Raw genomic sequence first — 57,233 nt, forward strand, 5'->3', positions numbered from 1 at the left:
TCGCTTTAGTTCTTCTGTATATTTTTGAAATGATTGTCCTTTTCTTGCCATAAAAAAATCCCCTCCAGATAAAACAGTATTGAGTCCATCATATCAGATGGACTCTTTTTTTACTGTCTACCTATAGGGGATAATACCAGATCCCCGCCTTTTTTTATGCAAACATTTTAAATACACCTATCGCATTTAAAAATACAATTATTACAGTTACCGGAATAACATAACGAAGTAAGAAGAACCAAATATTAAATAACGTTTTCCCCTTCGTTTCCGTCACTTCTAATTCTTTCATCAATAACTCTTTACTCATTTTATTTGGTACAAATAATGAAATAGCTAGTACTCCTAACGGCAGCAATACGTTACTTACCGAAAAGTCAACTAAATCAAAGAATGTTTTCCCGAATATTTTCACGTCACTCATAATCCCAAATGATAAAGCTGATGGAATACCGACTGCAAAAATAAGAATACCAATTAATAATGATGCTGACGGACGCTTCTTCTCATTACCTTTCGCAACAGATGCTACTACAATTTCAAGCATTGAAATTGCTGATGTTAAAGTCGCAAAGAAGAATAAAATTAAAAACATAATAAAGAAAAATTGACCAAATGGTATTTTTGCAAATACTGCTGGAAGGACGATAAACAGTAGTCCTGGTCCTTCAGTCGGTTTAACTCCCAACGCAAAAATCGCTGGGAAAATTGCTAATCCTGCAAGTACTGTAACAAAAACCGTTAAACTTACAATAGATGTTGCTGATTTCGCTAAATGTTCTTCTTTCTTTAAATACGAACTATACGTTACCATTACCGAGGCACCTACAGTTAGCGAGAAGAAAGATTGTCCCATCGCATATAAAATCGTATCTGCTGTAAGCTTTGAAAAATCTGGCTTTAAGAAGAACTCTACTCCAGCAAAAGCACCATCGAGTGTTAGCGCACGAACAATAATCGCAATAAATAAAATAAATAATAGCGGCATCATGTACTTACTTGCCTTTTCTATACCTTTCTCTACACCTTTACTTACAACAAAAATCGTACAAAGCATAAAGATAAATTGTGCTCCAATCGCGCTTAATGGATTTGAAATCGTTTCACCGAACAATTGTCCATAATCAGCTGCTCCATTCCAGAAACTTCCTGTCACACTATAATATAAATAAAGTAAAATCCATCCACCTACAACACTATAAAAAGATAGTACACTAAAACAAGTAACAACTCCCATACGACCAATCCAAGGATATAATTTGCTATTTGGCACTAGTACTTTATAAGCTGTAACCGCCTCTTTTTGCGTGCTACGTCCAATAACAAACTCCGCTATTAGAAGAGGCATACCTATAAATAAAGTTAATAGTAAAAATACAAGGAAGAATGCGCCTCCCCCGCCATTACCTGCAACATATGGAAATTTCCATATCGCACCAAGACCTACTGCGGCTCCGGCTGCTGCGAGTACAAAGCCTATTTTCGACGTCCATTGCTGTGTTTCTTTCATCATAAATTCTCCTTTTCTGAATATTTAAATTTTTGTTAATTATACACTTTCATTTCATACTCGCACACCTCCTTTAGAAAATAAAAAAGTCCCCTACACGCAAATATGCATGTAGAGGACGATATATGTAATATAAATACCGTGGTACCACCTCAATTGGATTGATAAATCCCACTTGTTCAAGTACAGGAATAATTCCGATACTCTATCCTTTTAACGGCGGAACCCGGGTTGCCTACTACAATGTTCAACATACCTCTCGCAAGCCCATTCTGTATATTTTATCGTACCGGGCTCCCACCTAACCCCAGCTCTCTGAACGCATCAAATATACGTACTCTTCTTGCTCATCGATTTTATCTATTGAAGTTACTTGTGATTATAAATTATATTTTTATATTTGTAAAGCTCACTTTATCTTTTATTATTTTAAAATCTTTTCCTCTAATTCTCGTAAAAAACTTTCTCTTTTCCCCTCGTTTTGCACATATACTGATTTTAACACTTCTTGGAGCAATATATTTCGTGCCCTCTTTTCTAACTGTAAATCTTTTAACTTCAACCTTACTTCATATAAAAAATCTAAATACGATTCATATGTCTCATCATATTTATTTGCAATATCATCTCGAATTTTTTTTGCGAGCTTAGGGCTCGCTCCCCCAGTAGAAACTGCTATATTAAGTAAACCACGATGAATTGCTGCCGGAAAATGAACATTACCACTTTCCGGATTTGTAATAACATTTACTAATTGATTCTCGGCGGCATCTTCAGCAACTTGTTCATTTAATATTGAATCACTACTCGCTGCAACAACTAAAAAAGCACTTTTAATATCACTTTTCTCATATTCTCTTTGATACCAACGAATTTTCTTTTCTTCCACAAGTTTTACTAAATTCGCATCTAATTCTGGACTTATCACAACTATATCCGCACCCTGTTTGAGTAAAGGAATAATTTTAAATCCTGCAACTTTTCCCCCACCAATAACAACAACGCGTTTCTCATTAACTCGCACTGTAAGTGGATACATACTGATCTCCTTTCAATAACTCCGTCGTTTTCTGAATTAACATATCTTGAAACGCTTCATTCTTCCCTAAATATGGACTGATTTTTATCTCTCCCAATTCATATTGGCGCACTTCTTTCTCAATATGTTTCATAAGTAAACCTGTAAATAACAAGTAAGGCAGTACAACGATGTTCTTTTCTTTTTGTTCTACAACTTCCTTTAACTTCTCCTCAAATTTTGGCTCTGCAGCCGCTAAATAACAAACTTCTACTTTTTTAACCTTCTCTTTTGTTTGAAATAAAGAAGCAATCCAGTTTATATCTCTTAATACTTCAGGATCACTGCTCCCTCTTGCAACAAGAAGTAACGTCACTTCATTTTTATCTTCCTGTTCGATGCCACTTCCGCTATACACCGATTTAACAAGTGTTTTTGATACACCAAACGGATTACCATAGGTCACTTTAACATCCGAAAATTGATTAGTTAACTTTTCCAATTCAAAAGGGATATCTTTTTTTACATGCCCTGCCGCTAATAAAAAAACAGGGATAGCAATAATCTCAGTGGCCCCACGCTTCACACATGTACGAAAACCATCTTCAATAGAAGGATTCGCTAACTCTAAAAAACAAACTTCTTGAATAGTCGCTTCTATACGGCTCATACACGATGTAATAAATTGAATCGCCTCTTCTTTCGCTGTCTTCAAACGACTTCCATGACATATATATAAGACGGCTTTCATTTTACAACACTCCACTTACTTGATAAGCATTTTCTGTCTGCTTCTCAAACCAATGAATTTTTTCTCTAAAACGGACAACCTCTCCAATTACAATCATACTCGGATTTTGAATTTGCTCTTTTTTCGCAACATCTACAATTGTCCCTAACGTTCCAACAACTGTGCGTTGCATAGACGTCGTCCCCTGCTCAATAATAGCAGCTGGCGTACTTTTATCTTTTCCATGCTTCATAAGTTGCTCACATATGTAGGGCAAATTACTAACCCCCATATATACCGCTAAAGTCTCTACACCTTTCGCTAAACTCTCCCATTTCACTTCTTCTTCAGCACCTTCTTTCCTATGCCCAGTCACAATAGCAAAACTTGCACTTGCATCACGGTGCGTCACTGGAATGCCCGCATAAGCAGGAGCAGCTATTCCAGCTGAAATACCAGGAATGATTTCAAATGGTACACCTTGCTTTGCTAATGCTTCAGCTTCTTCTCCCCCTCTACCAAACACAAATGGATCGCCGCCCTTAAGCCTCGTTACAACTTTTCCTTTTTTCGCATACTTAATAAGAAACGTGTTAATTGTCTCTTGCTTCATCGTGTGATAATTCGGGAGTTTTCCACAATAAATTAAATCCGCGTCAGGCTTTGCGTGTGAAAGCAGCTCTTTATTCACAAGTCGGTCGTATAAAATAACATCTGCCTTCTCAATACATTTCAACCCTTTAACAGTAATTAAATCTGGATCGCCAGGACCCGCTCCAACAATATAAACCTTTCCCATCATCTCTCCTCATTTCTTCTATTAAAATGAAACTTCCATTCGTATATAAGAATGGAAGTTTTTATTTTTTCGTATTACTGATCTCTACTCATGAATAACAAATGCCGCACCTTTTCGAATCTTCTTTTTTTCAAACAAAGAAATCTCTTTTACCTCTGGCAACGGTAAAAAATGCTTTTCAAGCTCAATCTCCGCAAGCTTAAATGCCTGTTCTTCACTTTGAGCAACAACAACTATCGGAACAATATCACTCACTAATACAGCTTCAAATCGATATAAATCCATATCGTCCCTCCTAAGACGCTATGACTTCTTCTAACACGTTATTTAACGCTATTTGTAATGTATCTACACCAACACGACCTACAAAATCATAAAATGTCTCGGCTGGTAATTTATTCTCTTTGAAATAACTTATAAATGATGCGAGTACATCAGGTAGATCCTCGCCATCTATTTTTCCTTTTAACTTTTGATTGTAGGCACCGCCATCTAACAATGTTCCACCTACGTATATTTCAAACGCTTCAACAATGCCTTTTTCCTTCGTTTTCATTTTCACCCCTTGTAACCCAATGTCAGCAATTTGACGTTGACCACATGAATTCGGGCAGCCTACCATATGAATTCGAACTGGAACATCGAGTGCAATTTGTGTATCTAAGTATTCTGCAATTTTTCGTAATCTTTCTTTCGTTTCTACTAGTGCAAGATTACAATATTCAATACCGGTACATGAAACCGCATGACCAATAAATGATTTCGGGCTAGCAGATATCGCTTCAAACAGCGGTTCACTAAGTAATCCTTTTACATTTTCCGGAGGAACGTTCGGAATAATGAAGTTTTGCGAGTTACATGTACGAATTTGTCCATTTCCATATTGCTTTGCGATTCTTGCAACCTCAAACATTTCTTCTGCATGTAAACGACCTACCGGTACATTAAAACCTACATATTTTAATCCCTCTTGTTTTTGGTCTTGAACACCATAAAAATAGCCTGCATTCCATCCTTTGAGTGCACTTTCCCCTTTACTTTGTAAAGGCCCTGTATACTCTATTAGTTTCTCTTTAAATTTCTCTGCTCCCCAGTCCGCAATAAGAAATTTCAAACGCGCTAAATGACGTTTCTCACGATATCCAAAATCACGGAATATAGTAGCAATTGCAATCGCCACCGCCTTCACTTCTTCTGGTAAAACGAATACATCTAATTCCTCAGCTAAATACGGACGGGCTGATAATCCTCCACCTACTTTTATATGAAAACCAACTTTTTTCTCACCATCTATTTCTTTCGTAGCAGGTGTAAATGCAACACAGTTAATCTCTGCGTTTGCTGAATTATAAATATTAGAACTAATAGACATTTTAAATTTACGTGGCAAGTTAGAAAACTCTTCATTATGTTGGAAGTAATCATATACTTCTTTTACAATATGCGTTGTATCAAATAGTTCATTTGCATCAATGCCAGCAAGCGGATTACCTGTAATATTCCGCGTTATATCACCACAAGCCCCCGCTGAAGATAACCCAACTCTTGCTAACCTTTTAAAAATATCTGGAATTTGCTGAATTTCTAACCAGTGAAACTGGATCGCCTGTCTCGTCGTAATATCTATTACATCACGTCCATAATCTTCAGCGATAGAAGCAAGTACTTCTGCCTGTGCATTTGTAATAATCCCTGACGGAATATTTACCCGCATCATAAAATAACCAGCTTCTTTCGGTCTTTGTAAATACAAGCCTGCCCATTTAAAGGCATCCCACTCTTCTTTCGGAATAGATTCGAAACCATTTTCCGCATAGTAAGGAATATCATTAAAAATTTCTAAGCCATCTTTTTCTAATTTATTTTTCTCGGTCTGATTTAATTTTTCATTGTTAGCCCATACTTTTTCATAACTCATTGTTTATCCCCCTATATAAAACTACGCTCTTGTAAGTACTTCACGATTTGTTCTGCACATTCTTCAATAGAATATTTGTGCGTTTCTACAATTAATTCCGCTTGCTCTGGCTCTTCATAAGGCGAATCAATACCTGTGAAATCCTTAATATCACCTTTCCTTGCCTTTTTATAAAGCCCTTTCGGATCACGTTTCTCACACTCTTCAATCGGACACTTCACAAAAATTTCAATAAATTCATCTGCCGCTAATAAATCTCTTACTTGTTTGCGGTCTACTCGAAATGGTGAAATAAATGCTGTAAGGACAACTGCTCCTTGATCTACAAATAACTTTGCCACTTCGCCAATACGTCTTATATTTTCCATGCGATCACTTTCAGAAAATCCTAAGTCTTTATTTAAACCGTGGCGAATGTTATCCCCATCCAGCACATAATTTCCAATATTCTTTTCAAACAGTTTACGAGCGACCGCATTCGCTACTGTAGATTTACCCGAAGCTGATAAACCAGTAAACCAAATTACAAAACTATGATGTCCATTCTTCACTCTTCTCTCATCTTTTGAAACCGAAGCTGTATGCCAAGTAATATTCGTATCCATCTCGTTCTCTCCCTATTCTGTTACTACTTCTTTTTTCAAGCCTTTAATTAGCACTTCCACTACTTCTTTACGACTAAATGTACTTGGCGGAATCTCACCGTTTCTTAATAATTCTCTTACTTTCGTACCCGATAAAATAACATGATCTTCTTTTCCGTGCGGACATGTTTTCGTTGAAGCCATCGCTTCACATTTCGTGCAGTAAAAACTATGTTCAAAGAATAGTGGTGTAATTCCTAACTCTTCTATCGTAAAATTTGTGAAGATTTCTTGCGCTTCATACGTTCCGTAATAATCTCCTACTCCAGCATGATCACGCCCTACTATAAAGTGGGTACATCCAAAATTCTTTCTTACTAACGCATGAAATATCGCTTCCCTTGGTCCTGCGTAACGCATGGCAGCAGGAAATACACTTAAAAAGACACGATTTTTCGGATAATATTTTTGAAGAAGTACTTCATAGCTTTCCATTCTTACATCAGCAGGAATATCATCCGATTTCGTTTCTCCGACGAGCGGATTTAAAAAGAGACCATCTACAATTTCAAGAGCAGATTTTTGAATATACTCATGGGCACGATGTACCGGGTTTCTCGTTTGAAATCCGACCACTGTTTTCCACCCACGTTTTTTAAATGCTTCCCTCGTTTCAATTGGGTCTAAATGATAAGAAGGAAATTGATTATTTTCAAAGCGTTTTGTTAGAATAATAGTTCCTCCAACGTAAACGTTTGGTCGTTCATATAATTTTTTCACTCCTGGATGAGCCTCATCCGTTGTTTTATATACAAGTAACGCTTCTTTTTCTTTATCTGGTACAAAAATATCTTCTATTTGAATGACACCGTATATATTTCCATTGTTGACAAGCTTTACTTCCTCTCCAACCTTCAGGCTTTCTGCGACTTTTTCTGTTACCGGTAATGTAATCGGTATACTCCACACACTACCATTTGCTAAACGAAGCGTTTCTACAACTGAATCATAATCTTCCTTCCCTAAAAAACCAGTAAGGGGGCTATATCCACCTGTCGCCAATAGTTCTAAATCACTTAACGCAATATTGTCTAATTTAATTTCTTTTTCAATTTGTGATACGTCATATGTCTCATCTATACGGTTTACTAATTCGTTTACTATGCTCATTTTTCTATATCCTCTCTTAGCTTTATTTCAAGATTCATCTTATTGGTAATGAAGACCACATTCGGTTTTCACTTTCCCAGCCCATCTACCATCTCTTGAATCGCCACCATCCCCTACAGGTAACGTACATTTCTCACACCCAATACTTGGATAGCCAACATCATGCAACGGGTTATACGGCAAGCTATGTTTGTATACATATCGCCAAACTTCTTTCCACGTCCAATGAATGAGTGGACAAACTTTAATAGATTGAAAACGATGATCTTGATTTATAAACTTTGTATGCTTACGTGTTTCTGATTGTTCCCTTCTTAAGCCCGATATCCACGCTTTTTCCGCTGCTAATGATTTTTCTAACGGTAAAATTTTTCTAATCTTACAACAAAGATTCGGATTACTTTCCCATAATTTCTCACCATGCAACTTCTCTTGTTCATCAAGCGTAAGTTCCGGTTGTTTTTCTATAATATTTAATGAAGGAAATCGCCTCCGCACTTTTTGAATTAATTCATATGTTTCTTGAAAATGAACATTTGTATCTAAAAATACAACTTTAGCAGATGGATTTACTTGGTTTATAAGGTGCAGCAATACCATACCTTCCACCCCAAAGCTACATGCGTAGACGATTTCATCTTTATATTCTTTATAAGCCCACTTTAATACTGATAGCGCGCCTTTTGTTTCATCTTCTTCCGAAAACGAAACAACATTTTCTTCCCACGTTTCATACGTCAACATGTTTTTTCCCCCTGTAAAAGCAAAAAGACGGTTTTAACCTAATGAAAATAGGTTAAAACCGCCTCTAGTTTTTCTAGTCAGCGCTTTTCACTTTAAACGTACTTTTTCACTTTTCTCTAACTGAATTACTTTTCCATCTTGCACAACAATTGTAATTGAACCATATTTCATATCAGCAAGCATCGCTTCAATCTTCTCGGATACTTCATCAAAATGTTCCCGTACACCCACGCGAACAGCCCCCCTTTTTATTCATAAAAAAAATCTTTCCCATTTCGAAAAGACTGTTCGGTAATATATTTTACCTTATCTTTCAAAATGGATTCCATTTTGCTGGATTTAGCACCTTGCTTTCTATAAGCAGGTTGCCGAGCTTCTTCGGGCCAGTTCCCTCCGCTTCTCTTGATAAGCTTTGTATTTGTATTTTATCATAATTCTGATTTTTTTCAATCCTAGTTTTCCGATATATTTTAATTATTTTATTTTTACAAAAAAGGAATTGCCCATCCGAACAACCCCTTTTTCTATTTAGACAAGCTCTTTAATACGTATGCGATCGTTCCCAATAATATTTTCATATGTTTCGCGTTCCACAACTACTTGCGATGTTCCGCCTTTTGCAAAGACAACGGCTGGTCTTCGAATCCGATTGTAATTATTCGCCATCGAGTACCCGTATGCTCCTGTACAGGAAACTGCTAGTAAATCAGAAGAAGCGACTTTTGGTAAATGAATATCCCAAATCAACATGTCTCCACTCTCACAGCATTTCCCGGCAATCGAAACGAGTTCCTCATTCTCATCATTCCCTCGATTCGCTAACATCGCTTCATAACGCGCGCTATATAAAGCAGGTCTTAAATTATCTGTCATTCCACCATCGACTGATACATATTTCCGAATACCAGGAATATCTTTCACAGATCCAACTGTATAAATTGTTGTCCCAGCATCACCTACAATGCTACGTCCTGGTTCAATCCATATTTCTGGCAATGGATATTCACATACAGTAAATTGTTCTCTCACTGCACTTGTTACAGCTCGCACATATGTCTCAAGAGTTAATGGTGTATCTGACTCTGTGTAGCGTATTCCAAATCCCCCGCCTACATTTAACACTTTTACTACATAGTTTGTTTGCTCTCTCACTTCTACTAAAAATTGGCGAAGAACTTCAATCGCTCGAACAAAACCAGCTGTTTCAAATATTTGCGATCCAATATGTGAATGGATCCCTAGCACATTATAATTGGATTTTTGTAAAGCAAATCTAATTGCCTGCATCGCTTGACCGTTTGAAACGCCAAATCCAAATTTCGAATCATCTTGGCCTGTCGTAATATATTCATGTGTGTGCGCCTCTACTCCAGGCGTTACACGAATTAATATGTTCACAAACTTTCCATGTTGCATCGCTAAATCGTGTAAAACTTCTAATTCAAAGAAATTATCTACGACAAAACAACCGATATTCGCCTGAAGAGCCATCACTATTTCTTCTTCTGTTTTATTATTTCCATGAAAATGAATACGTGATGCCGGAAATCCTGCTTGGAGCGCAGTATATAATTCTCCCCCAGAGACAACGTCTAATGACATATTCTCTTCACGAGCTACTCGGCACATCTCCATGCACAAGAACGCCTTGCTTGCATATGCTACTTGATAAGAGAAACCACTTTCTTTAAAAGCACGATGAAATGCTCGGCATTTTCCTCGAATAGACTCTTCATCGTATACATAAAGTGGTGTTCCGTATTGCTTTGCTAGCTGCGTCGTATCGCACCCTCCAATTTCTAAGTGTCCTTGCCCATTAATTCGGCTTGTGCCGTGTAAATACATTTAAATTCCTCCCTTATTTCCTCTAAAACTCATAACCCCAATCTTCTATTCATTGCAGCACGCTTTTAGATAGACAAAAAACGCGCGGAACAATGTTCACACGCGTTTCTTATTAGGAAAAATATATATTGAAAAAATAAACGAGTTGTTATCTCCTCAAAATAAGAAACCGCATCAACATCTCCAAATAGCTCTCCATAAAATAAATCTTATGACAGTACTACATTTATTCAATGCAGTCCCAATATATGAATAAGATGGTTATTCTTATATTTCGGCAATAGTCCCTTTCAACCTATGATCACAGATTCCATTAAATCTCCCATAGCTTACTCTTTCCTATCGCGGCCTCTACCTTTGAGAGTAGATGAGGTAAGTCTATTTAATTTTCAAACATCTAATTGTTGCTATTAACAATACCAAAGGACCATTTTATTTGTCAAACAATTTTTTATATTGTTTTTTTGCAGTTTAATTTCGTATCGTCTGGTAAGCGCTTTACTAATACCTTTGTTACTTCCCATTCGCCTTCTTCGTTATTAAATGTAATCGTTACCTTCTCAAATGGTGGAGCAATTTTCCCAGCAACACGTTCATACTTTGTCACTTCAATACTTGCTTGAAATAAATATGTACCGCTATACACTTTTTTTAAACTAATAATTTTAGGACATTGATAAGGTTTCAAACTTCCATATTGTTTTTCAATTGCTTTATTTATTTTTGGAAATAAAACAGAATAAAGTGCATCTTCCATAAGAGGTGCATCATATTGGGCTACCGACACACTCGGTGAAGTAAAAAGTATAACACTACTGCATGCTATAAAATATAATAATTTTCGCATTATAACCTCCGTATTATCACGCGATTCTTTCTGCGTACAATAATTATCATACATAGAAATTCTGTTTTATTGTCTCCCACCACTCTTTTTCTACTCGATTATTATAAAAAAGCCCACAACCTTCTTTTATTTTCGTATAATGATACTCATAGTATAATAATCATAATAACAAAGGACTGTTCGTATATATAAAATGAGTCGTTAAGCAAACTGACTCTCAAGAACTGTCATGCTTTTTAGGAGAGGAGTATATTATGCTACAACATCTGTTTCCAAAACTGCGATTTGCACTCGTTGCAGTCGTTTTACTATGGATTAAAACATATATTGTGTACAAGCTAGCATTTGATATTAAAATTGATAATTTCTTTGAAGAATTCATGCTTTTTATCAATCCACTAGCTGCGTTACTTTTATTTTTCGGCTTAGCTTTACTTGCATCTAAGCACCGAAACCGAATTATAATTGGAATCAGTTTTATACTGTCATTTATTTTATTTGGAAACGCAATGTTTTATGGGTTCTATAACGATTTCGTTACTTTCCCAGTTTTATTCCAAACAAACAATATGGCTGATTTAGGGACAAGTATAAAAGAACTCTTTACGTACAAAACATTACTTTTATTTGCAGATGCAATTATTTTAATGTTTATTTCGCGTAAATTCCCATCATTTGGCGACAAAACACCACTTTCCCGCTCAGAGAAGCGAACTTTCTTTAGCGGTGTAACAGCTTTATTAGCACTACAAATTGTTGTATCAGTTATTTATAAACCACAAATGTTCTCACGCTCATTTGACCGTCAAACTGTCGTGAAGAATTTAGGTTTATACACATATCATCTATTTGATATTACGCTTCAATCCAAGTCCTCAGCTGAGCGTGTATTTGCAAGTGGGGATGGGTTTTCTGAAATTAAAAACTATACAGACTCAAAAGACAAACAAGTTGATAAAAACTTATTTGGAGCTGCAAAAGGTAAAAATGTAATTTTAATTTCAATGGAATCTACACAAAGCTTTGTTATTAATAAAAAAATAAATGGAAAAGAAATTACACCATTTTTAAATGAATTTATTAAGGATAGTTTCTATTTCGATAACTTCTATCATCAAACTGGACAAGGTAAAACTTCTGATGCTGAATTTATCGTTGAAAACTCACTTTATCCGCTAGATCGTGGTTCTGTATTCTTTACTCATGCAACAAATGAATACACAGCGACACCAGAACAATTAAAGAAATACGGATATTCTTCTGCCGTCTTCCATTCAAATGATAAAACGTTTTGGAATCGGGATGTAATGTATCCTGCGCTTGGATATGATCGTTACTTTAATTTAAATGATTACGCAGGAACGGAGCAAATGTCTGTCGGTTGGGGATTAAAAGATAAAGAGTTCTTTGAACAATCTATTCCAAAGTTAAAATCTTTACCGCAACCGTTCTATACAAAATTTATTACATTAACAAATCATTTTCCATTTCTTCTAAATCCGGAAGATCAATATGTTGATGAATTCAACTCGGAAAGTGGTGTTGTAAACCGCTACTTCCCAACTGTTCGTTACACAGATGAAGCTCTTAAATTATTTATTAAACAATTAAAAGAAGAAGGATTGTATGATAATTCCGTTATTGTCATCTATGGTGATCATTACGGTATTTCCGAAAACCATAACGCAGCTATGGCACAGTTCCTAGGAAAAGATACTATTACACCATTCGATTCTATGCAATTACAACGAGTCCCTCTTATTATTCATGTGCCTGGCCAAGAAGGAAAAGTTGTTTCTAAAGTATCCGGTCAAATTGATATTAAGCCAACGCTCCTTCATTTACTTGGTATTAAAACAAATAAATCCGTTGAATTTGGAACTGACTTATTTATTAAAGAGAAAGACCCGCTTATGGTAATGCGTGATGGTAGCTTTGTTTCTGAAGAGTATGTTTATACAAAAAATATGTGCTACAAAAGAAGTACGGGTGAAGAAGCTGACATGACGCTATGCCAGCCGTATATTGAAAAAGCAAAAACAGAATTAAAACTCTCCGATAAATTAATTTATGGAGATTTATTACGCTTCGATCCTAATAATCGATATAAAACTGGAACGATGACAACGAAATTTGAATAGTAAAGGAAGCAACTTTATACAAGTTGCTTCCTCTTTTTATTTTCACTTAATTTTCAAACCATCCTTCTATGAAATCTTTCACAAATTGGTAATTTCTTTCGTATGAGGAATAAATTTATGGTATGATAAAATAAGTAAACTTTCATACACTAATTAAGAATTTATTACAGAAAGCAAGGGATCAGATTTTGTATAGAGCAGCTATTCCAAACTTATTTACGCTCGGAAATTTATATAGCGGATTTTTATCAATCGGCTATGCATCTTTAGGATATTATAAATCAGCTGCTATTTTAGTACTTATCGGGATGATGTTAGATAGTCTTGATGGTCGTGTTGCTCGTTTATTACGTGTTGATTCACAAATGGGAAAAGAGCTCGACTCGCTTGCAGATGTCGTAACATTTGGTGCAGCACCAGCTGTTTTAATGTATTACACATCTTTCTCAAACTACGGAATCATCGGATTATACATAGCGGGATTATTCCCTCTTTTCGGAGCATATCGTTTAGCACGATTTAATGTAACACCATCTTCTACTTCAATGAAATATTTCACTGGAGTACCGATTACAGCAGCGGGAGGGCTTGTTGCTTTCTTAACATTATTTTCACATACCATTCCAAAAATCGTTCTTATTACCGTATTTGTAACGTTCGCATTTTTAATGGTGAGCCGCATTCGTATCCCAAGTTTAAAAGATGTACCAATTCCACGATATAGCATCATTATTACACTATTTTTAGTTGGAATCATTATTACAATGTATCAAACAGGATTTGGAAATTTTTCTGTTTTCTTATTTATTGCCATTCCACTATATATTTTGTACATGTTATCTCAATTCATTAGACAAAGACCGTCTAAAAAAGCGAATAAAGAAAAATAAGAAAACCTTCCGAGTCCGGAAGGTTTCTTTTTATTTTGTAACTAATACCTTTTGATTTACAGGTGTTACTGGCTCTTCACCGTTTAATACAGCTAAAATATTTCTGACAGCCATTTCAGCCATCGCATCACGAGTTTCAAATGTTGCATTCCCTACGTGTGGAGCAAGTACTACATTCTTTAATTCTTTTAGCTCTTCTGTAATTTTCGGTTCAAATTCAAACACGTCAAGAGCTGCTCCTTCAATTTCATTCGTTTTTAATGCATGAGCAAGTGCTGCTTCATTCATAATTGGCCCACGTGAAGCATTTACAATATACGCTGTTTTCTTCATCATTTTAAACTGCTCTTCATCAATCATATGATGTAATTTTGGATTATAAGCACAGTTAATTGTAATAAAGTCTGCTGTTTGTAATAATTCTTCCAACATCACATACGTTGCCCCCAGCTCACTTTCAGCTTCAAGCTTACGATTTGGCCCTGTATATAAAACATCCATTCCAAATGCTTTCGCACGTTTTGCAACAGCCTTCCCGATTTCTCCAAGACCTATAATTCCGATTGTCTTACCATGAACTTCTCGTCCTAAGAAAAATAACGGTGCCCATCCGTTAAATCCAGTCGTACGACATAACGTATCCCCTTCAGGAATTCTACGCGCCGCTGCTAAAAGAAGTGCAAATGTTAATTCTGCAGTCGCTTCCGTTGATACTTTCGGTGTATTCGTAACTGCAATTCCTTTTTCGCCCGCATACGTGTAATCAATATTGTCGTAACCAGCACCATAGTTTGCAACAATCTTTAAATGAGGGGCTGCATCAATAACTTCTTTTGGCACCTTTGTCGAAAGTAAACTTAACAATGCATCTTTATCTTTTACACGCTCTGTTAATTCATCTATAGAAATTAACTCCTCTTTATCGTACATTTCTACATCATGATCTTTTAATAGTTCTAATCCAATTTCCGGAATTTTTCCCGCTACTAATATTTTTGCCACTACTAACACCTCTTCTATAGAAAATAAGATATCTCTTATATTTCATTGTAAGAAATCCACATATAAAAACCAAGGAATTTGATTATAGTTTTAAAAATCGACACTTTTCCATGAAAAAAGAGGAGATGCAACTCTCCCCTTTTCTTACGCTTTTTCCTGCGATTCTTTTCCAAGCTTCACATCAATCGTTCCTTCTGCAACCGTATCGCTAATTTGCTCCTCAATAACCGATTGAGATGCAGCATTCGTTTCAGAAGTATAAGCTTGTTGCTGTGCACCTTGTACATTTTGTTTATTTTGTTGTTTCGCCATTTCTTACCCTCCTTTTCATTCTTTCTTATTTTGAACAAAAAGGACGGTTTTCATCAAAAAATTGCATTTCATTTTGAATTTGTTACTTCTTCTTCAAGCGACCTCATTACTCTTGCTCGCTTCGTAAATGTTGCAACCTGAGTAACACCGTGAGCTAGTAATGTTTGTACATTTTCTTGTACATAATTCCCTAAATCATTTGGATAATGGGCATCCGAAGAAATCGTAATTGGAACACCATACTTAGCTAATACTTGTAAATATAGTGGACTTGGGCACATTTCACGAACAGGATAACGATAGTATAATCCTGCATTTATTTCTGTTGCCGTATTCGTTTCTACTAACGCACAGGCAATTTCCTCATAATAAGAAAGCTGTTCATTCTCATCCAATCGATAATTAAATACCTTTATATTATCAAGATGAGCGATAATATCAAATAACTCGGTACGAATCGCACTCTCAACTGTTTTAAAAAACATATCATATAATGCGCGTAGGTCATGCTTCTCAAAATATTCTTTCGTATCTGGATTATCAAATCCCCAGCCATTTAAAAAATGAACGGAACCAATTATATAATCAAAGTCTCCTAGCGCTAATAATTCTTTTAACTCTCCTTCACAACCAATAAAATAATCCGCTTCAATTCCAAGTTTAAGTGTGACACCTCTTTTACTCCATCGTTCTTTCGCCTCTTCAATGACCTTTGTAAAATCATACAGTGAAACTACCCTTACTTGATCTAACCATTCCTTCTGTATACGACCGAGCTTAGAATCACTAATATCTACATATTTTTCATAATATCCTTTCGCTTCATGAAAACGATATAAATGATCAACAATCCCAACTTCTGTTATACCTTTTCGCACAGCTTCTTCTAAATAGAGGTCCATCCATTCTGTTGTAAATGGCCCTTCCTTCACACGCTTTTGCAAACGCTCTTGTGTTTTCATAAGCCAATCAATAGAATGCCTTTCTTGAAGCGGTTCATAACGTTCCAGCGCTTCATTTATTTTAGCAAGCCATCCTATTGAATACGGTCCTTCTTCTAAGTGAAGATGATAATCTACTTTCATATACATTCCCCCTTATAATGTATCTATTTCCCTTCTATCCCCAACTCTCGAAAGCTTTCCATTTCGTTCTTTCACCTCTCGCATGACATCTTCCAATGTAATATTTTTTTCAGCTAATAAAACGAAACAGTGATAAAATACATCAACCATTTCTTTCACTACTTCTTCTTTATCATTATTTTTACATGCGATAATTACTTCAGCACACTCTTCACCAATTTTCTTTAAAATTTTATCTTCTCCTTTTGAAAATAAATAATTTGTATACGATTCAGGAAGTGGGCTTTCCTTTCGTTCTTCAATTATTTTATACAGCAACTTAAAGGCATTTTCCATATGTATCCCCCTATATAATTTGATAGTGAAAACATGTCTTCTCTCCCGTATGACAAGCAGGTCCTACTTGTTTCACATTCACAACAATTGAATCTTGATCACAATCTAAATATAAAGATTGTACATATTGAAGATTCCCTGATGTTTCCCCCTTATTCCATAACGACTGCCTCGAACGAGAATAAAACCATGTTCTTTTCGTCTCTAACGTTTTTTCATATGCTTCTTCATTCATATAAGCTAGCATTAAAACTTCTTTCGTACCTTCTTCGATGACAATTGCTGGTATTAATCCTTTTGAAAAATTAGGTTTCATAACCGCACCTCAACATTTGCATCTCTTAATTTTCGCTTTACACTCTGCACTGTCGCCTCACCATAATGAAAGATGGATGCCGCTAACGCTGCATCAACTGTTGTCTTTTGAAAAACTTCTATAATGTGATCCGTATGACCACAGCCCCCTGATGCGATGACTGGAATGGAAACACTTTTTGAAATTTCTTCTGTTAAACGAAGGTCATATCCGCTTTTCGTTCCATCTGCATCCATACTCGTTAACAAAATTTCACCTGCCCCAAGTTTAACAACACGCTTCGCCCATTCTATGGCATCCATTCCTGTGTCAACTCTTCCGCCGTTGACGTATACGTTCCATTTACCTTCTGCTACTTTTCTAGCATCAATTGCCACGACAATACATTGTGATCCAAAGTGTTCTGCCCCTTCTTCTATAAGCTTCGGGTTTCGCACTGCCGCTGAGTTTATTGAAACTTTGTCTGCTCCAGCTCTTAGTAAATTGTACATATCTTTCACACTTGAAATCCCCCCGCCAACCGTAAGAGGAATAAATACTTTAGCTGCTGTTTTTTCTACAACATCTATAATCGTTTTTCTTCCTTCATGAGTCGCTGTAATATCTAAAAATACGATTTCATCTGCCCCTGCCTCGTTATATGCTTCAGCTATTTCAACCGGATTACCGACATCTTGTAATCCTATAAAATTTACACCCTTTACGACTCGCCCTTCTTTCACATCTAGACATGGAATGATTCGTTTCGCTAACATAACTTCGTTACCTGTAACACTTCTTCTAAATCAATCGTTTTCTCGTAAAGCGCCTTTCCAATTATGACACCATATATATTCATATCATTTAACTTTTTCACATCTTGAATAGATGCCACTCCTCCAGAGGCGATGAGACGAATGCCCACACTTTTTTGAAGTATCGCTAATTGTTCAAAATTTGGACCTGTAAGCGTCCCGTCTTTCGAAATGTCTGTAAACACAATCGTTTGAACACCTAAACTTTCCATTTGTTTCGCTAAACTAACGTAAGAAATTTCAGACAGATCAAGCCAACCTCTCGTTGCTACGAAACCATTTTTCGCATCAATTCCAACAATGATTTTCTCTTTATATAGACGAACTGCTTCCTCTAAAAATGAATTATCATAAAGAGCTGCTGTTCCTAAAATCACTTTTTCTACACCTGCTGACAATAACTTCTCCACCGTTACAAGTGAACGAATTCCTCCTCCCACTTGCACAGGAATACGTACCGCCTTGCAGATTTTTTCAATGACGGGCAAATTTAACGACTCGCCAGCAATTGCACCGTCTAAATCAACAATGTGTAGTATTTCCGCTCCAAGCTTTTCAAATATGATCGCCTGCGCTACCGGATCTTCATTCATCACCGTTTCTTTACTAAACTCTCCTTGATAAAGTCTAACGCATCGCCCTTCTTTTAAATCGATAGCTGGGAAGATTTCCATGCTTCTACCACTCCTTGAAAATTTTTTAATATTTGCATGCCAATTTCGCCACTTTTTTCTGGATGAAACTGTGCACCAAATACATTTCCTTTCGCGACAAACCCTGGTATTTGCATTCCATAATCACTTACTCCGCATACAATTTCATCTGGACAATCCGCGTAATATGAGTGAACATAATACACGAAAGAACCATCCACTAATCCATTCCAAAGCGGAAATTCTCTTTCCTTCCTTAATTCATTCCATCCCATATGAGGAATTTTATACGAAACTTTTAACTTCCGAATTTCACCTGGTAGTAAACCTAACCCGCTACAATCTTTTAGTTCCTCACTTCGTTCAAATAAAAGTTGCATGCCCAAACATATACCGAGGAGTGGTTTTCCTATGTCACAAACTTCTTTTAGTACACACACTAAATCTCTTTCTTTTAATACTTCCATCGCTTTCGGAAATGCACCTACTCCCGGTAGAATCACGCCATCGCTTCTCAATATCTCTTCTTTATCACTCGTTACAATGTACTCTGCCTCAATATATTTTAATGCTTGCTCTACACTGCGAATATTCCCCATTCCATAATCTATAATGGCAATCAATTACAACATCCCTTTCGTTGAATTTACACCAGTAATGTTGGCATTTTTTTCGACCGCTTCTCTAAGCGCTCTACCAAAAGCTTTAAATAATGCTTCAATTTTGTGATGTGTATTACTTCCGTATAGAACGCGCGCATGTAATGTAATATTGGCAGCATGTGCAACTGCTCTAAAAAATTCTTCCGTCAATTCTGTATCAAAATCCCCGAGCTTCGGATTTGTTAATTCCCCTTGAAATACACAATATGAGCGTCCACTTATATCAATTGCAACAAATCCTAAAGATTCATCCATCGGTACATACGCGGAACCGTAACGATTAATTCCTTCTTTATTTTGCAATGCTTCTTTCAAGCAATTTCCGAGTACAATTCCAACATCTTCAACGGTGTGATGTGCATCGACAAATACATCACCTTCTGCCTCAACTTGCAATCCAAATCTTCCATGTCTAGCAAATAAAGTCAGCATATGATCGAAAAAACCAACCCCCGTTTGAATAGATACACTCGTACTTTCATCAAGCTGCAAACTTAATTTAATTTTTGTTTCTGTCGTCTCACGTGCTTGACTGGACTGACGCATTATTTTTCCTCCTCAAACCTTATTTGGATTGCTCTCGCATGTGCATGTAACCCTTCTTTATTTGCAAGCTCTACAATATGATGCTGTACATTTTTTAATGCTTCCTCTGTATAAGAAATAAAACTTGATTTTTTCACAAAATCATCGACTGATAACGGAGAAAAAAATCTTGCCGTTCCGCTCGTTGGTAATACATGATTCGGTCCCGCCAAATAATCCCCGAGCGGTTCAGGTGCATATGGCCCAAGGAAAATAGAGCCTGCATGTTTCACATAATCTAGAGCATTCATCGGTTCTTTTATATGTAACTCTAAATGTTCTGGAGCAATTTTATTTGATAACTTTAGTGCCTCCTCTAAAGAAGCAACGATAAAGATGGCTCCATTTCTATTTATTGATTCACATGCAATTTCACTTCTTGGTAACGTTTCCAACTGTCTTTCTACCTCTTTTTCTACTTCTTTAGCTAGTTCCATATTCGTTGTAATACAAATCGCCGTTGCTCTCTCATCATGCTCTGCTTGCGATAATAAATCCGCTGCGATATATTTTGCATTACCTGTTTCATCCGCGACAACTACAATTTCTGATGGACCAGCAATCATATCGATATTTACTATCCCGTATACTTCTCGTTTCGCTAGAGCGACGTACAAATTTCCCGGTCCAACTATTTTATCCACTTTCGGAATCGATTCCGTCCCGTATGCTAAAGCAGCAATTGCTTGTGCGCCACCTATCGTATAAATTTCATCTACTCCCGCAAGATTTGCAGCAGCTAATATATGAGGATCAATTCCCCCTTTCCTCGGCGGTGTTACCATTACAATCTTTTTCACACCTGCAAGTTTCGCCGGCAATACATTCATTAATACTGAAGAAGGATATGAGGCTGTCCCACCCGGTACATATACACCTACATTTTCTAATGGCCGAATAAGCTGCCCTCTAATTATGCCTTTACTTTCACAATCGAATATTGAATACTTCTTTTGCTTTTCGTGATACGAAACAATGTTTTTCTTCGCCTCTTTTAAAGCTTCTAAAAATGAATTCTCTACAAACATACTCGCTTGCTGTATTTCTTCTTCACTTACACGAAAATCTTTCATCTCTACACCATCAAACTTTTTTGTATAGAAAGATAAAGCCTCATCATTCCCTTCCCTTACATGTCTAATGATTTCTCTTACACTTCTTTGAACAGTTTCTTCTATTATATTAGCGTTTTCTCTTAGCACTTTTATTTTAGATAATGCCTCCTTAAAGTCTTCATAAATGATTTCCATTTTAAATCCTCCTATTTCCCTGATAAGATTTCTTGCTCCATCATATTTATAATGCTGAATATTTCGTCTTTTTTAGTTTTTAAGGCTGCCTTATTTACAATCATCCGAGCCGATATAAAGTACATTTCCTCAAATACAATGAGTCCATTCTCTTGTAATGTTTTTCCTGTTTCAACAATATCTACAATCGCATCTGCCAATCCAAGAAGAGGAGCGATTTCTACAGAACCTTCTATTTTAATAATTTCTACATCCTCTCCCTTATCATGAAAATAAGTAGAAGTAATATGTGGGTATTTCGTAGCGATTCTTTTCTTCCGGTAACTCTTCGGATTATACGTAGGAATAGAAGCAACACAAAACTTACAAATCCCCACTCCTAAATCCAGCATTTCATAAATATCTTTCTCGTTTTCCATTAAAATATCTTTTCCAACGATGCCAATATCAGCTACCCCATGTTCTACATAAGTAGCAACATCAACCGCTTTTACTAAAATAAATGAAACATTTGTATTTTTACTTTGAAATACAAGCTTCCGACCTTTATTTTTGAGCTCGGAACAATCAATTCCAATCTGCTCAAAAAGTGGAATGACATGTTTTTCTAATCTTCCTTTCGTTAACGCAATTTGAATGTTACGCATGAAGCCTCTCCTTCTTTCTGGACTACCCATTTCTCATTCCATACATATTCCACTAAGTATTCATTCTTTGCCTCAACGACCGTTCCTATTTTATTTTTTCTTGCGAATTGAAGGGTATCGCTTAAATTAGAGAATAGAGATAACCAAGCATTTTTCCCATCCTTTCGAAGTAAATTTCGTAGCCTTTCTGCTTCCGCTAATCTATTTAACTCATAATGAATCACAATATCAATTTGATTTCGTTCATATGGTTCTTGCTGCTCTTGCAGCGCCTTCACAATTTGATTTACTTGTACCGCGAGTCCAACAGCTGGCAGCATTTCTCCAAAATTGCCAATTAGCTCATCGTATCTTCCGCCACTAACGATTTCTTCTCCAATTTCATATATATATCCTTTGAAAATAACACCCGTATAGTAATCTAAGTGTTGAATCATGCCCAAATCAATTGATATGTAAGAACCATATCCTAACGTTTCAATTGTTTCATACATTTCTTTTATTCTTGCAATTGCCATTTTCATTTCATTACTTGAAGCAAGCTTTTCTGCTTCCTCAATAACTTCTAAATTTCCAAATAGCCTTGGCAATTTCTCAAGTAACCTTACTGTCTCATCGCATCGATTTAATTTCTTTTCTCCGATAAAATTTGAGAGGGCTGCATAATTTTTACTTTCTATATACGTTCTAAGTACCCTTTCTTCTTCATCATGGATGGAGAGTTTTTTTACAATACATTTATATAACTGTACTTGCCCAATCTCAATTGTAAAAGATTGCACCTTCAACTTTTGAAGTGCTTGAATGACACTTATTACACATTCAATTTCAGCTCTTACATTATCAATCCCGATAACTTCAATACCACTTTGTACGATTTCATTATATTTTCCAGAATGGGATTCATTCGCTCGAAATACATTCCCGCTATACGTCACTTTAAGTGGCGTATCCCATCTCTGTGTTCCAATAACTCTCGCTAAAGGAATTGTCATATCTGGACGTAAAACGATAATCCTTCCCTTTTCATCAAAAAATTTATACATCTTCTCTTCATCTATCGGTCTATTTTGAAATGCAAAAACGTCATAAAATTCAATTGTAGGTGTTCTTATTTCTTCATAACCTCTCTCTAAAAAAGTAAGCCTTAATTTTTGTTCTACTTCTTCAATTAACGTACATTCTTCGAATAAATAATCTCTCGTTCCATTCGGATTTGCCCGTTTCCATTTTGTCATCTAAATTTTCACACCTTTCCCCTTCTAATGTATGCCTATTTCATTCCCCTAAGCCGAAAATAAAAAGAGCCTTGTAGACAAAATACCTACAAGGCTCTTCAGTAGAGTGTAGGTACAACGGGAATAACCCTTGTACCTACACGTTTTCACGCTAGGTTCAAGGGTTTCATGTATGATGATGTAGTTGTGTAAGCATTGTAATAGATTGCACGATATTCATAATACTTACTCCCTTTCTCCTCTGATTTTCACATAGTATATAACAGTTAATTTTGAATGTAAATACATTTTTAATATTCCGTCATTTTTTTTAATGTAAAGCCACTTTTCTTTCATACTCTTTTATTTCTTGTTCATATTGCATTGTAATACTAATTTCATCTAAACCATTTAATAACTTCTCTTTCCACATTTTCTCGATTGTAAAATGGAATCTATGCGTATTCGTTGTCATTATTTCATTTTCTAAATCAACTATGATTTGTTCTCTCGCATCTGTTTTAGCAAGTTGTTCACGCATATCTTTATCCATTACAATCGGTAACATGCCATTTTTCATACAATTCATATAAAAGATATCGGCAAATCCTCCAGCGATAATAACGCGGAAACCATAATCAGCAAGTGCCCATGGAGCATGTTCTCTTGACGAGCCACATCCAAAATTATCGCCTGTGATTAATATACTGGCTCCTTTTCTTTCTTGTGCATTAAGCGGGAAATTAGGGTTTTCTTGGCGATTATTATCATATCGCCACTCATCAAATAAAAACTTCCCAAACCCAGTTCTTTCAATTCTCTTTAAATATTGCTTCGGAATAATTTGATCTGTATCAATGTTATCATTCATCAGTACTGCGGCAGTACCTTTATGAATACGAAATGGCTCCATCATAACTCTCCTTTCTAATATCAACAAAATGACCATATAACGCAGCCGCTGCCGCCATTGCAGGGCTAACTAAATGCGTTCGTGCTCCCTTTCCTTGTCTTCCTTCAAAATTGCGATTTGACGTAGAGGCACAATGTTCCCCTTCAGGCACTTGATCTGGATTCATACCTAGACACATTGAGCATCCGGGCTCTCTCCATTCAAATCCAGCTTCTTCAAATATGCGATGTAATCCTTTATGCATCGCTGCTTCTCTTACCCTTTGAGATCCAGGTACAACAAGTGCTCGCACACCTTCTTTTACTTTTTTACCTTTCACGACAGATGCAGCAATTTCTAAGTCAGAAAGCCTGGAATTTGTACAAGATCCAATGAAAACATGTTGAACTGGAATGTCATACGTACTTTGTCCGGGACTCAATCCCATATAAGAAAACGCTCTTTCGTCATTTGCATCATGCTTTTCTGGCAATTTCTCATCGATCCGAACACCCATACTAGGATTTGTTCCCCACGTAACGTACGGTGCTAAATCCGTAACATCTACTAGAATATGTAAATCATAAACTGCATCTAAATCTGTATAAAGTTCTGACCATTTTTTCTTAATAGATTCATAGTCTTTCGGTGCATATTTACGCCCTTTTACGTAAGCAACCGTTTTTTCATCTGGTGCAATAATGCCAGCCTTTGCTCCCCCTTCAATTGCCATATTGCAAAGCGTCATCCTCTCTTCCATATCCATAGCATGAATGGCCTCTCCGTAAAATTCCATTACGTAACCTGTTCCAACTGCTACTCCGTACTTTGAAAGAAGGTGTAAAATAATATCTTTCGCATAAACACCTTGCGGTAACTTTCCTTTTAACTCAATGCCCATCGCTTTCGGCTTTCGTTGCCATAACGTTTGCGTCGCCAATACATGTTCCACTTCACTCGTACCAATACCAAACGCTAGTGCGCCAAAAGCACCGTGTGTTGCTGTATGACTATCACCACAAACAATCGTTTTTCCTGGCTGTGTGAGTCCAAGTTCTGGTCCTATTACATGAACGATCCCTTGCTCTTCATCTCCGATATCCGCTAATGGCACCTGAAATTGTTTACAGTTTTCCCGAAGTGTATCTAGTTGCTGCTTCGCAATGCGGTCGGTAATATTCCAAACATCTTTCGTTGGAATATTATGATCCATCGTTGCAAATGTTAAATCTGGTCTGCGGACTGTTCGATTTGTAAGCCGCAAGCCTTCAAAGGCTTGCGGTGACGTTACTTCATGAACAAGATGTAGATCGATATATAATAAATCCAATCCATTTTCATTAGTCGCAACTACATGTCTTTCCCAAAGCTTATCTAGTAACCTTTTCCCCATTATCTTCCTCTCCCTACTAACGCTTGCTCTTCCATTTCTTGAATAACTGCCTTTGTAAATGAAGTTGTCGTTTCAGTCCCCCCGATATCTGCTGTACATTTTCCTGATTTAAGGACTGCAGAAACTGCTTCTTCAATTGCATATCCTTCTCTCGTTAATCCGAACGATTGCCCAAGCATCATTGCAACAGAACGCATCATCGCAATTGGATTCGCCTTATTTTTCCCCGCAATATCCGGTGCTGATCCGTGAATAGGCTCGTATAATGAAGGCCCCTTTTCAGCGTGACTTGCTGATGGAAGCATTCCTAATGATCCGGCTAATACTGAAGCCTCATCACTTAAAATATCACCAAATAAATTTTCCGTTACAATAACGTCAAATCTTCCTGGATTCCGAATTAATTCCATAGCTGCTGCATCTACTAAAATGTGTTCTACTTCCACATTTGGGTAGCTAAGTGCTACTTCTTCTGTCACAGTTCTCCATAATTTACTAGACTCTAAAACATTCGCTTTATCAATAGATGTTACTTTTTTCTTCCGCTTATTCGCTAATTGAAAAGCATACGAAACGATACGTTCAATTTCATGGCGATGATACGTAAGTGTATCTGTTGCCACTTCTTCCGTTCGCTCTTTCGGATAAGAAAAATAAATTCCGCCTGTTAATTCACGAACGACAACGAAATCAATTTCATCAGCGTTTTTTAATGGTGATAAATGTGCAGTTGCACTTTCTACCGTTACAGGGCGAACATTCGCAAATACACCGAGTCCTTTTCTTAATGCTAATAATCCTTTCTCAGGCCTTTCTTTCGCACTATCCCACCTTGGTCCACCTACTGCTCCAAGTAAAACCGCATCACTCGCTAAACAGGCGGCAAGTGTTCGCTGTGGTAATGGTTGCCCAGTTAAATCGATAGCAACACCACCAAAGTACTCATCTTGCAAATGAAAATGATGTCCATATAGCCTTTCTACCATATGCAATACTTCCTTCGCACTTTCCATTACTTCTGGACCAACACCATCACCAGCTAAACAAACGATACGTTTTTCCATTTTTAACACTCCTTTTAACTGAATTTTCAGAACTTTAATTTGATAGGTGAGGAAAGCTTCTCTCACCTATCAAATATTTATTTCACAAGCGCTATAAGAGATTTTAATTTCCCTGCTGCATGGACATATGCTCTCGCCGACGCTTCCAACACGTCTTGCGCAACACCAAAACCTGATACTTGATGTGTCCCTTCTTTTAATTCAACATGTACATGAGCCAGTGCATCTTGACCTTGTGTAATAGATTGTATGCGATAATCTGCCAATTCACATTCTAATCCTAAAATTCTTTGGATTGCATTGTAAATCGCTTCAATACTACCAGAACCAGTAGCTGCATCTTCGTATACATTTCCTTCCTCATCCTTCAGCACAACTGTCGCGCATTGTGTACTATTTGATACGAAATGTACTTGCAGTTGCGTAATGTTATATTGCTGAGCCGCAAATGCTGCTTCTCCAAGCATAAGTGCACGTAAATCTTCTTCAGTAATTTCCTTTTTACGATCAGCCAATTTTTTAAATGCTTCGAATGCCGCATCTCGCTCTTCATTTGTAAATTCATAACCAAGCTCTTTCATTTTTTCCGTAAACGCATGACGGCCAGAGTGTTTCCCAAGTACAAAGAGATTTTGAGATTCTCCTATAAGCGCTGGTTCGATAATTTCATAAGTTGTTACTTCTTTTAAAACCCCGTCTTGGTGGATGCCCGATTCATGAGCAAATGCATTCGCTCCAACGATTGCTTTATTTTTCGGTACAACCATACCCGTTAACCTGCTTACTAATATACTCGTCGCCTTAATTTCTTTTAAAGTCATTGAAGGCTCTGCTTTATAAAAATCTTTTCTAATATGAAGAGCTACCGCAACTTCTTCTAACGCTGCATTCCCTGCTCTTTCTCCAATGCCATTAATCGTTCCTTCTACTTGCAATGCTCCTCCTTCAACCGCAGCTAACGAATTTGCTACTGCCATACCAAGATCATCGTGACAATGACAAGAAAAAATCGCTTTTTCATATGATGGAACGGATTCTTGTAAGTATTTAAAAAGAGAATAATACTCTTCCGGATTCGTATATCCAACTGTATCTGGAATATTAATTACATTCGCTCCTGCACGAATCGCAACTTCTACTGCTTCAGCTAAAAAATCTCTTGTTGTTCTTGTCGCATCTTCTGCAGAAAATTGTACTGTCGGAAATAATGATTTTCCAAGCGTAACCGAGCGATGAATACTATCTAACACATCTTCTTTAGACATACAAAGTTTATATTTCATATGAATATCACTCGTAGCTAAAAATACGTGTAGACGGGGAGATACAGCTCCTTTCACCGCTTCATATGCTCTTCGAATATCACTTTCTTTCGCTCTAGCTAAACTCATAACTGTAGCATTTTGAATCGTATTCGCAATGCGTTTTACCGATTGAAAGTCACCTTCGGAAGCTGCCGCGAATCCAGCTTCCATTACATGAATACCAAGCCTCTCTAATTGCCTAGCAATTTGTAATTTCTCTTGTTCATTTAAATTTACTCCTGGTGATTGTTCGCCATCACGAAGCGTTGTATCCATGAACAAAACCTGCTTCATATTATTTAACCCCTACCTTTACTCGCGGCTGTACGAAAGGCATCATTTCACGTAATTTACGTCCAACTACCTCGATTTCATGTTTATTCTCTTTCTCATTTGTCGCATGGAAATTTGGTCTTCCTGCTTTATGCTCTGCAATCCAGCCTCTTGCAAATGTACCATCTTGAATTTCTGCTAATACTGCCCCCATCGCTTTCTTCGTATCTTCAGTAACAACGCGTGGTCCTGATACGAAGTCTCCCCACTGCGCTGTATCTGAAACTGAATATCTCATATTTTCAAGTCCACCTTCGTACATAAGGTCAACGATTAGCTTCAGTTCATGTAAACATTCAAAATATGCAAGTTCAGGCTGATATCCTGCATCAACTAACGTTTCAAACCCAGCTTTTACAAGTGCAGTCACTCCGCCGCAGAGTACAGCTTGCTCCCCAAATAAATCTGTTTCTGTTTCTTCTTTAAACGTCGTTTCTAGTACACCAGCTCTCGTTGCTCCAATTCCGTCAGCATAAGAAAGTGCTTTTTCAGTCGCAACTCCTGTTGCATCTTGATATACTGCAAATAATGCAGGAACAGCCCCGCCCTCGGCGAACGTACGGCGTACGAGATGCCCCGGTCCTTTTGGCGCTACTAGAAATACATCTACATTAGCTGGTGGTTTTACTTGATCAAAGTGAACATTAAATCCATGTGCGAACACGAGGGAGTTTCCAGCCTGTAAATTTGGTGCAATTTCAGCTTCATATACTTCTGGTTGTAATTCATCAGGCAGTAGAATCATTACTACATCAGCTTTTTCCGCTGCTTCTGCTACTGTATATACAGAAAATCCATCTTCATTCGCTTTATTCCAAGACTTACCTTTTCTTAAACCTACTACTACATCAAATCCGTTATCACGTAAATTTTGCGCATGTGCATGACCTTGCGAGCCATATCCGATGATTGCTACTTTCTTTTCCTTTAATACATTTACTGTTACATCTTTCTCATAATAAACTTTTGCCATTTTCATTTCCCCCTATATTTAAATGATTATTGAATTAACATAACTTGCTTATCTTGTTTTTTCATACTACGTGTAAATGCTGTTACACCTGTTCTAGCAATTTCTTTCAAACCGTATGGACGAAGTAATTCAATTAACGCTTCTACTTTGTCTTGCGTACCTGTTACTTGCACAACTATGGAATCCTTCCCAACATCTATTACAGCGGCTCGAAACGGTTCAATTAAACTATATAATTCTGCCCTCGCTACAGAAGTTGCTACTTTAATAAGAGCAAGCTCTCTAGCAATCATCGCTTCTTCTGTAATATCTGATACTTTCAGTACGTCAATTTGCTTATGCAGTTGTTTAATTAACTGCTCCACTTGCTGTTCACTTTCAACGTGTACAACAATCGTCATTCGCGATATATCTGATGATTCTGTATGACCTACTGAAATACTTTCAATATTAAAATGTCTTCGTGTCATAACCCCTGTAATTCGGTTTAAAACACCACTTTGATTTCGAACTGTCGCTGTAACAATTCTCTTCACCCTTTTTCCACTCCCTCCATTTGGTGAACACCTTTTCCTGGCGCAACCATCGGCATAACCTTCTCTGATTGAAGTACACGACAATCAATTACGACTGGCTCTTGTAATTCAATAGCATGCTGGATTTGCTTCTTTGCAAGAAGTGGATCGTCAATACGAACACCTTTTATGCCATATGCATTCGCAAGAGCGACGAAATCTGGTTGGCATGGTAATAAAGAATGTGAATATCTTTGATTGTAAAATTCATCTTGCCACTGTCTTACCATTCCTAAAGCTTCATTATTTAAAATAAATACTTTAACGGGTAAAGCGTGTTCTTTTAATACACTTAATTCTTGTAGAGTCATTTGAAATCCAGCATCACCAACAATTGCAATAACTAATTCTTCAGGCTTTGCAATTTGCGCACCGATTGCTGCTGGAAATCCAAACCCCATCGTTCCTAATCCACCAGAAGTTACCCATTTATCTGGATTTTTCAGCGGATAATATTGGGCTGCCCACATTTGGTGTTGCCCAACGTCTGTTGTTACAATCGCTTCTCCCTTCGTAATTTCATATAACATATCAATTGCGTATTGGGGCTTAATACTTTCAGAATTTCTTTTATAAGAGAATGGATATTGTTCTTTTCTCCCCTTTAATAAAGTGATCCATTCATGATGATTTTCTTTTCCCCCTTCTGGTTCAAGTAATACTTCCAATGCCCGCTTAGCACTTGCAACAATAGGAATTTCAGTTGGCACATTTTTCCCGATTTCTGCTGGATCGATATCGATATGCGCAACAGTAGCCCCTTTAGCAAAATAAGCTAAATTCCCTGTAAGCCGATCATCAAATCTCGCGCCTATATTAATGAGTAAGTCACATTCATATAACGCCATATTTGCTGTATAAGAACCATGCATTCCTCCCATCCCTAGAAATAGTTCATCATCTGGTGGAAAACCACCAAGACCAAGTAATGTATGCACAACAGGGATTTCATATTTACGAGCAAAATTTGTCAATTCTTTCGAAGCTTTCGCATGCAATATACCCGCTCCAGCTAAAATTAACGGTTTTTTTGCGGTTTCAATTACTTTGAGTAATTTGTTTATTTGAAGTAGATTCGGTTCATAATTAGGGTTATATCCCGGTAAATCCATTTGTACATTGCTACATTGCTCACCTTTCTCGACTACCATATCTTTCGGAAGGTCAATAACGACTGGTCCTGGTCTTCCAGTTTTAGCAATATGAAATGCTTCTTTAATAATTCGAGGTAAATCTGAGGCCTTTCGCACTTGATAGTTATGTTTTGTCACTGGCATCGTAAGTCCCATAATATCTGCCTCTTGAAAAGCATCGCTCCCAATTAACGTTGTTGCTACTTGGCCTGTAAATACTACAAGTGGCAATGAATCAATCATCGCATCAGCTAGACCCGTAATTACATTTGTAGCACCTGGCCCACTCGTTGCAATTACAACCCCTGGATGCCCTGTAATTCTGGCATACCCTTCAGCAGCGTGAATTGCCCCTTGCTCATGCCTTGTTAAAATATGCGGAATTTCACAATCATACAATGCATCATAGAGAGGTAAAACGGCACCACCCGGATAACCGAAAATCACTTCTACGCCTTCCTTTTCTAGCGCTTCTAACAATAGCTGTGCACCAGTTGCCAGTTTCTCTTCCGTTTTTGAAGACATTGTTCTTATAAGCCCCCTTTTTCAAACTTTTATACAATAAAAAAATCCTACGTCCACACTCCAGCTATGTGCTGAAGGGACGAAAGATTTCGCGGTACCACCCTTCTTCGCAAGAATACTCTTGCCTCAGTGATCCATAAATGGATCTAGCTAATAACGGAGCTACCGTCTAAGCCTAGACAAATGCTTTAGCTTAGCACTCAAGGGCGATGTTCGTCGACGTGAACCATCGGTTTTCAGCAACCACCGACTCTCTGTGAGGCTTCACAATCAACTACTCCTCCCTATCAACGCTTTCTTATGTTAAAAAAGTTGTTATCCAACTTTATTTTCTTCGTAAATTTTCTCTCCATCTTCTACAACTAACTTACGAAACTCTTTTAATAAACGGTTCGTATGTGGACCTGTTTGCCCTAAGCCAATCGTTCTACCATCTACTGTCGTAACAGCAATCACTTCAGCAGCTGTTCCTGTTAAAAACACTTCATCAGCTACATATACATCATGTCTTGTAAATAACTCTTCTCTTACGTCATACCCAAGTTTTTCGCCGATTTCTAAAATGGCGTTTCGTGTAATACCTTCTAACGCTCCAGCAGAACTTGGTGGTGTAATTAATTTATTTCCTTTAACAATAAACACGTTATCTCCTGATCCTTCAGCTACATATCCTTGATCATTTAACATAAGTGCTTCTTGTACTCCAGCTAATTTCGCTTCAATACGAACTAAAATATTGTTTAAGTAATTTAAAGATTTTACTTGAGGGGATAAAACATCGGGACGATTTCGGCGCGTTGCAACTGTTACAACTGGAATCCCTTTCTCATAATATTCTTGTGGGAATAAAGATAATTGTTCTGCAATTACTACTACATTCGGCTTCTTACATGAATCGGGATCCAATCCAAGATTTCCTGCTCCTCTTGATACAACAAGGCGAATGTATCCATTAGATAATTTATTTTGTCGAATCGTCTCAACAACAATATTTGTTACTTCATCTAATGAATATGGAATTTCTAAAAGGATTGATTTTGCTGATTCATACAGCCGGACAAGATGCTCTCTCAAACGGAAAACATTACCGCTATAAACTCTAATTCCTTCAAACACTCCATCGCCATATAAATAGCCATGATCATATACTGAAACTTTTGCCTCATCTTTTGGAACAAATTCTCCATTTAAGAAAATCCATTGCTCATTCACTAGAAGCGCCTCCTATGTTCTATGAATTTTTTATTGTTTCCTAGTTTACTCTCCTTTCTAAATAAATCAAGTGAATTTTTAGAAAATTTATAATTTTTAATCATACGTACTTCTTTGCTTATACTGATTTAACAACATTGTTAACGTTTACAAAAAGTCAAAAAATTTTTTTCGCCAATTTCCACTAAAAAAATATTTGTTTAAAAGAAGGATTTTCATCAATTGATACGAATCTATTGTATTCAATAAACGGACGTCCGATTTTATAAATCCGGGGATATATAACGACTTTTGCTGAAAAAGGGGGAAAATAACAAAAATAGCGCTGTCTAAAAATAACATTCATATTTTTCATTTCGTAATCATAATCCTATTTTTAAAAAACAATTTGTCAAAATAAAGGAGGAAATAAATATGGCGTGTGTACAAATTAAAGGAACGAGACAAGAGGTAGTAGAAATGCTGCAATTATTTGATCTAATGGATACGAAAGGTTTTTGTAAATTCGATAATTACGTAGAGGTAGAACCAAATACGAAAGAACATAATCATTTTATTGCTTCAATCGACATCCATTCAAATACTTCTTCAGCACAAGATACATTAAACGATCAATTCGTTAGTCAAATGCTTACTGGCGTATATAACGACTAAACAAAGATTTACTTCCTACCGTCTTTTCATAAATATATGCAGTGAACTTGAGCATACTAGCAATTAGATGGTAGGAGGTGATAATTATGGCTAGAATTGGCGTTGAAAACTCATTAACAGACGTTCAACAAGCTCTTCAACAACAAGGTCATGAAGTTGTTACACTTAACTCAGAACAGGATGCACAAGGGTGTGATTGTTGCGTTGTAACTGGGCAAGATTCTAATGTGATGGGCATTGCAGATACATCAATTAAAGGATCAGTCATTACAGCTCACGGTTTAACAACGGATGAAATTTGTCAACAAGTTGAAAGTCGCACTTAAAAAATGAAAGAGGACCCCTTTTAAAAGGAGTCCTCTTTTTTATATTCACCTAACGGGAAAGTAACATATACTGGATGAAAGCCCTACCTCTCTCTCATCATTACGGTTCCACTGACCGCTCCTTGATTCACTAGTATACATATATAGCTTATAAATACAATTTATAGGGTTTGTTCACAAAAGTTGTTGATAAAATTACCCGATCTTTCGCAAACTTTTCGTATTGCATTCATAAGAGATATTTACTTTACACTAGCTGTAACCGAGACACGAATTAAAATTCTAACACCAATACAATAACTTGTCAACTTTTTTCCGTAAATTAAAAACAGACATTAACGGTTTGTCTGTTTTAGAATGGAGCTTTTTCTTTTATTACATATACAACAAAGCCGCTAACTAACATAAATAAGCCAACTACTAAGTTTTTGATATTAATCATAAATTCCTCTCCCTTATTCCACACATCATATATATTTACATTTCAATTATTCCGATCATCCTAAAGCGCACTTTTTCTAATATATCATAATTCCTAAAAAATGCAAGTTCACTTTTGACGACCATTCACAAATTTATCTACAGTGCTTGGTACAGTATTTAAAGCCTTTTCAATTAAATGTGTACTGCTGTTGAGATGTAATACTTGCACCCCATTAGAACCAACTACTAAAAAAGCTACTGGACTAATGGAAACCCCAGCCCCGCTTCCTCCTCCAAATGGATGCCCTTGTTTGTTCTCTTTATGCTGATTTTGCCCACCGTTATGTTTTTCAGTGATGAAATCCCCTTTAAAATCACTTCCACCAGCTCCAAAACCAAAAGCCACTTGAGATACTGTTAATACTACATTTCCGTCAGCTGTTGAAACCGGGCTCCCAACAATTGTATTTACATCTACCATTTCTTTTAAATTTGTCATTGCCGTTTTCATTAAATTTTCAATTGGATGTTCCATTATGTATTGCACCCTTTCCTCATTATTCCTTTTTATATTTTCCAAAATAGAGGAAGTCATACTAACTTTTCCTATTTCAAAAAAACATTTTCCTTCTTTTAAAAGATACTACTCCCTGTACATGCTCCGGTATAGTGAAACTTTAATCAGTGGGATGTGTACGTAGCTCGACTCCCACAAATAGCGGGATAAAAAAGAAAAAGAGATACATACTACTATTGAACCTTGTTATGAAAGGAGTCATGACTTTGACTGAGAAATTTGATGATTATAAAAAAAGAGATAGAATAGATAGTGATTATAGTGACTATAAAGAAGAGTACGCCGCTGAGGTTGCACCACAACGCATTGATTATGATTACGATGATAAAGACGATAAAGATGTTGTAAAATCGTCCGCTGCTGGATCAACTGCTGGTTTTATCGCTCTTGCGCTATCTATCTTATCGCTATTTACATTTCCAACACTATTTGGTCTTGTTTCTGTTTTACTCGGTATTTACGCTTATAATCGCGGAGCTACTGTAACTGGCGGTATCGCTGCAGTTGTCGGTGGAATTGCTGCACTTATCGCAATTTTATTCCGAGTAGCACTTATTGGTCTATTGTTCTCCCTGTTCTAAAAAAGAAAAAGGTATCTCGCTTAACGCGGGATACCTTATCCTGTAAACACATCTTCCGATGGATATTTTATTTTTTGTTTTGCTGGTCGCGCTAAAGAGAACACAAGTGTTAATGGTCCAATTAATCCGCAGAACATAACAAACATAATAATACATTTTCCGAATGCCGATAGCTGTGCAGTAATTCCCATCGTTAATCCGACTGTGCCAAACGCTGATATTGTCTCAAATAATAATTGAATAAAGCTGAAGTTTTCTGTAAGCATTAATATGAATACCGCTGCTAAAATAAGTATTTGACTGGCAACAGCAATTGCTAATGCCCTCGTTACTGTCGACATTTTAATTGTACGCTGAAATAAAACAATTTCCTCCTTTTTTCTAAAGAAAGAAAGGACAGATGTAATTAAGATAACAAACGTCGTTAATTTAATTCCTCCACCTGTCGATACACTTCCTGCACCAATAAACATTAAAATCATCGTAAATAATATAGATGATTCTTCCATACCTCCATAGTCAACCGTATTAAATCCAGCTGTCCGCGGAGTAATACCTTGAAAGAAGGAAGCCCATAGTTTTTCATTTAAAGATAAATTCCCTAACGTCTTCACATTATTATATTCCAATACAAAAATCACAATCATTGCTATAACATTTAGCACTACTGTTCCAATAATCATTATTTTTGAGTGAAGTGATAATTTTCGAAAACTGCGACTATACCATATATCAATTAATACGGTAAAACCGAGTCCTCCGATTACAATTAAAGAGCAAATCCCAATATTAATAATGGGATCCCCTACATATCTTGTTAAATTATCTGGCCATAAAGCAAACCCTGCATTATTATAAGATGCAATTACATGAAAAATACTATAGTATAAACCTTTTCCAAAACCAAACTCTGGAATAAAGCGAAACGATAAAAAGATGACCCCAATAAGTTCAATACAAATCGAAAATATAAAGACACGCTTTACTAATTTTACAAGACCACCTATATTTGTTTGATTAAATGCTTCTCCAATTAATAAACGATGGCGTAATCCGATTTTTTTACCTAGTACCCAAACAATTAAAATGGCAATTGTCATAAGGCCTAGACCACCTGTTTGAATTAAAAACATAATAACAATTTCGCCAAACATCGTAAATGTACTTGCTGTATCCACTACTCCCAAACCAGTTACGGTCGCTGCTGACGTTGCTGTAAAGAAAGCATCTACCCAACTAATATGTACTTTCGTTGCGAATGGTAATTTTAATAACAAACCGCCAACCACAATTAAGCAGAAAAAGCCTAATGCTAATATTTGTGGTGGGTTTAATCGTATAAGACGATTATACAGCCCTTGTTTTTTTGTTACGTCCATATCACTAACTCCCTTATTAAAGTGAAGCTTCCCCTCATACAATAAAAAGCTTTTTAAAAGCCCTTAAATAATTGGGACAAACCTTATATTCTCATAATATAGTTGAGCATAATCTTTTTTTTCATAGATTACAACTTTTATTTATATTCAGATTCCTTTTCGTTTTATGCTGGAAAACTCTATATCCTAATTCTATATTGCTAGCAATAACAATTTCATATGTACTATCTTTCAAATCCCCATATCTTTCACTCTATGTTCACATAGAGGTCACATCCACCTTTTATAGTATATGTATCGAAGCTGTTCCTCCCTAATTTATAAGACATTTCCCAGTGTCTTTGAATAGCTTCCATCCCTAATTAAATTGACATAAATTGTCCCCTTCCATTGACCATCTTATAAATGATGGTCTTATTTTTTGTTTGCTTTATCTTTTATTCCGCTATTTGTGGGCAATAAACGCCCGATTGGTTAAGGCTAATAATCAACAGGGGATGAACAAAAAACACTCATTAAATTTTCATTTTATTTAAAACTCCCTCTCTCTTTCACTCTATATTCACACAGAGGTCACATCTATCTTTTATAGTATATGTATCGAAGTTGTTCCTCCCTAATTTATAAGACATTCCCCAGTGTCTTAAAGCAACTTCCATCCCTAATTAAATTGACATAAATTGTCCCCTTCCTTGACCATCTTATAAATGATGGTCTTATTTTTTTGTCTTTCTATCTTTTATTTAAAACTCCCTCTCTCTTTCACTCTATGTTCACACAGAGGTCACATCTACCTTTTATAGTATATGTATCGAAGTTGTTCCTCCCTAATTTATAAGACATTCCCCAGTGTCTTTGAACAGCTTCCATCCCTAATTAAATTGACATAAATTGTCCCCTTCCTTGACCATCTTATGTGATGGTCTTATTTTTTTGTCTTTCTATCTTTTATTTAAAACTCCCTCTCTCTTTCACCCTATGTTCACATGAGAGTCACACCTACCTTTTATAGTATATGTATTGAAGTTGTTCCTCCCTAATTTATAAGACATTCCCCAGTGTCTTAAAGCAACTTCCATCCCTAATTAAATTGACATAAATTGTCCCCTTCCCTAGACCATCCTATGTGATGGTCTATTTTATTTTCCAAACACAAAATCAGTCTATCTACACCTAAAAACCAAAAAATTCAGAAAATATTGTTAAATTAGGGATTTTTTCGGTATAATTACTTTAGAAAGAAATTTCACAAAAACAAAAGGGGGGATTTTATTGAAACAAACAAAAGCAATCTTAATCGCATTATTTCTAGGTCTAGTTGTTGGACTCACTCTAAATTTAGCTGCTCCATCTATCTTTGAGCCACTAAATCAATATGTGTTCAACCCAATTGGTCAATTGTTTATTCGACTTATTAAAATGCTAGTTGTTCCTGTTGTGTTCATTTCTATCGTACTTGGTGCTGCCGGCCTTGGAGATCCGAAACAACTTGGAAGAATCGGTTTAAAATCAATTTCATTCTTTCTCGTAACAACTGCGGTTGCCATCTCTATAGCGGTTACATTTGCACTTATTATAAAACCAGGAGCTGGCGGTAATTTTAAAACAGAAGGTCTTAAGTATGAAGGTGCAAAAACTGAAACATCTTTCGTTGACACATTGCTAAATATCGTACCAGATAACCCAGCAAAAGCGATGGCTGACGGAAACATGTTACAAATCATTGCCTTTGCCGTATTGATTGGACTCGGTATAGCTATTTTAGGAAAACGAGTTCAAGGTATCCATTCATTACTTGAACAGGGCAACGAATTAATGATGTATCTTGTTAATCTCGTTATGAAATTAGCCCCAATTGGAACATTCGGTTTGCTCGCTTCATCCGTTGGTAAAATGGGGCTTGCAGGCGTCGCTGCGATGTTCAAGTATATGATTGTCGTTATGTTAGTACTCATTATTCACGGGGTCTTTGTATATGGTGGCTTATTAAAGATATTAGCAAAAGAAAGTATTGTTCGTTTCTTTAAACATTTCGGGCCAGTAATGGCAATTGGATTTAGTACATCTAGCTCTAATGCATCGCTTCCATTTGCAATGAAAACAGCACAAGATAAGCTTGGCGTTCCAAAAGCGATAAGCTCATTTGTACAACCACTAGGGGCAACTATTAATATGGATGGTACTGCCATTATGCAAGGAGTAGCCACTGTATTTATCGCTCAAGTATACGGAGTTGAACTTACATTACCGCAATTAGCTATGGTCGTATTAACTGCTGTACTAGCTAGTATCGGTACTGCTGGTGTACCTGGTGTTGGACTTGTAATGCTTACAATGGTTTTAAATCAAGTAAATCTACCAGTAGAAGGTATCGCTTTAATTATCGGTATTGACCGTATTCTAGATATGTCTAGAACAGCTGTAAACATTTCTGGCGATGCAATTTGCGCAATGATTGTCGCAAAATCAGAAGAAAAATATAATACGGATCAATCGGCAGCATCTTAAATCAAAAAAGGAGTGAATTAATTCACTCCTTTTTTGATTTACTCCCTTTTTTAGAACGATATTCTTTCCCTTTATTATCATTACCAGTTTCAAATTCAGTGCTAAATTCCTGATTAAACTGGCCGGACTTTGGTGATCCTTGATTACCGCTCCCTTTACTACCGTTACGATTCGTCATATTTCTCCCTCCTTCCTTGTATTAGTAGTATGGCGCTCTATCTTTTTTCATACACATTTTATTTATTAACATTTATTACACACGAAAGAAGATCTCCCATCTATAAGGAAGACCTTCTATTTTATCACGTAAGCGTTTTCTTGTTTATAATCACTTAAATAAGTTTTTTGGAAATTGAAATCATTACATTCATTTCATCTTCTGAAAGTGCAGAGAATCTTTCTTGTAAATATTGTTTTTTCGCATCTTCCATTTTCGCAACTAAATCTTTCCCTTGTTCTGTAATCTCTAAATACACAACTCGGCGATCTGATGTAGAACGTGAACGAGTTACAAAACCTTTATTAATTAATTTTTCTGTAACAGCTGTAATATGACTATTCGACACATTTAATTCATTTGCTACACGCGATACCATTTCTTTATTCGTACGATTTAATATTCTTAGGACGATGAATTCATTCCACGGTATGTAACCACCGAATATTTTTCCGATATCATTACGCAACGTGCGAAACATAGCAAACACATTTGTCGATAGTTCTTCCATTAATTGCTCTCGATTTTGAGACAACATTGACAGCTCCTTTTATTTCATTTAGTTAAATAAAAACCTTATTAATAATTTTACATGAAATCTTACTTTTTGTCACCTTATTTTCCCATAATTCGTAGTTTTTTAATATGTATTTCATGATAAAATGAAGTCAACTTCCAGAAAAAGGGATATTTTAATGCATGAGGAGGATAGGTTCTCAAATCTCAGCCTAAAAGATAAAACAATTATCATTAGTATTATTGCTCTTTTTCTCATTATAGTTTTTACATTTATATTTTTTGTATATGTAGGAATCTTTCAAATTACAGGTATAGCGTATAGTTCACGTACTGCTTTACTTCTCTTTTTTTTATTAATCACTTTCTTAGATGGTATTACATTATTTATTTTCAGTTTCTTCAAAGCGCTGCTATATCCATTGACTCAAAACATGCCAAATTGGATTTCTCTCACTCTTTTCTCATTCATTGAAATTACACTAGATTGGTTCGTCATTCATACTGCTGATGATTGGATAGAAAGCGTACAAATGTCCAACTTAACTGAATTATGTGTCGTACTATTCTTTTTTCTATTAAATAAATTATTAAGTGACAAGAAAGAGTAAGAATACAAGCTTTTCTATATAAAAATTGGTACAATGAAAGCAAATCTTACTAAAGAGGTGTTAATTATGAACTTACAACAATGGGCTGATAAAGGTATGTCCTTTGATACATATGTGAATGAAATGCAAGTCAACCAATACGAGCTACTACACATTTACAATAATTTTTTAATTCCAAATGAATTACTTCCTGTATTAGAAGAACGTCAAAATGATGGCTGGCGTGTTATCGTATTAACTGCTGATTGGTGTGGCGATGCTCTTTTATGCGTACCTGTTATGAAACGAATTTCTGAAGTTGCAAATATTGATATGCGTTTATTAATTCGCGATGAAAACTTAGAATTAATGGATCAATATTTAACAAATGGAACAGCACGTGCGATTCCAATCTTTATTTTCATTGATAAAGATGGAAATGAACAAGCCGTCTTTGGACCACGCGCTCCAAAAGTACAAGAATTAGTAACTTCAATGCGCGCTACATTACCTGAAAAAGAAGATCCAACATTTGAAGAAAAACAAAAAGAAATGTATGCTAATTTCCGTGCTACATTAGCTGATGATACTTCTCTTTGGGAACATGTAATGGAAAACATGATAGAAAAATTAGTAAAATAAAAACCTGCCGAGCTCGGCAGGTTTTTATTTTACATAATGAAGAAATAGAATACCGCAGCTAAAATGAAACGATAATAAGCGAACGGTGTTAGTTTTACACGAGCTAATAATTTTAAGAATGAGACAATTGCAAGCATCGCAACAACGAATGCAGTTACAAATCCTGTTGCAAATAGCGTTACATCTGCCGAGCTTAATACATCCCAGCTTTTAATTAAATCTAATCCAGTTGCAGCTACCATCATCGGTACTGCTAAAATGAACGTATATTCAGCTGCCGCTGTATGCGACACGCGAGCTAATAAACCACCACTTATTGTAGAACCAGAACGAGAAAATCCTGGCCAAAGTGCTAAACATTGGAACATTCCAATTGTAAATGCTTGCTTATATGTGATTTCATCTAACGTTCTTGCTGTACTTGGTTTTGAAAACTTCTCAGCAACAATCATTAAAATACCACCAGCTACTAAACTAATGACAACTGGTCCTGGACCAAATAAAACCTTTTTAATTGCACTATGGAATAATACACCGAGTACCCCGGCAGGAATCATCCCAATAATAATATGTAATAAATTTAACGATGGCCCTTCTTTTACTTTCCCAATTCCAACTAACGACCATAATCGTTTCCAAAATACAACTACAACCGCTAAAATCGATCCCAATTGGATTACAACTTCAAAAACTTTCGCTCTCTCATCGTCAAATCCAATTAAATGTCCTGTTAAAATCATATGTCCTGTTGATGATACTGGTAGAAACTCTGTTAACCCTTCAACAGCACCCATGATTAAACCAATTAACCAATCAGCCACAAGTAGTGCCTCCTTAATAACAAATAATATGTAATTTTTTCACACCTTATCATAATACCTTATCCCTTTTCAAAGTGCATCCTTTTTTTATTGGCTTCATATGTTGTAGGCGCGTATTTCTTTTCTAATCTTTGATTAAATTGTATGATAGTAAGAGTTTGTTTTTTTATACGGAAAGGGGATTTTATGAAAGAAACTACTTCATTCTCACAAAAGTTAAAGCAATTTGTATTACTATTTTTTCCGATTTTCGTAACGCAAATGTCATTATTTGCGATGAGCTTTTTCGATACAACAATGTCAGGACATGCAAGCCCAACTGATTTAGCAGGTGTCGCAATTGGAACAAGTATATGGATTCCAGTTAGTACTGGGTTAACAGGAATTTTAATGGCCACGACTCCCATTGTTGCACAGCTCGTTGGATCCAAGAAAAAAGAGGACGTTCCCCACGTTGTCATACAAGCAGTTTATTTAGCAATTTGTGCTAGTTTCGTTGTTATCCTCATCGGTTTCTTTGTCGTTTCACCTATTTTAAACGGCATGCGCTTAGAAGAACCTGTGGAACGTATTGCAGCTCAATTTTTAAGTATTATCGCAATAGGAATTATACCTTTATTCACTTACACGGTTTTACGTGGATTTATTGATGCATTAGGAAAAACTCGAACAACGATGATTATTACATTACTATCATTACCAATTAACGTAATATTAAATTACTTATTAATCTTTGGTAACTTCGGTTTCCCAAAACTTGGTGGTGTTGGAGCGGCAATTGCTTCCACTGCAACATATTGGTGCATTTTAATTATTACAGTCATTATTATTCAGACGAAAGAGCCTTTTGCCTCTTTCAACATTTTCAAACAATTATACCGCCCTTCTCTTTCGAGTTGGACAGCATTCTTAAAGCTTGGCGTCCCTATCGGATTTGCTATCTTTTTTGAAACGAGTATTTTCGCTGCGGTAACGCTTATGATGAGTAATTTTAGTACGACAACTATTGCAGCTCACCAAGCAGCTATGAACTTTGCTTCCTTGTTATATATGACTCCGCTAAGTTTAGCAATGGCAATGACTATTGCGGTCGGATTCGAAGTTGGTGCAAAACGTTTCGATAATGCAAAACAATACGGACTGATTGGAATTGGATTAGCCCTTGCCTTTGCTTTATTATATTCGATTCTTCTCTACTTCTTTGATGATCAAATTGCTTCTATTTATACGACAGATGCAAAAGTTCATCATTTAGCAAAAGAATTTCTTATCTTTGCGATTTTATTTCAAATTTCAGATGCAATTGCAACCCCTGTACAAGGAGCTCTGCGTGGTTATAAAGATGTAAATGTCGCTCTAATTATGACTTTAATTGCTTATTGGATAATAGGTCTACCACTAGGTTATATATTAGCAACGTATACAGAATGGGCCGCAAAAGGCTATTGGATCGGTCTTATTATCGGTCTAGCATTTGGCGCTGCCTTCCTACTTATCCGTCTCTTTCAAGTACAACGAAAATATACAACACAAAACAGCCGCTAATAATAAAGCGGCTGTTTTCTTTATGCATATTTTTTCTTGTAACGTATAATATAATGAAAAAGAAAGGTGGGTACATATGGACGACAAAGAAAAAAAGCAATCATTCGATGAAGAATTTGCCCCTGAAATTTCACCTGGATATCGGCAAGATGTACATAAGCCACCTAAATATAAAAACACTTCGTTTTTAATGGGCATTACCATTTTCGCTGCTGTATTACTCATACTTATCATTTTCGTTTATTTTTGATGAAAGGTGGCCTATTATTATGAAGAAACAAGATTCCAATCGTTCAAAAAGAACTGTTAAAACACAAAAAGGATATGCAGGAGATTCTGTTCATACCCTTAAACAAGTCGAGCAAGGAAATTTATATATTGCTCAAAAAGAACTTGGTCAACAAAATGAAAATCTTTAAAGGCCCTTTATTCCTTGAGGGCCTTTTTATTCCGCATTAAGTAGTACACACCCCAAAATGTTCTATTGAGCAATGAATTTCCTTTATTGTACGCGCTGCTTTTGTTCTAGCACCATAAATATATTATTAACCTTTACAATTTTCACTTCATAATTCAATTTCATTTCGCTTCTCTTACCATTTTCAGTACCCGCAACGTACGCTACAGCTTGATAAAGAAAACTCTCATCGGTCTCTTCACGTATCTCCTCGTTTGTAAATTTATACTCTAAATCTCGAAAACGATTTGGATAATAATTTCCCATTAATTGTTCATACCCTCTATTTAAAAATAGTTCTTCACCTTTTCGTTTCACATCTTCTTTATTAGTAGACCCAAACACTGATAGTTGCTCGGTCACAAAATGCTCTCCTACCTTTTTCATTTCATTATGAGTTAAATTTTCTATACTTTTGTTCTTTAACTCCTTATTTAACTCGTACTGATCAATCGGTTTAAAGGTAGCAAAAACCTCCTCTTTATATGACCAAAACAATATAAAAGCGATACATAGAGAACTGATTAACAGTCTTTTTTTCGTAATGCTCCCGCCCTTCTTCATAATGATAGCTATATTTTAACATATAGAAAGAAAATTCTGATATCATAAAGTGGAATAACTTAACTTAGAAACGAGGAACTTGAATTCATATCGGGTATAGAACAACTGAAAATAATACTGCAGGGATGAGATTACATTCTCTCCCTCTGCTCTCTCTCCTCATACAACATTAACTTTTTATCCATTTCAACAATGACTTTATACAGTTGAAATGCTTGTAAAATTTGCAGTTGAATTCCAAAAGGAGCATTTTGTTCTTTTAACCATTGAAATACTTTTGTTTCATCTTTCATTGATTATTCCTCCCTTTATCCTGCTATTTGCGGGTAGCCCGATTAATGAGGGCTGATAATCAGTGGGGGATTGACAAACCCCCCACTGATTAAAGATTCACTTTATTAAAATCTGCTATAAATATACGGTAAATGATGAAAAGCTTTTCATGTCAACAACAAAAAAGGATGCAAAGTTGCATCCTTTAATGTACGATATTTTTCTTCTGCTCCGCTTCTTTCTTTACTTCTTCCCCTTGGCATTCACTACGAAATGCACAACTTATACACTCAGAACGAAAATGACGCTCTGTATAATGCTCAGGTTGTTGCAACATTTCTTTCATTCTAGATAAATCAGCCATTCCAGTTATAATATCTTCCTGTTTTGGAATGTACTCATACTTAGTTCCTTCTATTAAATTAATAACTTCAATCTTTCCTGGAAGAACGCCGAAAGCTTTATAACTGAATACTGTCATTAGCTTCTGACAAAGAGCAAGCATTTCCTCATCCGCATCGACGACATACTTTTTAATTACAAACGACCCAGCACTCCACTCACCAACTTCAAATGTCAATGACATGTGGACACCTAACTCTTCCATATATGTTTGAAACTTCTCGTATAAAAACAATGGTGGTGTCTGACTATCATCCTTTTCAACAAACTGTAATAAGTGATCCGTTAGCTTAGCTAATACAATATAGTACTCCGTCTTCGAAGCAAACATATTAATCCTTACTTTTTTCCAATACTTTTCTATTAATATTAAAAGTACAATTTTCGTTTGTTGACCCGCAGGTAGCGTGTAATACTCGTTAATAATTTGATTGACAATCATTTGTGCTATTTGTTGCCATTCAAATGAAGAAGGTTCTCTTCTTTTTATATGACGAAAATAAAATTTATGCGGACAACGCATAAAATCATACAAATGATAATCTGTCATCGTTTTGATTGAGATTTTCTCATGCACTTGCTCTTCATCTCCCTTCTGCCATTAAGAAAGGTGTTTTACAAATTCAGCTCCAAACTGTAAACATTTTTCTACATCTTCATCTTCTGGCGTTAATTCTACTTTTAGTCCTTCTAACACAACTGCTGCCCCGCGCTCTTGTAGCTTTTCTATTAAAATGTCAACTGCCACTCCGTATTTCGGATAAGCCGAATCACACGATCCGAATACTGCCGCTTTTTTCCCAGTTAAATCAATAGAATCCATTGCATCATAAAAATCTAAGAAATCATCAGGAAGATCACCATCTCCCCAAGTATATGCACCTAAAATAATTCCATCATACTGTTCTAATATAGAAGCTTCTGGTGAATCCATAATATCAATAACTTCAATTTCATTTTCTGTTTCACGAATTACGCCGGCAATGTGGTCAGCCATTTCCTCTGTATTTCCACTCATACTTGCAAAAATCATTACTAACTTACTCAACTGAACCTCTCCCTTTACTTTGTATCTCTTTTTCTGTTTGAATGCTCTTCTTCTCATCTACATATTCAGACCGAATTACATTTCTTTGCCATTCCATATGCTGATCAACATCTTTATCTTTATTTTTATCTTTTAATCCCCTCCGCAGAAGGTGAAAATTTTTTCTCATTAACATGTCGTATCCATCCTATTGATAATAATTATCAATTTCAACTACTTTTAGATTAATTGACATTGATTATCAATGTCAACAACTATTTTTAAAAAAATGATTAAAATGTACAAGCTTGTCCGTTAGCTATTCATATACTATGAATGAGCATAGTTCTTTCTCAGCCCTCTCTGACGGAAAGAAATAAAAGCAACTGCAATAGAGTGCAGTTGCCTTTTTTTGTTTTTCTATGATTTTAGTAATCTTATAGTCGTCTCTAAAAATAGCTCCACTCCACAAATTAATGCTGATTCATCCACGTCAAATTTCGGATGATGATGTGGATAACAAGTATATATATTTTCATTACCTGTTCCTAATTTAATGAAACAACCGGGTGCTTTTCTTAAATATGCTGAAAAATCTTCCCCACCCATAGAAGGTTCAAGCTTCACAACACGCTCATTCCCAAACAAATGTAGTGCACTTTCTTCTACTATTTTCGTAATATATTCATCATTAATAACCGGATCATATCCATATCGATACGTATATGTATACGATCCTCCATGTGCTTCTGTAATTCCTTTCACAATTTTCTCGATTTTCCCTTCTGCTTCCACCCTCAATGCTTGATTAAATGAACGAACGGTTCCCATTAAAGTTGCTGTACTAGGAATAATATTGTCAGCCGTTCCCCCATGAAATTGTGTAACTGAAATAACCCTTTGCATAAAAGCACTCGTATTTCTTGATACGATATGTTGTAAATTTGTAATAATCTGTGCTCCGATAGCAATAGGGTCTATCGTTTCTTCTGGCCGCGCCGCATGTCCTCCTTTGCCTTGAATTTCAACTTTAAATACGTCTGGTGCCGCCATCATCGGCCCATACACAATTCCTATCTTTCCGCTTTCTAATCCAGACATAACATGTAAACCTATTACATAATCAACACCGTCCATTACACCTGCCTCAACCATTTCTTGTCCCCCACCGGGATACACCTCTTCTGCGTGCTGAAAGAATAGACGAATCTCACCTGCAAAATCTTCCTTTATATTTGATAGCACCTCTGCTGTGCTTAATAAAATAGCTGTGTGAGCATCGTGCCCACATGCATGCATCATTCCTTTATTCACAGATGTATAAGATTTACTTGTCTCCTCTTGAATTGGCAAAGCATCTATATCAGCTCGAATCGCAATTACTTTCCCTTGCTTCACACCTCTTTTAATTGCTAGTACACTATACTTCGTCGGTCTCGTTACTTCAAAAGAAGAAAATGAGCATAATGTATCATATATAAATTGCGAAGTTTCTTTTTCATGAAATGATAATTCCGGATACTTATGGAAGTGCCTTCTCCATTTCACGATATTTTCTTCCGAAATTAGATTCTTCCACACTCTATTCATGATAATTTCCTCCTTTTCAAAAGAACTAGAAATTTAAAAGTTTACTCCGTCTTGAATGATTAATAAAAACAAATACTGTATTTTTACGTATTCTTATAGTCCACTTTTATGTATTCACACAATCCACTTTCTATTTACATGTCAAACCCATTACAAATTCATGCTGAATGTAATATAATTGCTAAGTTAGGGATTTTCTTTTTTAGTATTTAGTGCTAATATCAAAAAAGAGCCTTTTGACTTATTTTTACCTAAAATGTGGGATTTTGTTTTTTTCACAATAATGTAGGACATGATACCTACAAAGAGCTATTATTTCATTAAGAGAGGGAAAGACATGGAAAGATTAAAAGAGATATGGTCTCGACCACTCACACAATGGGTTGCAAAGACGGTTTATTATCTTGCAATTTTATTTGCATTACTTTGGTTGTATGGATTCCATGATACAAACACAAGTACATTTATTTACAATGAATTCTAGGGTGGGAACGTTATGAAGTTATTAGAACAAATTGAAAAGTGGGCTGCAGAAACGCCTGATCAAACCGCTTTTGTTTGGCGAGATGCGAAAATTACGTACAAACAATTAAAGGAAGATTCTGATGCGTTAGCACATTGGATTTCTTCTGAGTATCCAGACGATCGTTCACCAATTATGGTGTATGGCCATATGCAACCTGAAATGATTGTTAACTTTTTAGGATGTGTAAAAGCTGGACATGCTTACATTCCTGTAGATTTATCTATCCCAGCTGATCGTGTACAACGTATTGCTGAAAATTCTGGTGCGAAATTACTTTTATCGGCAACAGCAGTAACTGTAACTGATTTACCAGTTCGCATCGTAAGTGAAGACAACTTAAAAGATATTTTCTTTACTCATAAAGGGAACACTCCAAATCCTGAACATGCGGTAAAAGGTGATGAGAACTTCTACATTATTTACACATCAGGAAGCACAGGTAATCCGAAAGGGGTTCAGATTACTTATAACTGCCTTGTTAGCTTTACAAAATGGGCTGTAGAAGATTTCAACTTACAAACAGGGCAAGTATTCTTAAATCAAGCACCTTTCTCATTCGATTTATCTGTAATGGATATTTACCCATCATTAGTAACAGGTGGTACACTTTGGGCAATCGATAAAGATATGATTGCGCGTCCAAAAGACTTGTTTGCTTCTTTAGAGCAATCGGATATTCAAGTATGGACTTCGACACCTTCTTTCGCTGAAATGTGTTTAATGGAAGCATCCTTCTCTGAAAGTATGCTACCGAACATGAAAACATTCTTATTCTGCGGTGAAGTGTTACCAAATGAAGTGGCTAGAAAATTAATTGAGCGTTTCCCAAAAGCAACAATTATGAATACTTACGGTCCAACAGAAGCTACTGTCGCTGTAACAGGTATTCACGTTACAGAAGAAGTGCTTAATCAATACAAATCACTTCCAGTTGGCTATTGTAAATCAGACTGTCGCCTTCTTATTATGAAAGAAGATGGCACGATTGCACCTGATGGTGAAAAAGGTGAAATCGTAATTGTCGGTCCAAGCGTAAGCGTTGGATATTTAGGAAGCCCTGAATTAACAGAAAAAGCATTTACTATGATTGACGGTGAGCGCGCCTATAAAACAGGCGATGCTGGCTATGTTGAAAATGGTCTTCTATTCTATAATGGTCGTCTTGATTTCCAAATTAAGTTGCATGGTTATCGAATGGAATTAGAAGAAATTGAGCATCACCTTCGTGCGTGTTCTTACGTAGAAGGAGCAGTTATCGTTCCAATTAAAAAAGGTGAGAAATACGATTATTTATTAGCGGTTGTTGTTCCTGGGGAGCATTCGTTTGAAAAAGAATTCAAATTAACATCTGCAATCAAAAAAGAACTCAATGAGCGATTACCAAACTACATGATTCCACGTAAATTCATGTATCAATCTTCTATTCCAATGACACCAAATGGAAAGGTAGATCGCAAAAAATTATTGAGTGAGGTTACAGCATGACCGCATATGGATCATTTTATTTTTTCGCTATAGTGGGCATTTTATTAATACCTACTATCATAGCTGGATTAAAAGGTAAAATGTTGCGTAAATATAATGCCGTTTTAACATTAGTCATGCTTGCTATTATCTTCTCAGATAAACCAAAGCAAGCAATGATGTTAGCCGCATTTATTATTTGGCAATATGCCCTAATTAAAGGCTATTTAATTTTAAGAAAACAAAATAATAGTACATTCACATTTTGCATAGCTGTTATTTTATCGATTTTGCCTCTTATTTTGGCAAAAATCGCACCATTTGCATCGTTACTACCTGAGTTAAAACTTGTTGTTTTTCTAGGTATATCTTACGTAACATTCAGAGCAGTTCAAATGGTATTTGAAGTTCGTGATGGTTTAATTAAAGAGCTTTCTTTCTTTAACTTCTGGGAATTCGTTTTATTTTTCCCTGCGATTTCAACAGGACCTATCGATCGTTACCGTAGATTCCAAAAAGATATTCAAAAGCCACCTAGCGCTGAAGAATATCAAAATTTACTATATACAGGACTAAATCGTATTTTCCAAGGTTTCTTGTATAAATTTATTATTGCTTACTTAATAAAGCAATATTGTATGGATCCAGCATTCGCTCAACACGATACAATCTTTTCAAATATGATTTACATGTATAGCTATAGCTTATATCTATTCTTTGATTTTGCTGGTTATAGCTCTTTTGTAATTGGTGTAAGTTATATGATGGGAATTAAAACGCCAGAAAACTTTAATAAGCCATTCCTTAGTCGTAATATTAAAGACTTCTGGAACCGCTGGCACATGAGTTTATCATTCTGGTTCCGTGACTTCATCTACATGCGTTTCGTATTTTTTGCAACGAAGAAAAAGTTAATTAAGAACCGTTACACAATTTCGTATATCGGTGCATTTTTAAACTTCTTCATTATGGGAATTTGGCATATCCAAGGAAGCGCTGTTGCGCAGTATATTATTTATGGTCTATATCATGCCGCACTGTTTATTTTATTCGATATTTTCGAACGAAAAAACAAGAAGCATAAATTTTGGCCAAACAATAAATTCACACGCATCCTTGCGATTGTAATTACGTTCCACATTGTATGTTTCGGTTTCCTAATCTTCTCTGGACACCTTAACAGATACTTTTAATGCACCCTTCTTATTCCATTAAGAAGTTGCACATATAATATATTTCGGATATAAAGGAGATTTTAAAAATGGCAGAATTCAAAGAGCAAGTATTAGATATTTTAGAAGAAGTATGTGAAAACGATATTGTGAAAGAAAACTTAGATGTTCAATTATTTGAAGAAGGTATTCTTGATTCTTTTGCTGTAGTATCTTTATTAGTTGAATTCCAAGAGCGTTTAGATATTGAAGTTTCTATTTCTGATTTTGACCGTGACGAGTGGGCTACACCAAACATGGTTATTAAAAAGTTGGAAGAAATCCGATGAACAAAGCAAAATTTGGTCCGATGCTTTTAGCATTGGCCCTTTTTGCTGTATTCTTACTTATTCCAACGCGCTTCCTACTTCCACTTTTAAGTGATGAAAAAGTAGAACAAGCTGCCACTTCTTTAAAAGAAGAAAAAATTCAAAGTATGATTTTACAGCAAAAGATGTTAGCAGATCCAAAATATCTTCCGATGTACGGTTCATCGGAATTCGCACGTATGGATGCTTTCCATCCATCTAATTATTTTAAAGTAAAGCCTGAAGGGTTCACACCATTCCTTCTTGGACGCGGCGGAACACAAGACCTTGTACATGTGTTAAACTTTGCATCTACAATGGATCAATTGAAAGATAAGAAAATGGTATTCGTTCTTTCTCCGCAATGGTTTGTACCACAAGGTATTGATGAAACGCACTTTGCACCTAACTTTTCAAAACAACAAGGTTACCACTTCATTTTCAACAATGATTTAAAACCTGAAATGAAAAAACAAATTGCAAAGCGTTTATTAAACTTTGAGATTGTAAAAAAAGAAACTTTATTAAAAATCTCGCTTGAAGGCATCGCTTATGATGATACGAAGTATAAAGTAAAAGCACTTGCTGCTAAACCTTTCGCTTATATTTACCGTAACATTTTAGATCGTAAAGATTTATTTACAGCTATGTTTAATATTAAACCGCACAAAGAGAAGCTCGATCCTTCATTAAAACAAATGAACTGGGAAGAAGCTCGTAAACATGCGGATCAAACAGGTGCAGCAGAATCTGGATCTAATGAATATGGTATCGAAGATGGTTACTTCAATAGCAAAATTAAGAAAAAATTAAAGCAACGTGAAGGTTACTTAAAAAATGATGCTTACGACCAATCGCCAGAATATGAAGATTTACAAATTGTACTTGATTTATTAAAACAATCTGGTGCAAAACCACTCTTCATTTCTGTTCCTGTCAAAGGTCCTTGGTACGACTACGCTGGCTTCCCGAAAGAACGCCGCGAAGCATACTATAAGAAAGTTCATGAGCAAATTGAAAAAGCTGGTTATCCAATTGCCGACTTCTCAAATCATGAATACGATAAATACTTCTTAAAAGATCATATGCACTTAGGTTGGAAAGGCTGGGTTTACATCGACGAAGCCATCCAACAATTTTATAAAGCAAACTAATGAAAAGACCGCTTGAATTACTCAAGTGGTCTTTTTGTATATATTTTGTAATTGTTCGATTGCATTCTCTGCTTCTTTCATAACTCGCTCCACTACATGCTGAGCTGATTCGATTCGAGCTAATGATGCTGCCTGTCCTGCCCAAAGTGACATATATTCTTCCTTATTTTGCTTCGCTGCCTCTTGGCGTATTTTAGAAGTTAATACGTTTTGCACTGGATACATCGGCAGCCCTTCTTCTTTTCCTTCATGTCTCTCTATAAATTCATTCCGAATACCCCGCGCATATTTCCCAGAAAACGCACGAGTTACAGTTGTGCTCGTATCTGTACTATGTAAAACCGCTTCTTTATACACATCGTGCGTAATACTCTCTTCACTTGTTAAAAAGGCCGATCCCATTTGAACACCTTCTGCTCCTAGTGCCAATGCCGCAACAAGCCCTTGTCCGTTCATTACACCACCTGCTGCGACAATTGGGATATGCGGAATAGCCCCTACTAACTGAGGTATTAACGCAAAAGTACCGATCATAGCATCTCGTTCTTTCCCAATAAACGTTCCTCTATGCCCTCCGGCTTCGCTTCCTTGCCCGACAATAATATCTACTCCTAACTCGGCAAGTACTTTCGCTTCCTTCACATGGGTAGCTGTTCCGATAACTTTTATTCCACTTCTTTTTAAATCATTTATTTCTTCTTTTTCTAACGTTTGAAATGCAAAACTAACGACCGGTACTTTTTCATCTAATAGCACTTGTAATTGTTCCTTATAGCTTTTTGGAAGCTTTAACGTTCCTTCTACTTCTATACCTAATTCTCTATTTACTCCGCTTAGTAATACTTTCGCCTCATTTACCTTCTCTTCTTCTATTTCTATCTCTTTCGTTACAAGTAAATTAACACCGAACGGCTTATCTGTTAGTTCTCTTATTCTATAAATCGCTTCACGAATTTGTTCTGGGCTCATATAGCCCGCTCCAAGCGTCCCTAATCCTCCGCTATTACTTACTGCTGCAACAAGTTCTGGCGTCGTAATCGCGCCTGCCATACCGGCTTGAACAACGGGATACTCAATTTTTAATATGTCTGTTACTCGACTTGTAAACATCATTTCCCCTCCTATTTCCTTTATATCTTCTTTATTTGATAAGCTTTCCCCTGCTTTTGCAAGGGTTGAACTTCATATGAAGCGAATATATTGAAAGAGAAGGAGGCTGAGCTTAATGATTTATCCAAATGCATTAAAACAAGGTGATACAGTAATGATCATTGCACCATCTGGTCCACCTACAATCGAAAATGTATTACAAGGTGTGAATGTATTACAAGAGATGGGGTTATCCGTAATAATCGGGAAGAGCGTTTACGAGAAATATGGATTTTTAGCCGGAAGTGATCAAGTTCGGCTTGACGATATACATGAAGCATTTACAAATAATGAAGTGAAGGCCGTTTTCTGTGCACGAGGTGGTTACGGAAGTGCTCGTCTCCTCCCTCACATTCAATATGAAATCATTCGGCAAAACCCTAAAATCTTTTGGGGATATAGCGATATTACAGCTTTACATACTGCTGTTTCACGTTATGCAAAGCTTATAACATTTCATGGTCCGATGATTGAAGAACTAGGAAAAGGTATTGATTCCCTATCTTTATCCTCTTTCAATCAGCTATTCCATCCGTATTCAACCATTTTATCTGCATCAGAATGTATCGTATCTAGCTCTCACAGTACAGTTACAGGTACGTTAGTTGGAGGAAATTTAGCTGTGTTAACAAGTATAATTGGCTCGCCCTACGAGATAAATACGGACAATACACTTTTATTACTTGAAGACATTGGTGAAGAACCGTACCGCATTGACCGTATGTTAAATCAGCTACTTTTATCTGGAAAGTTTAATGAATGTAGGGGCGTTATTTTCACAAGTTGTCACGACTGCACTCCTTCAAAGCCATCTCAATCATTGCAAGCAATATTATATGAATATTTCGCACCATATCATATACCGGTCCTATTCGGTTTACCAATTGGACATATAAGTCCAAACATCGGTATTCCACTTGGAGCTACAGCGACAATAAACACGAACAATAAAACAGTCTCTATTTCTTCCGGTATAGCCACTCCATATTCAAATTAAAAAGGAAAAGCGATTACGCTTTTCCTTTTATTTATAATAGTTAAAAATTCGTCCAGATGCGATATCTGCAATTTCTTCTGGAATAAATGTTTTACTTATATCAGTGCCAACATTTAATACAGCTATAGCATCTTTCTCAATGCTACCAAATAACTCTTTCCCACGTATCGTAATAAGGGGCGTTCCTTCTGGCAACACATCTTTTACAAATTCCATTTGTGTAAAGAACGGAACGATCCATCTACCTTCTCCTTGGAAATGACGCAAACGAAGTATTCCTTCTGTTGCCCCGTCCTCTGCTTCTAGTGAACCAGCAACATAAAACTCAGTAGATAAGAGCAATTCATAAAATTCCTTTTGCTTTTGTTTATCATCCCCTGCTACAACAAGTACCTCTTCTAATTTCTTTACTGAAATTTGCTCCATATGATGCCACCCCTATTTTCAAAATGATTGTACTTAGATTATACGAAATATTCTTATTTTTTTCTACATAATTCGCAATTATTTTCTTAAAATAATTTTAATACTTCTTTTGTCGTCACAATCGTAGCAAACTCTTCATGTAAATTTACAAGTGTCATATTGTGAATATCCTCTGCACTATACTCCTTACCATCTAAACCTTTACGGTTAAAAGTAGCCGTTGCATCACTCACTAAATATGTTGTAAATCCTAAATTCCCTGCCATTCGTGTCGTAGTTTCCACACAGTGATTTGTCGTTAATCCTACAATCACTACTGCATTACATTTGTTCTTTCTTAATTGTTCTTCTAAATTTGTCCCAATGAACGCGCTGTTAACGAATTTCTGAATAACCACTTCACCAAGTAGTGGTTGCACTTCTTCTTTAAAGTTTACCGTTTCCGCTCTCTCATAAAACATTGACTGCGCATTTTCTTTATTTACATGTTGAATATGAAAAACTGGTCGTTCCCTTTTTCTCCATTCTTCTAATAAAATTCTCATGTTTTCTTCAGCAAAAATATTATTTCTCTCGCCCCAATCTGGTAATTGAAATGCCTTTTGTACATCGATTATGATAAGTGCTATTTGATTTGTCATCATTTCCCCCTTAATTTGGCTGTAATTGAAATAGAAAACCAAGTTGTTGTGACGCAGTAATAAAGCAAACATAGGCGCAAAGCTCTACAATTTCTTTTTCTGTCCAATATTGTTTTAATACGTGAAACATAGTATCATCTATTGCTTTTCGGTCATGAACAAATGTATGCGCAAAAGTAACGGCTACACCAATCTCCTCTGCCTTTTGCATATCATCAGGTCTTCCTTTTGCCATACAGTACGGACATTCATTCCCATACGCTAATGTTCTTCTCACTTGCTCCTTCAACTCTGCTGAAAGAGTTCCTTTATTGTACAGTGTATCTTCTAACGTACTCCACGAATGTAATATATCCGAATTATGCCCTAATAACTTTTGAAACTTTGTATCTCCTACATTTGATAATGAAATTCTCTCCATCATTTCCCCTCCTATTTCCTTCTGTTTTATTGTAAAATAAATAACGTTCACTTTACATTTCATATGAATCTTAATTTATATTTTCCCTTTACAAAAATCATTATTTTACTGGAGGTATATTTACAAATGCAATTAGACCGTGTTGATCGAAAAATTTTAAATGAATTATATAATGATAGTCGCCTTTCGATGCGTGAATTGGCGAAACGAGTAAACTTATCTGCTCCGTCTACTTCAGAACGTGTTCGTAAGCTCGAAAGCGAAGGGGTTATTCAAAAATACACAATCGATATTGATTATAAAAAGGCAGGACTCGTTTTAGATTGTATTTTAGAAATCACTTTAAAAAATGGTGATACAACACGTATGCAACAGTTTATTCAGTCTTATCCATCTGCAAGTTTTTGTTACCGAGTAACAGGAAGCTTATGCTACATTGTAAAAATTTCTATTCCTTCACTCGTCGAACTGGAAGAATTTATCAATGATGTTTCTTCATATGCAACGACCGTTTCTCATATCGTATTATCAGAAGTATCTCTTACTCCTGATATTGAACATATCTTCCCAGAAGATTAATTTATTTTTATTCATAAAATATAAAAAAACCCCTTACAATAAGAATAAAAATAATATATTATGTATTAAAATACATAAAGTTCGAGAAAGGGGCTTTACATTGAAAATCTGGTTTTATGAAAAAACGGCACAATTAGATGACTTGCTTGGTATTTGGGACAATGTTCCGACCATCCCGCGAATTGGTGAAAAAGTGGAGATTTTAAAGACGGTCCGCACTGTTACAGATATTAAATATGTAAAGAACGGTAATAATTTTCGTGTGGAAATTATTACAAATTAAAAAGTAGCTCTTAAGGAGCTACTTTTTAATTATCTATTATGTGCTTTCTTTATAACGATTTTATCTTCTTCTACAGATACTGTTACATAATCATTTTCTTCTAACCGAAGCTTATTTACAGCCTCATCTGGTAACTCTATGGCCATCAATCTATCGGTTACGATCACTTGACTATACACTTCATTTTCTTGTGATGAACTCACTACTTTTTGCTCATTTATAAAACGTACTGGTGGCACGCCAACTTCTTTTACTGTACGCCATTGTTTCCAAACATAAGGAATTAACCAAAGTAATCCAACAACTGTAAGACCAATACCAATCCATAAATTACTTTGCGCTTGTAATTCAGTAATTGAGATTGTACCACTTTCTTCTCCACCGAAAAATTGCATACTTGTTGCAATCTAAGTGAATTTTATGTAATAAAAATCCCCGTTTTTACAAGCGGGGATTTCTTTTATTATAATACGTCACGTTTTTGGAATAATGCACTTGATGCTACAAGTAACACAACAAAGTA

The 57,233-nt window shown here is 36.1% G+C and carries 68 protein-coding genes, 1 pseudogene, 2 riboswitches and 2 other annotated features (1 of these 73 running past the window's edge); of the genes and pseudogenes, 19 read left to right on the forward strand and 50 right to left on the reverse strand.

Going from position 1 to position 57,233, the window contains the following annotated elements; all coding sequences use genetic code 11:
• Nucleotides 1-154: 154 nt before the first annotated feature.
• From ES895_RS09215 to ES895_RS09270, 12 genes are all read right to left on the reverse strand, one after another.
• Entirely contained in the window at nt 155-1,510 is a 1,356-nt protein-coding gene (locus ES895_RS09215) for a sodium-dependent transporter (protein ID WP_000665430.1), read from the reverse strand.
• A gap of 111 nt (nt 1,511-1,621) precedes the next feature.
• Nucleotides 1,622-1,870: a binding site (T-box leader), on the reverse strand.
• 64 nt (nt 1,871-1,934) lie between these two features.
• Nucleotides 1,935-2,549, reverse strand: a complete 615-nt coding sequence (locus tag ES895_RS09220; protein WP_000283354.1) for an NAD(P)-binding protein — start codon at nt 2,547-2,549, stop codon at nt 1,935-1,937.
• Nucleotides 2,524-3,279 (reverse strand): sirohydrochlorin chelatase, encoded by a 756-nt coding sequence (locus tag ES895_RS09225; protein ID WP_053512841.1) that lies wholly within the window; start codon nt 3,277-3,279, stop codon nt 2,524-2,526. Before ES895_RS09225 ends, ES895_RS09220 begins: the two co-directional genes overlap by 26 nt.
• Before the next feature lies 1 nt (nt 3,280).
• Nucleotides 3,281-4,057: a uroporphyrinogen-III C-methyltransferase gene (gene cobA, locus ES895_RS09230; RefSeq protein WP_000521255.1), complete on the reverse strand. Its 777-nt coding sequence runs from the start codon at nt 4,055-4,057 to the stop codon at nt 3,281-3,283.
• An 84-nt stretch (nt 4,058-4,141) separates the two neighbouring features.
• Nucleotides 4,142-4,342, reverse strand: a complete 201-nt coding sequence (locus ES895_RS09235; RefSeq protein ID WP_000366918.1) for a DUF3906 family protein — start codon at nt 4,340-4,342, stop codon at nt 4,142-4,144.
• Between the two features lie 10 nt (nt 4,343-4,352).
• Complete coding sequence (locus ES895_RS09240; protein WP_097796672.1) at nt 4,353-5,975, reverse strand: nitrite/sulfite reductase; 1,623 nt, start codon at nt 5,973-5,975, stop codon at nt 4,353-4,355.
• 11 nt (nt 5,976-5,986) lie between these two features.
• Nucleotides 5,987-6,580 (reverse strand): adenylyl-sulfate kinase, encoded by a 594-nt coding sequence (gene cysC / locus ES895_RS09245; RefSeq protein ID WP_000380499.1) that lies wholly within the window; start codon nt 6,578-6,580, stop codon nt 5,987-5,989.
• A gap of 12 nt (nt 6,581-6,592) precedes the next feature.
• A complete protein-coding gene (gene sat, locus ES895_RS09250; RefSeq protein WP_000029494.1) occupies nt 6,593-7,729 on the reverse strand; it encodes a sulfate adenylyltransferase in 1,137 nt (378 codons plus the stop codon).
• Between the two features lie 39 nt (nt 7,730-7,768).
• Entirely contained in the window at nt 7,769-8,473 is a 705-nt protein-coding gene (locus ES895_RS09255; RefSeq protein WP_000959013.1) for a phosphoadenylyl-sulfate reductase, read from the reverse strand.
• Between the two features lie 87 nt (nt 8,474-8,560).
• A complete protein-coding gene (locus ES895_RS09260) occupies nt 8,561-8,704 on the reverse strand; it encodes a YezD family protein (RefSeq protein ID WP_000538896.1) in 144 nt (47 codons plus the stop codon).
• Nucleotides 8,705-8,776: 72 nt separating this feature from the next.
• A riboswitch (SAM riboswitch) is annotated at nt 8,777-8,885 on the reverse strand.
• Between the two features lie 116 nt (nt 8,886-9,001).
• Nucleotides 9,002-10,318: a diaminopimelate decarboxylase gene (gene lysA / locus ES895_RS09265; RefSeq protein ID WP_000280649.1), complete on the reverse strand. Its 1,317-nt coding sequence runs from the start codon at nt 10,316-10,318 to the stop codon at nt 9,002-9,004.
• 180 nt (nt 10,319-10,498) lie between these two features.
• Nucleotides 10,499-10,680: riboswitch (Lysine riboswitch) on the reverse strand.
• 89 nt (nt 10,681-10,769) lie between these two features.
• Nucleotides 10,770-11,165 (reverse strand): DUF3888 domain-containing protein, encoded by a 396-nt coding sequence (locus tag ES895_RS09270; RefSeq protein ID WP_001228824.1) that lies wholly within the window; start codon nt 11,163-11,165, stop codon nt 10,770-10,772.
• Nucleotides 11,166-11,419: 254 nt separating this feature from the next.
• Here ES895_RS09270 and ES895_RS09275 point away from each other — a divergent pair, with 254 nt between their 5' ends.
• Together ES895_RS09275 and pssA are read left to right on the forward strand one after the other, a co-directional pair.
• Nucleotides 11,420-13,306, forward strand: a complete 1,887-nt coding sequence (locus tag ES895_RS09275; RefSeq protein ID WP_000939082.1) for an LTA synthase family protein — start codon at nt 11,420-11,422, stop codon at nt 13,304-13,306.
• A gap of 188 nt (nt 13,307-13,494) precedes the next feature.
• Nucleotides 13,495-14,196 (forward strand): CDP-diacylglycerol--serine O-phosphatidyltransferase, encoded by a 702-nt coding sequence (gene pssA / locus ES895_RS09280; RefSeq protein ID WP_000285417.1) that lies wholly within the window; start codon nt 13,495-13,497, stop codon nt 14,194-14,196.
• A gap of 30 nt (nt 14,197-14,226) precedes the next feature.
• Here pssA and ES895_RS09285 read toward each other — a convergent pair whose 3' ends face one another.
• The 20 genes from ES895_RS09285 to ilvE form a co-directional block, all read right to left on the reverse strand.
• A complete protein-coding gene (locus tag ES895_RS09285) occupies nt 14,227-15,198 on the reverse strand; it encodes an NAD(P)-dependent oxidoreductase (RefSeq protein ID WP_001062835.1) in 972 nt (323 codons plus the stop codon).
• A gap of 144 nt (nt 15,199-15,342) precedes the next feature.
• Complete coding sequence (locus tag ES895_RS09290) at nt 15,343-15,510, reverse strand: YozQ family protein (protein ID WP_001118878.1); 168 nt, start codon at nt 15,508-15,510, stop codon at nt 15,343-15,345.
• A gap of 68 nt (nt 15,511-15,578) precedes the next feature.
• Nucleotides 15,579-16,595: a histidinol phosphate phosphatase domain-containing protein gene (locus ES895_RS09295; protein WP_000861846.1), complete on the reverse strand. Its 1,017-nt coding sequence runs from the start codon at nt 16,593-16,595 to the stop codon at nt 15,579-15,581.
• A 12-nt stretch (nt 16,596-16,607) separates the two neighbouring features.
• On the reverse strand, nt 16,608-16,931 hold the full coding sequence (hisE, locus tag ES895_RS09300; protein ID WP_000426351.1) for a phosphoribosyl-ATP diphosphatase: 324 nt from the start codon (nt 16,929-16,931) through the stop codon (nt 16,608-16,610).
• A 10-nt stretch (nt 16,932-16,941) separates the two neighbouring features.
• Nucleotides 16,942-17,247, reverse strand: a complete 306-nt coding sequence (gene hisI, locus ES895_RS09305; protein WP_000803961.1) for a phosphoribosyl-AMP cyclohydrolase — start codon at nt 17,245-17,247, stop codon at nt 16,942-16,944.
• Entirely contained in the window at nt 17,244-18,002 is a 759-nt protein-coding gene (gene hisF, locus ES895_RS09310; RefSeq protein ID WP_000880117.1) for an imidazoleglycerol phosphate synthase cyclase subunit, read from the reverse strand. The genes hisI and hisF overlap by 4 nt, the downstream gene beginning before the upstream one ends.
• The gene (gene hisA, locus ES895_RS09315; protein ID WP_000402299.1) at nt 17,996-18,715 is read right to left on the reverse strand and encodes a 1-(5-phosphoribosyl)-5-[(5-phosphoribosylamino)methylideneamino]imidazole-4-carboxamide isomerase; all 720 of its coding nucleotides are present in this window, start codon (nt 18,713-18,715) and stop codon (nt 17,996-17,998) included. Before hisA ends, hisF begins: the two co-directional genes overlap by 7 nt.
• Nucleotides 18,688-19,317 (reverse strand): imidazole glycerol phosphate synthase subunit HisH, encoded by a 630-nt coding sequence (gene hisH / locus ES895_RS09320; RefSeq protein WP_000560336.1) that lies wholly within the window; start codon nt 19,315-19,317, stop codon nt 18,688-18,690. The genes hisA and hisH overlap by 28 nt, the downstream gene beginning before the upstream one ends.
• Nucleotides 19,318-19,902 carry an imidazoleglycerol-phosphate dehydratase HisB gene (hisB, locus tag ES895_RS09325; protein WP_001249951.1) on the reverse strand — a complete coding sequence of 195 codons (585 nt, stop codon included), beginning with the start codon at nt 19,900-19,902 and terminating at the stop codon, nt 19,318-19,320.
• Nucleotides 19,902-21,191, reverse strand: coding sequence for a histidinol dehydrogenase (hisD, locus tag ES895_RS09330; RefSeq protein ID WP_135238306.1), 1,290 nt, complete (start codon nt 21,189-21,191; stop codon nt 19,902-19,904). Before hisD ends, hisB begins: the two co-directional genes overlap by 1 nt.
• An 11-nt stretch (nt 21,192-21,202) precedes the next feature.
• The gene (hisG, locus tag ES895_RS09335) at nt 21,203-21,838 is read right to left on the reverse strand and encodes an ATP phosphoribosyltransferase (RefSeq protein ID WP_001244493.1); all 636 of its coding nucleotides are present in this window, start codon (nt 21,836-21,838) and stop codon (nt 21,203-21,205) included.
• Nucleotides 21,814-23,076, reverse strand: a complete 1,263-nt coding sequence (locus tag ES895_RS09340) for an ATP phosphoribosyltransferase regulatory subunit (RefSeq protein ID WP_016109652.1) — start codon at nt 23,074-23,076, stop codon at nt 21,814-21,816. The genes hisG and ES895_RS09340 overlap by 25 nt, the downstream gene beginning before the upstream one ends.
• A gap of 310 nt (nt 23,077-23,386) precedes the next feature.
• Nucleotides 23,387-23,968, reverse strand: coding sequence for a 3-isopropylmalate dehydratase small subunit (gene leuD / locus ES895_RS09345; RefSeq protein ID WP_000433186.1), 582 nt, complete (start codon nt 23,966-23,968; stop codon nt 23,387-23,389).
• Nucleotides 23,946-25,340, reverse strand: coding sequence for a 3-isopropylmalate dehydratase large subunit (leuC, locus tag ES895_RS09350; RefSeq protein ID WP_000518102.1), 1,395 nt, complete (start codon nt 25,338-25,340; stop codon nt 23,946-23,948). Before leuC ends, leuD begins: the two co-directional genes overlap by 23 nt.
• Nucleotides 25,340-26,404 (reverse strand): 3-isopropylmalate dehydrogenase, encoded by a 1,065-nt coding sequence (gene leuB, locus ES895_RS09355; RefSeq protein WP_097997925.1) that lies wholly within the window; start codon nt 26,402-26,404, stop codon nt 25,340-25,342. Before leuB ends, leuC begins: the two co-directional genes overlap by 1 nt.
• 77 nt (nt 26,405-26,481) lie before the next feature.
• Nucleotides 26,482-28,002: a 2-isopropylmalate synthase gene (leuA, locus tag ES895_RS09360; RefSeq protein WP_097997926.1), complete on the reverse strand. Its 1,521-nt coding sequence runs from the start codon at nt 28,000-28,002 to the stop codon at nt 26,482-26,484.
• Nucleotide 28,003: 1 nt separating this feature from the next.
• The gene (ilvC, locus tag ES895_RS09365) at nt 28,004-29,014 is read right to left on the reverse strand and encodes a ketol-acid reductoisomerase (protein ID WP_001151747.1); all 1,011 of its coding nucleotides are present in this window, start codon (nt 29,012-29,014) and stop codon (nt 28,004-28,006) included.
• A gap of 26 nt (nt 29,015-29,040) precedes the next feature.
• The gene (gene ilvN / locus ES895_RS09370) at nt 29,041-29,550 is read right to left on the reverse strand and encodes an acetolactate synthase small subunit (protein WP_000822952.1); all 510 of its coding nucleotides are present in this window, start codon (nt 29,548-29,550) and stop codon (nt 29,041-29,043) included.
• Nucleotides 29,547-31,247 (reverse strand): acetolactate synthase large subunit, encoded by a 1,701-nt coding sequence (gene ilvB, locus ES895_RS09375; protein WP_000095832.1) that lies wholly within the window; start codon nt 31,245-31,247, stop codon nt 29,547-29,549. Before ilvB ends, ilvN begins: the two co-directional genes overlap by 4 nt.
• Nucleotides 31,248-31,319: 72 nt before the next feature.
• Nucleotides 31,320-31,547 (reverse strand) — a binding site (T-box leader).
• A gap of 15 nt (nt 31,548-31,562) precedes the next feature.
• The gene (ilvE, locus tag ES895_RS09380) at nt 31,563-32,459 is read right to left on the reverse strand and encodes a branched-chain-amino-acid transaminase (RefSeq protein ID WP_001005487.1); all 897 of its coding nucleotides are present in this window, start codon (nt 32,457-32,459) and stop codon (nt 31,563-31,565) included.
• Nucleotides 32,460-32,873: 414 nt separating this feature from the next.
• On the opposite strand from ilvE, the gene ES895_RS09385 reads away from it, so the two are divergent.
• A complete protein-coding gene (locus ES895_RS09385) occupies nt 32,874-33,113 on the forward strand; it encodes a DUF3911 family protein (protein WP_000752512.1) in 240 nt (79 codons plus the stop codon).
• Nucleotides 33,114-33,199: 86 nt separating this feature from the next.
• Nucleotides 33,200-33,439 (forward strand): YkuS family protein, encoded by a 240-nt coding sequence (locus tag ES895_RS09390; RefSeq protein ID WP_000101022.1) that lies wholly within the window; start codon nt 33,200-33,202, stop codon nt 33,437-33,439.
• 352 nt (nt 33,440-33,791) lie between these two features.
• Here the strand turns inward: ES895_RS09390 and ES895_RS09395 are convergent, their stop codons facing one another.
• Both ES895_RS09395 and ytfJ read right to left on the reverse strand, forming a co-directional pair.
• Nucleotides 33,792-33,881: a hypothetical protein gene (locus tag ES895_RS09395; RefSeq protein WP_000608227.1), complete on the reverse strand. Its 90-nt coding sequence runs from the start codon at nt 33,879-33,881 to the stop codon at nt 33,792-33,794.
• A gap of 108 nt (nt 33,882-33,989) precedes the next feature.
• Nucleotides 33,990-34,457: a GerW family sporulation protein gene (gene ytfJ, locus ES895_RS09400; protein WP_000204234.1), complete on the reverse strand. Its 468-nt coding sequence runs from the start codon at nt 34,455-34,457 to the stop codon at nt 33,990-33,992.
• Nucleotides 34,458-34,645: 188 nt separating this feature from the next.
• On the opposite strand from ytfJ, the gene ES895_RS09405 reads away from it, so the two are divergent.
• Nucleotides 34,646-35,020 (forward strand): hypothetical protein, encoded by a 375-nt coding sequence (locus ES895_RS09405; RefSeq protein ID WP_000136535.1) that lies wholly within the window; start codon nt 34,646-34,648, stop codon nt 35,018-35,020.
• 35 nt (nt 35,021-35,055) lie between these two features.
• Here ES895_RS09405 and ES895_RS09410 read toward each other — a convergent pair whose 3' ends face one another.
• Nucleotides 35,056-36,399, reverse strand: a complete 1,344-nt coding sequence (locus ES895_RS09410) for a TrkH family potassium uptake protein (RefSeq protein ID WP_048568831.1) — start codon at nt 36,397-36,399, stop codon at nt 35,056-35,058.
• Between the two features lie 1,272 nt (nt 36,400-37,671).
• Between ES895_RS09410 and ES895_RS09415 the strand changes: the two genes are divergently transcribed.
• Complete coding sequence (locus tag ES895_RS09415; protein WP_000814807.1) at nt 37,672-38,907, forward strand: dicarboxylate/amino acid:cation symporter; 1,236 nt, start codon at nt 37,672-37,674, stop codon at nt 38,905-38,907.
• Between the two features lie 22 nt (nt 38,908-38,929).
• On the opposite strand, the gene ES895_RS09420 is transcribed toward ES895_RS09415, so the two are convergent.
• Together ES895_RS09420 and ES895_RS09425 are read right to left on the reverse strand one after the other, a co-directional pair.
• Entirely contained in the window at nt 38,930-39,085 is a 156-nt protein-coding gene (locus tag ES895_RS09420) for a hypothetical protein (protein ID WP_000184928.1), read from the reverse strand.
• A gap of 154 nt (nt 39,086-39,239) precedes the next feature.
• Nucleotides 39,240-39,659: a MarR family winged helix-turn-helix transcriptional regulator gene (locus tag ES895_RS09425; RefSeq protein WP_000081432.1), complete on the reverse strand. Its 420-nt coding sequence runs from the start codon at nt 39,657-39,659 to the stop codon at nt 39,240-39,242.
• A gap of 160 nt (nt 39,660-39,819) precedes the next feature.
• On the opposite strand from ES895_RS09425, the gene ES895_RS09430 reads away from it, so the two are divergent.
• Nucleotides 39,820-40,251, forward strand: a complete 432-nt coding sequence (locus ES895_RS09430; RefSeq protein WP_000544068.1) for a regulatory YrvL family protein — start codon at nt 39,820-39,822, stop codon at nt 40,249-40,251.
• A 33-nt stretch (nt 40,252-40,284) separates the two neighbouring features.
• A complete protein-coding gene (locus tag ES895_RS09435; protein ID WP_001999429.1) occupies nt 40,285-40,872 on the forward strand; it encodes a thioredoxin family protein in 588 nt (195 codons plus the stop codon).
• Between the two features lie 29 nt (nt 40,873-40,901).
• On the opposite strand, the gene uppP is transcribed toward ES895_RS09435, so the two are convergent.
• Complete coding sequence (gene uppP, locus ES895_RS09440; RefSeq protein WP_016109649.1) at nt 40,902-41,693, reverse strand: bacitracin resistance undecaprenyl-diphosphatase; 792 nt, start codon at nt 41,691-41,693, stop codon at nt 40,902-40,904.
• A 186-nt stretch (nt 41,694-41,879) separates the two neighbouring features.
• Between uppP and ES895_RS09445 the strand changes: the two genes are divergently transcribed.
• The 3 genes from ES895_RS09445 (at nt 41,880) to ES895_RS29195 (ending at nt 43,657) form a co-directional block, all read left to right on the forward strand.
• The gene (locus ES895_RS09445; protein ID WP_000665550.1) at nt 41,880-43,238 is read left to right on the forward strand and encodes an MATE family efflux transporter; all 1,359 of its coding nucleotides are present in this window, start codon (nt 41,880-41,882) and stop codon (nt 43,236-43,238) included.
• Between the two features lie 76 nt (nt 43,239-43,314).
• Nucleotides 43,315-43,488, forward strand: a complete 174-nt coding sequence (locus ES895_RS09450) for a hypothetical protein (RefSeq protein ID WP_000341062.1) — start codon at nt 43,315-43,317, stop codon at nt 43,486-43,488.
• A 19-nt stretch (nt 43,489-43,507) separates the two neighbouring features.
• Nucleotides 43,508-43,657, forward strand: a complete 150-nt coding sequence (locus ES895_RS29195; protein WP_000743742.1) for a hypothetical protein — start codon at nt 43,508-43,510, stop codon at nt 43,655-43,657.
• 83 nt (nt 43,658-43,740) lie between these two features.
• On the opposite strand, the gene ES895_RS09455 is transcribed toward ES895_RS29195, so the two are convergent.
• From ES895_RS09455 to ES895_RS09475, 6 genes are all read right to left on the reverse strand, one after another.
• A complete protein-coding gene (locus ES895_RS09455; protein ID WP_000715261.1) occupies nt 43,741-44,259 on the reverse strand; it encodes a hypothetical protein in 519 nt (172 codons plus the stop codon).
• Nucleotides 44,260-44,390: 131 nt separating this feature from the next.
• Nucleotides 44,391-44,552: a hypothetical protein gene (locus ES895_RS29200; RefSeq protein ID WP_000651088.1), complete on the reverse strand. Its 162-nt coding sequence runs from the start codon at nt 44,550-44,552 to the stop codon at nt 44,391-44,393.
• 185 nt (nt 44,553-44,737) lie between these two features.
• Entirely contained in the window at nt 44,738-45,511 is a 774-nt protein-coding gene (locus tag ES895_RS09460; protein ID WP_000544577.1) for a hypothetical protein, read from the reverse strand.
• A gap of 24 nt (nt 45,512-45,535) precedes the next feature.
• A complete protein-coding gene (locus ES895_RS09465; protein ID WP_000041153.1) occupies nt 45,536-45,982 on the reverse strand; it encodes a flavodoxin in 447 nt (148 codons plus the stop codon).
• Entirely contained in the window at nt 45,975-46,157 is a 183-nt protein-coding gene (locus ES895_RS09470; RefSeq protein WP_000929021.1) for a hypothetical protein, read from the reverse strand. The genes ES895_RS09465 and ES895_RS09470 overlap by 8 nt, the downstream gene beginning before the upstream one ends.
• A gap of 224 nt (nt 46,158-46,381) precedes the next feature.
• Nucleotides 46,382-47,551, reverse strand: coding sequence for an amidohydrolase (locus ES895_RS09475; protein WP_065704533.1), 1,170 nt, complete (start codon nt 47,549-47,551; stop codon nt 46,382-46,384).
• 337 nt (nt 47,552-47,888) lie between these two features.
• Here ES895_RS09475 and ES895_RS09480 point away from each other — a divergent pair, with 337 nt between their 5' ends.
• The 5 genes from ES895_RS09480 to dltD all read left to right on the forward strand — a co-directional run bounded on the left by ES895_RS09480 (nt 47,889) and on the right by dltD (nt 52,214).
• The gene (locus tag ES895_RS09480) at nt 47,889-48,035 is read left to right on the forward strand and encodes a teichoic acid D-Ala incorporation-associated protein DltX (protein ID WP_000440293.1); all 147 of its coding nucleotides are present in this window, start codon (nt 47,889-47,891) and stop codon (nt 48,033-48,035) included.
• Between the two features lie 12 nt (nt 48,036-48,047).
• Nucleotides 48,048-49,562, forward strand: a complete 1,515-nt coding sequence (gene dltA, locus ES895_RS09485; RefSeq protein ID WP_000770512.1) for a D-alanine--poly(phosphoribitol) ligase subunit DltA — start codon at nt 48,048-48,050, stop codon at nt 49,560-49,562.
• The gene (gene dltB, locus ES895_RS09490; RefSeq protein WP_000127953.1) at nt 49,559-50,734 is read left to right on the forward strand and encodes a D-alanyl-lipoteichoic acid biosynthesis protein DltB; all 1,176 of its coding nucleotides are present in this window, start codon (nt 49,559-49,561) and stop codon (nt 50,732-50,734) included. Before dltA ends, dltB begins: the two co-directional genes overlap by 4 nt.
• A 68-nt stretch (nt 50,735-50,802) precedes the next feature.
• Nucleotides 50,803-51,042: a D-alanine--poly(phosphoribitol) ligase subunit DltC gene (gene dltC / locus ES895_RS09495; RefSeq protein ID WP_000807310.1), complete on the forward strand. Its 240-nt coding sequence runs from the start codon at nt 50,803-50,805 to the stop codon at nt 51,040-51,042.
• Nucleotides 51,039-52,214 carry a D-alanyl-lipoteichoic acid biosynthesis protein DltD gene (gene dltD, locus ES895_RS09500; protein ID WP_001030268.1) on the forward strand — a complete coding sequence of 392 codons (1,176 nt, stop codon included), beginning with the start codon at nt 51,039-51,041 and terminating at the stop codon, nt 52,212-52,214. Before dltC ends, dltD begins: the two co-directional genes overlap by 4 nt.
• 21 nt (nt 52,215-52,235) lie before the next feature.
• On the opposite strand, the gene ES895_RS09505 is transcribed toward dltD, so the two are convergent.
• Nucleotides 52,236-53,324 (reverse strand): NAD(P)H-dependent flavin oxidoreductase, encoded by a 1,089-nt coding sequence (locus ES895_RS09505; RefSeq protein ID WP_016109594.1) that lies wholly within the window; start codon nt 53,322-53,324, stop codon nt 52,236-52,238.
• Between the two features lie 115 nt (nt 53,325-53,439).
• Between ES895_RS09505 and ES895_RS09510 the strand changes: the two genes are divergently transcribed.
• A complete protein-coding gene (locus tag ES895_RS09510; RefSeq protein WP_000640075.1) occupies nt 53,440-54,360 on the forward strand; it encodes a S66 peptidase family protein in 921 nt (306 codons plus the stop codon).
• A gap of 27 nt (nt 54,361-54,387) precedes the next feature.
• Here the strand turns inward: ES895_RS09510 and ES895_RS09515 are convergent, their stop codons facing one another.
• The 3 genes from ES895_RS09515 to ES895_RS09525 form a co-directional block, all read right to left on the reverse strand.
• Complete coding sequence (locus tag ES895_RS09515; RefSeq protein WP_000435264.1) at nt 54,388-54,786, reverse strand: SseB family protein; 399 nt, start codon at nt 54,784-54,786, stop codon at nt 54,388-54,390.
• An 86-nt stretch (nt 54,787-54,872) separates the two neighbouring features.
• Nucleotides 54,873-55,427 (reverse strand): cysteine hydrolase family protein, encoded by a 555-nt coding sequence (locus tag ES895_RS09520; protein WP_135238307.1) that lies wholly within the window; start codon nt 55,425-55,427, stop codon nt 54,873-54,875.
• Nucleotides 55,428-55,437: 10 nt separating this feature from the next.
• Nucleotides 55,438-55,848, reverse strand: a complete 411-nt coding sequence (locus tag ES895_RS09525) for a carboxymuconolactone decarboxylase family protein (protein WP_000439753.1) — start codon at nt 55,846-55,848, stop codon at nt 55,438-55,440.
• Between the two features lie 126 nt (nt 55,849-55,974).
• Here ES895_RS09525 and ES895_RS09530 point away from each other — a divergent pair, with 126 nt between their 5' ends.
• Complete coding sequence (locus ES895_RS09530; protein WP_135238308.1) at nt 55,975-56,427, forward strand: Lrp/AsnC family transcriptional regulator; 453 nt, start codon at nt 55,975-55,977, stop codon at nt 56,425-56,427.
• 100 nt (nt 56,428-56,527) lie between these two features.
• Nucleotides 56,528-56,710: a DUF3913 family protein gene (locus ES895_RS09535; RefSeq protein ID WP_000707107.1), complete on the forward strand. Its 183-nt coding sequence runs from the start codon at nt 56,528-56,530 to the stop codon at nt 56,708-56,710.
• Between the two features lie 29 nt (nt 56,711-56,739).
• Here the strand turns inward: ES895_RS09535 and ES895_RS09540 are convergent.
• Nucleotides 56,740-57,117, reverse strand: a pseudogene (locus tag ES895_RS09540) (AbrB/MazE/SpoVT family DNA-binding domain-containing protein); the annotation flags it as partial.
• Between the two features lie 56 nt (nt 57,118-57,173).
• Nucleotides 57,174-57,233 carry the 3' portion of an ABC transporter permease gene (locus ES895_RS09545; protein ID WP_000475438.1) on the reverse strand. It continues 717 nt past the right edge of the window, so 60 of the gene's 777 nt are visible here — the last part of the coding sequence; its start codon lies beyond the right edge, outside the window; it ends in the stop codon at nt 57,174-57,176.

Origin of the sequence: Bacillus sp. 007/AIA-02/001, from assembly GCF_004634455.1 — a bacterium.
GTDB lineage: Bacteria > Bacillota > Bacilli > Bacillales > Bacillaceae_G > Bacillus_A > Bacillus_A cereus.

Excerpts from the sequence above, each read along its gene's own strand:
- ES895_RS09215 (WP_000665430.1), bottom strand. The coding sequence starts at position 1,510 with ATGAAAGAAACACAGCAATGGACGTCGAAAATAGGCTTTGTACTCGCA.
- ES895_RS09220 (WP_000283354.1), bottom strand. The coding sequence starts at position 2,549 with ATGTATCCACTTACAGTGCGAGTTAATGAGAAACGCGTTGTTGTTATT.
- ES895_RS09225 (WP_053512841.1), bottom strand. The coding sequence starts at position 3,279 with ATGAAAGCCGTCTTATATATATGTCATGGAAGTCGTTTGAAGACAGCG.
- cobA (WP_000521255.1), bottom strand. The coding sequence starts at position 4,057 with ATGGGAAAGGTTTATATTGTTGGAGCGGGTCCTGGCGATCCAGATTTA.
- ES895_RS09235 (WP_000366918.1), bottom strand. The coding sequence starts at position 4,342 with ATGGATTTATATCGATTTGAAGCTGTATTAGTGAGTGATATTGTTCCG.
- ES895_RS09240 (WP_097796672.1), bottom strand. The coding sequence starts at position 5,975 with ATGAGTTATGAAAAAGTATGGGCTAACAATGAAAAATTAAATCAGACC.
- cysC (WP_000380499.1), bottom strand. The coding sequence starts at position 6,580 with ATGGATACGAATATTACTTGGCATACAGCTTCGGTTTCAAAAGATGAG.
- sat (WP_000029494.1), bottom strand. The coding sequence starts at position 7,729 with ATGAGCATAGTAAACGAATTAGTAAACCGTATAGATGAGACATATGAC.
- ES895_RS09255 (WP_000959013.1), bottom strand. The coding sequence starts at position 8,473 with ATGTTGACGTATGAAACGTGGGAAGAAAATGTTGTTTCGTTTTCGGAA.
- lysA (WP_000280649.1), bottom strand. The coding sequence starts at position 10,318 with ATGTATTTACACGGCACAAGCCGAATTAATGGGCAAGGACACTTAGAA.
- ES895_RS09270 (WP_001228824.1), bottom strand. The coding sequence starts at position 11,165 with ATGCGAAAATTATTATATTTTATAGCATGCAGTAGTGTTATACTTTTT.
- ES895_RS09275 (WP_000939082.1), top strand. The coding sequence starts at position 11,420 with ATGCTACAACATCTGTTTCCAAAACTGCGATTTGCACTCGTTGCAGTC.
- ES895_RS09290 (WP_001118878.1), bottom strand. The coding sequence starts at position 15,510 with ATGGCGAAACAACAAAATAAACAAAATGTACAAGGTGCACAGCAACAA.
- ES895_RS09295 (WP_000861846.1), bottom strand. The coding sequence starts at position 16,595 with ATGAAAGTAGATTATCATCTTCACTTAGAAGAAGGACCGTATTCAATA.
- hisE (WP_000426351.1), bottom strand. The coding sequence starts at position 16,931 with ATGGAAAATGCCTTTAAGTTGCTGTATAAAATAATTGAAGAACGAAAG.
- hisI (WP_000803961.1), bottom strand. The coding sequence starts at position 17,247 with ATGAAACCTAATTTTTCAAAAGGATTAATACCAGCAATTGTCATCGAA.
- hisF (WP_000880117.1), bottom strand. The coding sequence starts at position 18,002 with ATGTTAGCGAAACGAATCATTCCATGTCTAGATGTGAAAGAAGGGCGA.
- hisA (WP_000402299.1), bottom strand. The coding sequence starts at position 18,715 with ATGGAAATCTTCCCAGCTATCGATTTAAAAGAAGGGCGATGCGTTAGA.
- hisB (WP_001249951.1), bottom strand. The coding sequence starts at position 19,902 with ATGCGTCAGTCCAGTCAAGCACGTGAGACGACAGAAACAAAAATTAAA.
- hisD (WP_135238306.1), bottom strand. The coding sequence starts at position 21,191 with ATGGAAATCATTTATGAAGACTTTAAGGAGGCATTATCTAAAATAAAA.
- hisG (WP_001244493.1), bottom strand. The coding sequence starts at position 21,838 with ATGCGTAACATTCAAATTGCGTTAACGAAAGGAAGATTAGAAAAACAT.
- ES895_RS09340 (WP_016109652.1), bottom strand. The coding sequence starts at position 23,076 with ATGACAAAATGGAAACGGGCAAATCCGAATGGAACGAGAGATTATTTA.
- leuD (WP_000433186.1), bottom strand. The coding sequence starts at position 23,968 with ATGGAGCCATTTCGTATTCATAAAGGTACTGCCGCAGTACTGATGAAT.
- leuC (WP_000518102.1), bottom strand. The coding sequence starts at position 25,340 with ATGGGGAAAAGGTTACTAGATAAGCTTTGGGAAAGACATGTAGTTGCG.
- leuB (WP_097997925.1), bottom strand. The coding sequence starts at position 26,404 with ATGGAAAAACGTATCGTTTGTTTAGCTGGTGATGGTGTTGGTCCAGAA.
- leuA (WP_097997926.1), bottom strand. The coding sequence starts at position 28,002 with ATGAAGCAGGTTTTGTTCATGGATACAACGCTTCGTGATGGCGAACAA.
- ilvC (WP_001151747.1), bottom strand. The coding sequence starts at position 29,014 with ATGGCAAAAGTTTATTATGAGAAAGATGTAACAGTAAATGTATTAAAG.
- ilvB (WP_000095832.1), bottom strand. The coding sequence starts at position 31,247 with ATGTCTTCAAAAACGGAAGAGAAACTGGCAACTGGTGCACAGCTATTG.
- ES895_RS09385 (WP_000752512.1), top strand. The coding sequence starts at position 32,874 with ATGGCGTGTGTACAAATTAAAGGAACGAGACAAGAGGTAGTAGAAATG.
- ES895_RS09390 (WP_000101022.1), top strand. The coding sequence starts at position 33,200 with ATGGCTAGAATTGGCGTTGAAAACTCATTAACAGACGTTCAACAAGCT.
- ES895_RS09395 (WP_000608227.1), bottom strand. The coding sequence starts at position 33,881 with ATGATTAATATCAAAAACTTAGTAGTTGGCTTATTTATGTTAGTTAGC.
- ytfJ (WP_000204234.1), bottom strand. The coding sequence starts at position 34,457 with ATGACTTCCTCTATTTTGGAAAATATAAAAAGGAATAATGAGGAAAGG.
- ES895_RS09410 (WP_048568831.1), bottom strand. The coding sequence starts at position 36,399 with ATGGACGTAACAAAAAAACAAGGGCTGTATAATCGTCTTATACGATTA.
- ES895_RS09420 (WP_000184928.1), bottom strand. The coding sequence starts at position 39,085 with ATGACGAATCGTAACGGTAGTAAAGGGAGCGGTAATCAAGGATCACCA.
- ES895_RS09430 (WP_000544068.1), top strand. The coding sequence starts at position 39,820 with ATGCATGAGGAGGATAGGTTCTCAAATCTCAGCCTAAAAGATAAAACA.
- ES895_RS09435 (WP_001999429.1), top strand. The coding sequence starts at position 40,285 with ATGAAAGCAAATCTTACTAAAGAGGTGTTAATTATGAACTTACAACAA.
- ES895_RS09445 (WP_000665550.1), top strand. The coding sequence starts at position 41,880 with ATGAAAGAAACTACTTCATTCTCACAAAAGTTAAAGCAATTTGTATTA.
- ES895_RS09450 (WP_000341062.1), top strand. The coding sequence starts at position 43,315 with ATGGACGACAAAGAAAAAAAGCAATCATTCGATGAAGAATTTGCCCCT.
- ES895_RS29195 (WP_000743742.1), top strand. The coding sequence starts at position 43,508 with ATGAAGAAACAAGATTCCAATCGTTCAAAAAGAACTGTTAAAACACAA.
- ES895_RS09455 (WP_000715261.1), bottom strand. The coding sequence starts at position 44,259 with ATGAAGAAGGGCGGGAGCATTACGAAAAAAAGACTGTTAATCAGTTCT.
- ES895_RS29200 (WP_000651088.1), bottom strand. The coding sequence starts at position 44,552 with ATGAAAGATGAAACAAAAGTATTTCAATGGTTAAAAGAACAAAATGCT.
- ES895_RS09470 (WP_000929021.1), bottom strand. The coding sequence starts at position 46,157 with ATGTTAATGAGAAAAAATTTTCACCTTCTGCGGAGGGGATTAAAAGAT.
- ES895_RS09475 (WP_065704533.1), bottom strand. The coding sequence starts at position 47,551 with ATGAATAGAGTGTGGAAGAATCTAATTTCGGAAGAAAATATCGTGAAA.
- ES895_RS09480 (WP_000440293.1), top strand. The coding sequence starts at position 47,889 with ATGGAAAGATTAAAAGAGATATGGTCTCGACCACTCACACAATGGGTT.
- dltA (WP_000770512.1), top strand. The coding sequence starts at position 48,048 with ATGAAGTTATTAGAACAAATTGAAAAGTGGGCTGCAGAAACGCCTGAT.
- dltB (WP_000127953.1), top strand. The coding sequence starts at position 49,559 with ATGACCGCATATGGATCATTTTATTTTTTCGCTATAGTGGGCATTTTA.
- dltC (WP_000807310.1), top strand. The coding sequence starts at position 50,803 with ATGGCAGAATTCAAAGAGCAAGTATTAGATATTTTAGAAGAAGTATGT.
- dltD (WP_001030268.1), top strand. The coding sequence starts at position 51,039 with ATGAACAAAGCAAAATTTGGTCCGATGCTTTTAGCATTGGCCCTTTTT.
- ES895_RS09505 (WP_016109594.1), bottom strand. The coding sequence starts at position 53,324 with ATGTTTACAAGTCGAGTAACAGACATATTAAAAATTGAGTATCCCGTT.
- ES895_RS09510 (WP_000640075.1), top strand. The coding sequence starts at position 53,440 with ATGATTTATCCAAATGCATTAAAACAAGGTGATACAGTAATGATCATT.
- ES895_RS09515 (WP_000435264.1), bottom strand. The coding sequence starts at position 54,786 with ATGGAGCAAATTTCAGTAAAGAAATTAGAAGAGGTACTTGTTGTAGCA.
- ES895_RS09520 (WP_135238307.1), bottom strand. The coding sequence starts at position 55,427 with ATGACAAATCAAATAGCACTTATCATAATCGATGTACAAAAGGCATTT.
- ES895_RS09525 (WP_000439753.1), bottom strand. The coding sequence starts at position 55,848 with ATGGAGAGAATTTCATTATCAAATGTAGGAGATACAAAGTTTCAAAAG.
- ES895_RS09530 (WP_135238308.1), top strand. The coding sequence starts at position 55,975 with ATGCAATTAGACCGTGTTGATCGAAAAATTTTAAATGAATTATATAAT.